At 56.7% G+C, this 57,671-nt stretch carries 53 protein-coding genes, 1 tRNA gene and 1 pseudogene (2 of these 55 cut by a window edge); 39 read left to right on the forward strand and 16 right to left on the reverse strand.

Going from position 1 to position 57,671, the window contains the following annotated elements:
• Positions 1-101, reverse strand: the 5' end (the start) of a protein-coding gene (locus AC5RE1_RS06050; RefSeq protein WP_006681671.1) for an RNA-binding S4 domain-containing protein. The gene continues 133 nt to the left of window position 1, outside the view; the window shows 101 of its 234 coding nt (coding positions 1-101); its start codon is at positions 99-101; its stop codon lies off the left edge, out of view.
• Positions 102-217: 116 nt separating this feature from the next.
• Here AC5RE1_RS06050 and hisD point away from each other — a divergent pair, with 116 nt between their 5' ends.
• From hisD to thiL, 12 genes are all read left to right on the forward strand, one after another.
• Positions 218-1,555, forward strand: coding sequence for a histidinol dehydrogenase (gene hisD, locus AC5RE1_RS06055; RefSeq protein WP_050998828.1), 1,338 nt, complete (start codon positions 218-220; stop codon positions 1,553-1,555).
• 4 nt (positions 1,556-1,559) lie between these two features.
• Entirely contained in the window at positions 1,560-2,675 is a 1,116-nt protein-coding gene (locus tag AC5RE1_RS06060) for a histidinol-phosphate transaminase (protein WP_179370488.1), read from the forward strand.
• Positions 2,672-3,289: an imidazoleglycerol-phosphate dehydratase HisB gene (gene hisB / locus AC5RE1_RS06065; RefSeq protein ID WP_006681668.1), complete on the forward strand. Its 618-nt coding sequence runs from the start codon at positions 2,672-2,674 to the stop codon at positions 3,287-3,289. Before AC5RE1_RS06060 ends, hisB begins: the two co-directional genes overlap by 4 nt.
• A 32-nt stretch (positions 3,290-3,321) precedes the next feature.
• A complete protein-coding gene (locus AC5RE1_RS06070; protein ID WP_179370487.1) occupies positions 3,322-4,077 on the forward strand; it encodes a hypothetical protein in 756 nt (251 codons plus the stop codon).
• Between the two features lie 3 nt (positions 4,078-4,080).
• Complete coding sequence (gene hisH, locus AC5RE1_RS06075) at positions 4,081-4,716, forward strand: imidazole glycerol phosphate synthase subunit HisH (protein ID WP_179370486.1); 636 nt, start codon at positions 4,081-4,083, stop codon at positions 4,714-4,716.
• 30 nt (positions 4,717-4,746) lie between these two features.
• Positions 4,747-5,475 (forward strand): bifunctional 1-(5-phosphoribosyl)-5-((5-phosphoribosylamino)methylideneamino)imidazole-4-carboxamide isomerase/phosphoribosylanthranilate isomerase PriA, encoded by a 729-nt coding sequence (gene priA / locus AC5RE1_RS06080; RefSeq protein WP_179370485.1) that lies wholly within the window; start codon positions 4,747-4,749, stop codon positions 5,473-5,475.
• A 3-nt stretch (positions 5,476-5,478) separates the two neighbouring features.
• Positions 5,479-6,270, forward strand: a complete 792-nt coding sequence (locus AC5RE1_RS06085; RefSeq protein WP_493938453.1) for an SseB family protein — start codon at positions 5,479-5,481, stop codon at positions 6,268-6,270.
• 365 nt (positions 6,271-6,635) lie between these two features.
• A complete protein-coding gene (gene infC / locus AC5RE1_RS06090) occupies positions 6,636-7,223 on the forward strand; it encodes a translation initiation factor IF-3 (protein WP_006681663.1) in 588 nt (195 codons plus the stop codon).
• A 42-nt stretch (positions 7,224-7,265) separates the two neighbouring features.
• Positions 7,266-7,460: a 50S ribosomal protein L35 gene (rpmI, locus tag AC5RE1_RS06095; RefSeq protein WP_006681662.1), complete on the forward strand. Its 195-nt coding sequence runs from the start codon at positions 7,266-7,268 to the stop codon at positions 7,458-7,460.
• Between the two features lie 24 nt (positions 7,461-7,484).
• Positions 7,485-7,865 (forward strand): 50S ribosomal protein L20, encoded by a 381-nt coding sequence (rplT, locus tag AC5RE1_RS06100; protein ID WP_006681661.1) that lies wholly within the window; start codon positions 7,485-7,487, stop codon positions 7,863-7,865.
• Between the two features lie 33 nt (positions 7,866-7,898).
• Positions 7,899-8,732, forward strand: coding sequence for a TrmH family RNA methyltransferase (locus tag AC5RE1_RS06105; RefSeq protein WP_179370572.1), 834 nt, complete (start codon positions 7,899-7,901; stop codon positions 8,730-8,732).
• A gap of 79 nt (positions 8,733-8,811) precedes the next feature.
• Complete coding sequence (gene thiL, locus AC5RE1_RS06110) at positions 8,812-9,801, forward strand: thiamine-phosphate kinase (protein ID WP_179370483.1); 990 nt, start codon at positions 8,812-8,814, stop codon at positions 9,799-9,801.
• Positions 9,802-9,904: 103 nt separating this feature from the next.
• On the opposite strand, the gene rpmB is transcribed toward thiL, so the two are convergent.
• Positions 9,905-10,096 (reverse strand): 50S ribosomal protein L28, encoded by a 192-nt coding sequence (gene rpmB / locus AC5RE1_RS06115; RefSeq protein ID WP_006681658.1) that lies wholly within the window; start codon positions 10,094-10,096, stop codon positions 9,905-9,907.
• Between the two features lie 572 nt (positions 10,097-10,668).
• Between rpmB and AC5RE1_RS06120 the strand changes: the two genes are divergently transcribed.
• The 8 genes from AC5RE1_RS06120 (at position 10,669) to AC5RE1_RS06155 (ending at position 18,566) form a co-directional block, all read left to right on the forward strand.
• A complete protein-coding gene (locus AC5RE1_RS06120; RefSeq protein ID WP_179370482.1) occupies positions 10,669-12,336 on the forward strand; it encodes a DAK2 domain-containing protein in 1,668 nt (555 codons plus the stop codon).
• Positions 12,333-14,489, forward strand: a complete 2,157-nt coding sequence (locus AC5RE1_RS06125) for an ATP-dependent DNA helicase RecG (RefSeq protein WP_179370481.1) — start codon at positions 12,333-12,335, stop codon at positions 14,487-14,489. The genes AC5RE1_RS06120 and AC5RE1_RS06125 overlap by 4 nt, the downstream gene beginning before the upstream one ends.
• Before the next feature lie 63 nt (positions 14,490-14,552).
• Entirely contained in the window at positions 14,553-15,134 is a 582-nt protein-coding gene (gene rsmD / locus AC5RE1_RS06130) for a 16S rRNA (guanine(966)-N(2))-methyltransferase RsmD (RefSeq protein ID WP_179370480.1), read from the forward strand.
• 102 nt (positions 15,135-15,236) lie between these two features.
• Complete coding sequence (gene coaD, locus AC5RE1_RS06135; RefSeq protein ID WP_179370479.1) at positions 15,237-15,719, forward strand: pantetheine-phosphate adenylyltransferase; 483 nt, start codon at positions 15,237-15,239, stop codon at positions 15,717-15,719.
• Positions 15,720-15,746: 27 nt separating this feature from the next.
• Positions 15,747-16,463 carry a hypothetical protein gene (locus AC5RE1_RS06140; RefSeq protein WP_006681653.1) on the forward strand — a complete coding sequence of 239 codons (717 nt, stop codon included), beginning with the start codon at positions 15,747-15,749 and terminating at the stop codon, positions 16,461-16,463.
• The gene (locus AC5RE1_RS06145; RefSeq protein WP_006681652.1) at positions 16,456-17,004 is read left to right on the forward strand and encodes a YceD family protein; all 549 of its coding nucleotides are present in this window, start codon (positions 16,456-16,458) and stop codon (positions 17,002-17,004) included. The genes AC5RE1_RS06140 and AC5RE1_RS06145 overlap by 8 nt, the downstream gene beginning before the upstream one ends.
• A gap of 77 nt (positions 17,005-17,081) precedes the next feature.
• Positions 17,082-17,810, forward strand: a complete 729-nt coding sequence (gene rnc, locus AC5RE1_RS06150; protein ID WP_040318679.1) for a ribonuclease III — start codon at positions 17,082-17,084, stop codon at positions 17,808-17,810.
• A 141-nt stretch (positions 17,811-17,951) separates the two neighbouring features.
• The gene (locus tag AC5RE1_RS06155; RefSeq protein ID WP_040318714.1) at positions 17,952-18,566 is read left to right on the forward strand and encodes a response regulator; all 615 of its coding nucleotides are present in this window, start codon (positions 17,952-17,954) and stop codon (positions 18,564-18,566) included.
• Positions 18,567-18,646: 80 nt separating this feature from the next.
• Here the strand turns inward: AC5RE1_RS06155 and AC5RE1_RS06160 are convergent, their stop codons facing one another.
• The 5 genes from AC5RE1_RS06160 to AC5RE1_RS06180 all read right to left on the reverse strand — a co-directional run bounded on the left by AC5RE1_RS06160 (position 18,647) and on the right by AC5RE1_RS06180 (position 26,809).
• On the reverse strand, positions 18,647-20,290 hold the full coding sequence (locus AC5RE1_RS06160) for a GAF domain-containing protein (RefSeq protein WP_179370478.1): 1,644 nt from the start codon (positions 20,288-20,290) through the stop codon (positions 18,647-18,649).
• Positions 20,290-22,047 (reverse strand): thiol reductant ABC exporter subunit CydC, encoded by a 1,758-nt coding sequence (cydC, locus tag AC5RE1_RS06165; protein ID WP_493938454.1) that lies wholly within the window; start codon positions 22,045-22,047, stop codon positions 20,290-20,292. Before cydC ends, AC5RE1_RS06160 begins: the two co-directional genes overlap by 1 nt.
• Positions 22,047-23,888: a thiol reductant ABC exporter subunit CydD gene (gene cydD, locus AC5RE1_RS06170; protein WP_493938455.1), complete on the reverse strand. Its 1,842-nt coding sequence runs from the start codon at positions 23,886-23,888 to the stop codon at positions 22,047-22,049. The genes cydC and cydD overlap by 1 nt, the downstream gene beginning before the upstream one ends.
• A gap of 237 nt (positions 23,889-24,125) precedes the next feature.
• Entirely contained in the window at positions 24,126-25,247 is a 1,122-nt protein-coding gene (cydB, locus tag AC5RE1_RS06175; RefSeq protein WP_006681646.1) for a cytochrome d ubiquinol oxidase subunit II, read from the reverse strand.
• Positions 25,248-25,264: 17 nt separating this feature from the next.
• Positions 25,265-26,809 carry a cytochrome ubiquinol oxidase subunit I gene (locus AC5RE1_RS06180; protein ID WP_006681645.1) on the reverse strand — a complete coding sequence of 515 codons (1,545 nt, stop codon included), beginning with the start codon at positions 26,807-26,809 and terminating at the stop codon, positions 25,265-25,267.
• Between the two features lie 531 nt (positions 26,810-27,340).
• Between AC5RE1_RS06180 and AC5RE1_RS06185 the strand changes: the two genes are divergently transcribed.
• The 11 genes and pseudogenes from AC5RE1_RS06185 to AC5RE1_RS06235 all read left to right on the forward strand — a co-directional run bounded on the left by AC5RE1_RS06185 (position 27,341) and on the right by AC5RE1_RS06235 (position 38,728).
• Positions 27,341-30,085 (forward strand): Rne/Rng family ribonuclease, encoded by a 2,745-nt coding sequence (locus tag AC5RE1_RS06185; RefSeq protein ID WP_006681644.1) that lies wholly within the window; start codon positions 27,341-27,343, stop codon positions 30,083-30,085.
• A 213-nt stretch (positions 30,086-30,298) separates the two neighbouring features.
• A complete protein-coding gene (gene rplU / locus AC5RE1_RS06190) occupies positions 30,299-30,607 on the forward strand; it encodes a 50S ribosomal protein L21 (protein WP_006681643.1) in 309 nt (102 codons plus the stop codon).
• 33 nt (positions 30,608-30,640) lie between these two features.
• Positions 30,641-30,901, forward strand: a complete 261-nt coding sequence (gene rpmA, locus AC5RE1_RS06195; RefSeq protein WP_006681642.1) for a 50S ribosomal protein L27 — start codon at positions 30,641-30,643, stop codon at positions 30,899-30,901.
• 108 nt (positions 30,902-31,009) lie between these two features.
• The gene (obgE, locus tag AC5RE1_RS06200) at positions 31,010-32,530 is read left to right on the forward strand and encodes a GTPase ObgE (RefSeq protein ID WP_006681641.1); all 1,521 of its coding nucleotides are present in this window, start codon (positions 31,010-31,012) and stop codon (positions 32,528-32,530) included.
• Between the two features lie 29 nt (positions 32,531-32,559).
• Complete coding sequence (gene proB / locus AC5RE1_RS06205) at positions 32,560-33,675, forward strand: glutamate 5-kinase (RefSeq protein ID WP_006681640.1); 1,116 nt, start codon at positions 32,560-32,562, stop codon at positions 33,673-33,675.
• A 37-nt stretch (positions 33,676-33,712) separates the two neighbouring features.
• On the forward strand, positions 33,713-34,996 hold the full coding sequence (locus tag AC5RE1_RS06210) for a glutamate-5-semialdehyde dehydrogenase (protein WP_493938456.1): 1,284 nt from the start codon (positions 33,713-33,715) through the stop codon (positions 34,994-34,996).
• Positions 34,993-35,685, forward strand: coding sequence for a nicotinate-nucleotide adenylyltransferase (gene nadD, locus AC5RE1_RS06215; protein ID WP_493938457.1), 693 nt, complete (start codon positions 34,993-34,995; stop codon positions 35,683-35,685). The genes AC5RE1_RS06210 and nadD overlap by 4 nt, the downstream gene beginning before the upstream one ends.
• Positions 35,686-35,756: 71 nt before the next feature.
• On the forward strand, positions 35,757-36,296 hold the full coding sequence (rsfS, locus tag AC5RE1_RS06220; protein WP_493938458.1) for a ribosome silencing factor: 540 nt from the start codon (positions 35,757-35,759) through the stop codon (positions 36,294-36,296).
• A gap of 2 nt (positions 36,297-36,298) precedes the next feature.
• Entirely contained in the window at positions 36,299-37,102 is an 804-nt protein-coding gene (locus AC5RE1_RS06225; protein ID WP_006681636.1) for a histidine phosphatase family protein, read from the forward strand.
• A 132-nt stretch (positions 37,103-37,234) separates the two neighbouring features.
• Positions 37,235-37,307, forward strand: a tRNA-Ala gene (locus AC5RE1_RS06230).
• Between the two features lie 299 nt (positions 37,308-37,606).
• Positions 37,607-38,728: pseudogene (locus tag AC5RE1_RS06235) on the forward strand (IS1249 family transposase).
• Positions 38,729-38,831: 103 nt separating this feature from the next.
• On the opposite strand, the gene AC5RE1_RS06240 reads toward AC5RE1_RS06235, so the two are convergent.
• The 4 genes from AC5RE1_RS06240 to AC5RE1_RS06255 all read right to left on the reverse strand — a co-directional run bounded on the left by AC5RE1_RS06240 (position 38,832) and on the right by AC5RE1_RS06255 (position 42,919).
• On the reverse strand, positions 38,832-39,893 hold the full coding sequence (locus AC5RE1_RS06240) for an NAD(P)H-dependent glycerol-3-phosphate dehydrogenase (RefSeq protein WP_006681634.1): 1,062 nt from the start codon (positions 39,891-39,893) through the stop codon (positions 38,832-38,834).
• Between the two features lie 27 nt (positions 39,894-39,920).
• Positions 39,921-40,619 carry an L-ribulose-5-phosphate 4-epimerase gene (locus AC5RE1_RS06245; RefSeq protein WP_006681633.1) on the reverse strand — a complete coding sequence of 233 codons (699 nt, stop codon included), beginning with the start codon at positions 40,617-40,619 and terminating at the stop codon, positions 39,921-39,923.
• Positions 40,620-40,622: 3 nt separating this feature from the next.
• Positions 40,623-42,290 (reverse strand): ribulokinase, encoded by a 1,668-nt coding sequence (locus AC5RE1_RS06250; protein WP_493938459.1) that lies wholly within the window; start codon positions 42,288-42,290, stop codon positions 40,623-40,625.
• A gap of 380 nt (positions 42,291-42,670) precedes the next feature.
• Positions 42,671-42,919, reverse strand: coding sequence for a DIP1984 family protein (locus AC5RE1_RS06255; protein ID WP_006681631.1), 249 nt, complete (start codon positions 42,917-42,919; stop codon positions 42,671-42,673).
• Here AC5RE1_RS06255 and AC5RE1_RS06260 point away from each other — a divergent pair.
• Positions 42,815-43,249 carry a substrate-binding domain-containing protein gene (locus AC5RE1_RS06260; protein WP_279378245.1) on the forward strand — a complete coding sequence of 145 codons (435 nt, stop codon included), beginning with the start codon at positions 42,815-42,817 and terminating at the stop codon, positions 43,247-43,249. The genes AC5RE1_RS06255 and AC5RE1_RS06260 overlap by 105 nt on opposite strands.
• Before the next feature lie 162 nt (positions 43,250-43,411).
• On the opposite strand, the gene AC5RE1_RS06265 is transcribed toward AC5RE1_RS06260, so the two are convergent.
• From AC5RE1_RS06265 to iolB, 3 genes are all read right to left on the reverse strand, one after another.
• Entirely contained in the window at positions 43,412-44,905 is a 1,494-nt protein-coding gene (locus tag AC5RE1_RS06265; RefSeq protein ID WP_006681629.1) for a CoA-acylating methylmalonate-semialdehyde dehydrogenase, read from the reverse strand.
• 192 nt (positions 44,906-45,097) lie between these two features.
• Positions 45,098-47,008, reverse strand: coding sequence for a 3D-(3,5/4)-trihydroxycyclohexane-1,2-dione acylhydrolase (decyclizing) (gene iolD / locus AC5RE1_RS06270; protein ID WP_493938460.1), 1,911 nt, complete (start codon positions 47,006-47,008; stop codon positions 45,098-45,100).
• An 18-nt stretch (positions 47,009-47,026) separates the two neighbouring features.
• Positions 47,027-47,920, reverse strand: coding sequence for a 5-deoxy-glucuronate isomerase (gene iolB, locus AC5RE1_RS06275; protein WP_006681627.1), 894 nt, complete (start codon positions 47,918-47,920; stop codon positions 47,027-47,029).
• Positions 47,921-48,297: 377 nt separating this feature from the next.
• Between iolB and AC5RE1_RS06280 the strand changes: the two genes are divergently transcribed.
• The 7 genes from AC5RE1_RS06280 to iolE all read left to right on the forward strand — a co-directional run bounded on the left by AC5RE1_RS06280 (position 48,298) and on the right by iolE (position 55,882).
• Positions 48,298-49,407, forward strand: coding sequence for a transaldolase family protein (locus tag AC5RE1_RS06280; protein ID WP_050998820.1), 1,110 nt, complete (start codon positions 48,298-48,300; stop codon positions 49,405-49,407).
• Positions 49,408-49,440: 33 nt separating this feature from the next.
• Entirely contained in the window at positions 49,441-50,436 is a 996-nt protein-coding gene (gene iolG / locus AC5RE1_RS06285) for an inositol 2-dehydrogenase (protein ID WP_006681625.1), read from the forward strand.
• A 295-nt stretch (positions 50,437-50,731) separates the two neighbouring features.
• Entirely contained in the window at positions 50,732-50,959 is a 228-nt protein-coding gene (locus AC5RE1_RS06290; protein ID WP_006681624.1) for a hypothetical protein, read from the forward strand.
• An 86-nt stretch (positions 50,960-51,045) separates the two neighbouring features.
• Positions 51,046-51,780, forward strand: a complete 735-nt coding sequence (locus AC5RE1_RS06295; protein WP_006681623.1) for a sulfite exporter TauE/SafE family protein — start codon at positions 51,046-51,048, stop codon at positions 51,778-51,780.
• A 152-nt stretch (positions 51,781-51,932) separates the two neighbouring features.
• The gene (locus AC5RE1_RS06300) at positions 51,933-53,129 is read left to right on the forward strand and encodes a Gfo/Idh/MocA family protein (protein WP_006681622.1); all 1,197 of its coding nucleotides are present in this window, start codon (positions 51,933-51,935) and stop codon (positions 53,127-53,129) included.
• 75 nt (positions 53,130-53,204) lie between these two features.
• Positions 53,205-54,863: an MFS transporter gene (locus AC5RE1_RS06305; RefSeq protein ID WP_006681621.1), complete on the forward strand. Its 1,659-nt coding sequence runs from the start codon at positions 53,205-53,207 to the stop codon at positions 54,861-54,863.
• Positions 54,864-54,955: 92 nt separating this feature from the next.
• Positions 54,956-55,882: a myo-inosose-2 dehydratase gene (gene iolE, locus AC5RE1_RS06310; protein ID WP_006681620.1), complete on the forward strand. Its 927-nt coding sequence runs from the start codon at positions 54,956-54,958 to the stop codon at positions 55,880-55,882.
• A 259-nt stretch (positions 55,883-56,141) separates the two neighbouring features.
• Here iolE and AC5RE1_RS06315 read toward each other — a convergent pair whose 3' ends face one another.
• The gene (locus AC5RE1_RS06315; protein ID WP_006681619.1) at positions 56,142-57,284 is read right to left on the reverse strand and encodes a zinc-binding dehydrogenase; all 1,143 of its coding nucleotides are present in this window, start codon (positions 57,282-57,284) and stop codon (positions 56,142-56,144) included.
• 31 nt (positions 57,285-57,315) lie between these two features.
• Positions 57,316-57,671, reverse strand: partial view of a Cgl0159 family (beta/alpha)8-fold protein gene (locus tag AC5RE1_RS06320; protein WP_006681618.1) — the 3' portion only. Its footprint extends 532 nt past the window's final position; 356 of the gene's 888 nt are visible here — the last part of the coding sequence; its start codon lies off the right edge, out of view; it ends in the stop codon at positions 57,316-57,318.

The following is a 57,671-nucleotide window of genomic DNA, read 5'->3' on the forward strand; positions in this document are numbered from 1 at the left end:
AGCTCGCGTGCGAGTCCCCCGTCTTCGGCAAGGTTGGCGAGTTTGAGGAACTGTCCGAGTCTGATGACTCCGCTGACTTCGATGGTGGGGAAGTCTGACATGGACGTTTCCTTTCTGGCGTTTACGGGCTGCGGGTGAGTTGTCCGCATTGTGTGCTTCTATGTTCGCGCGTTGGGCGCCGAAGAACCAAATGTGTGTGCCCGCCTATGCTTGGGGTATGGATACTCTGATGCAACGACTGGATCTTCGTGGAACTGTTCTTGAAACGACAGATCTTGCTCATGCGTTGCCTCGTGCTGCGCTGGATACGTCGAAGGCCGCAGATCAGGTTGCTCCGATCTTGAAGCGTGTTCGTGAAGAGGGCGCGCCCGCGCTGTACGACTTGGCTGAAAAGTTTGACCGTGTTCGCCCGGCTTCGCTTCGTGTTCCGGCTCAGGCAATTGCTGATGCTTTGGTGAATCTTGACCCGAAGATTCGCGAGGCGCTTGAGATGTCGATTGCGCACAACCGTATGGGGCATACTCAACAGTTGCCCGCGCCTGCTCAGGTGCAGATTATTCCGGGCGGAACCGTGTCCCAGCGTTGGATTCCAGTTGAACGTGTGGGCCTGTATGTTCCCGGTGGCTTGGCTGTCTACCCGTCGTCCGTCGTGATGAACGTGGCGTGTGCGCAGGTTGCGGGCGTGGAGTCTATTGCGTTGGCGTCTCCTCCTCAGTCAGAGTTCGGCGGTCTTCCTCACCCGACAATTTTGGCGGCGTGCGCGTTACTGGGCGTTGATGAGGTCTGGGCGATTGGTGGAGCTCAGGCGATTGGATCCTTTGCCTACGGTGTGACCGATGGTGATGACGTCTTGAAGCCCGTCGACGTGGTGACTGGACCGGGCAACATTTTCGTTGCCGCAGCCAAGCGCCTTGTTCAGGGAACCGTCGGCATTGACGCCGAAGCGGGAACAACCGAGATCGCAATCCTCGCCGATTCCAGTGCTCACCCGGCATTCGTTGCCGCCGACCTGATCAGTCAGGCGGAACATGACCCGGCTGCAGCATCGGTCCTCGTGACCTCCAGCGAGGAACTGGCTGACGAAGTGGAAGCTGAAATCAAGGTGCAGGCGCAGGCGACAACGCACACTGAGCGTATTCTTACCGCCCTGTCAGGCCCACAGTCCGGTATTGTCCTCGTCGATGATGTGGAAGACGGACTGACTGTCGTGAACGCGTACGGCGCAGAGCACCTGGAAGTCCAGACCCTGAACTCCCGCGATGATGCTCTGAAGGTGAAGAACGCGGGTGCCATCTTTGTTGGGTCGTACACGCCGGTTCCGCTCGGCGACTACATTGCCGGCTCGAATCATGTGCTGCCCACCGGTGGCACAGCGCGCTTCGCATCGGGATTGAATGTCATGCAGTACCTGCGTTCCCAGCAGGTCGTGGAATACACGGCCGAAGCACTGGATCAGTTGAGCGACAAGCTGAACACGCTTGCGATCGCGGAAAATCTGCCGGCACACGGTCAAGCCGCCCTGATCCGCCGCACAGCTGCCAAAGACGGAGAGTGACACCATGACGATTCTTCCGATTCGATCCGATCTTAAAGGACTCTCGCCCTACGGTGCTCCGCAGCTCAACGTTCCGGTGTGCCTGAACGTCAACGAGAACCCGTATTCGCCCTCCGAAAACGTGATTGCCGATATCGCTGAGTCCGTTGCCAAGGCGGCTGCGGGTCTCAACCGCTACCCGGATCGTGACTTCATGGAACTACGTGGCGCGCTCGCGGACTACCTAGAAAAAGAATCCGGTGTTCGTCGGCGTCCGGAACTGATGTGGGCAGCGAACGGCTCAAATGAAGTGATGTTGCAGATTCTGGAAGCATTCGGTGGCCCTGGCCGGACGGCCGTCAGCTTTGCTCCGACGTACTCGATGTACCACGAGTACGCGCGCGACACGAATACCGCGTGGGTGCAGGGGCGTCGCGATGATGACTTTACATTGAACCGCGCGTTCGTTGAAGAAACATTGAAAGCGCAGCGTCCTTCTGCTGTTCTGCTGGCCAGCCCGAATAATCCGACGGGCACAGCGTTGCCGTTCGAGGACATTGAGTGGATCCTGGACATCGCGCGCGAAAGCGGTCCAGAGATTGACGGCCAGGCGTCTGCGTCGATCGTCGTTATTGACGAGGCCTACGGTGAATTCCGCAGAACCGGCACACCGTCATCTCTTGAACTCTTGGACGCGAATGAGCACCTCATCGTCAGTCGCACAATGTCGAAGGCCTTCGGCATGGCGGGCCTGCGCCTCGGCTATATGAGCGCCTGCCAAGAAATCATCGACGCGATCATGTTGGTTCGCCTGCCGTACCACCTCTCAACTCTTACGCAGGCAACGGCGCTTGCTGCTCTGCGCCACACGGATGAACTGATGGCACAGGTGGCCTCGTTGCGCGCCGAACGCGACCAGCTGGTCACGTGGCTGAAAGACAAAGGCTTCGACGCTGTCGATTCGGATGCCAACTTTGTCCTCTTCGGACGCTTCGATGACCGCGAAGCCATCTTTCAGGCTCTGCTTGATCGCGGAATTCTGATCCGAGTTGTCGGGCCTGAGGGCTGGCTTCGTGTCAGTATTGGAACACCTGAAGAAACCGCCAGCTTCAAAGCAGCACTTGAGGAGATCACGAAATGACGAACACCTTTGCTACTCCGCGTACCGCCGTCATTGACCGCGTGACGTCTGAGTCCTCGATCCACCTCGAGCTGAACTTGGATGGAACAGGCAAGAATGACATTTCCACGTCCGTGCCTTTCTACGACCACATGTTGACTGCACTGTCGAAGCACTCGCTGATTGACCTGACGGTGAAGGCGACGGGTGATATTGATATCGACGTGCACCACACGGTTGAAGATACGGCGATCTGCCTGGGTCTTGCGCTGAAGGAAGCGCTAGGGGACAAGCGCGGTATTCGCCGTTTCGGTGAGGCGACTGTTCCGCTCGACGAGGCGCTGGCTCACGCGGTTGTTGACGTCGCGGGACGTCCCTACATTGTGCATGCGGGTGAACCTGCCGGTCAGGAATACCACCTGATTGGTGGTCACTACACTGGTTCAATGACGCGTCACGTCTTCGAATCCCTGACCTTCAATTCCGGAATTTGCCTGCACATGAACGTGCTTGCTGGTCGCGACCCGCACCACATCGTCGAGGCCCAGTTTAAGGCGTTGGCACGAGCGCTTCGTGCTGGCGTTGAGCCGGATCCTCGCGTCGACGGAATTCCATCGACCAAGGGTGCGCTCTAAGCCGAGTCGAGCGTAGGTAGCAGAGGAGAGTTATGTCGCGTCGTGATGACGACTTCGATGCCGAGTTCGCGGATCTTGTCGCGTCCCTTGACGGCGAAGATTTAGGCAAGGAAACGCTTGATGGTGAAGCGTATGCCGACGATGTACTGGCGGCACACAATCTGGGAGAAAAGCCCGCTGGCGCAGATACGACGAGCGAGACAGACAACAGGGACGCATCGACCAAGGCGTTGAAAGATCCTGACGATGTCCCGGTTGATGAATCCCTCCATCTTGACGGTGGCAAGCTGTCGGTTGGTTTGGTTCTGGCCCCGATTCCATCGCCTGGCGCGCTTCACTCTCTTTTGGCTCTGTCTGGTTTGAAGCTCAGCGTCGTCCGTTTGAAGCCGTGGACGGCGATCTGGCAGCGTGTAGAAACTCAGCCGACTGACGAAGAAGAGTTGGATGCGTTGCTTTCCGGCCAGCGTCCCATGCCCGCTCCCATCGACGAGGCCGCCCGCGTTGTTTCACGCCTGTCCAAATATGGGGCGGTTGCTGTCATGTCGTGGCTGGTTGAAGGCGATGGGGTTGAACCCGGTGTTTCTGGTCGGATTACAGCCCAGCGTTATGTGAACGGACAGCCGGAGGAAACGATTCCTGCGGGTGTTTTACTTGGTGCAATGCCACAGGCAACCGAGGATCTACTGCTTGGACGTTCGACCCCCGAAGACTACGAGGACTCCGTGTCTGCGGATGGGACGAGCCGTAAGCGTCCGGGCGGTTTCTTTGGCGGATTGTGGAAGAAGTAGACGATGACGCACGTAGTTGTTTTTGAGTATGGTTCGGGCAATGTACGCTCTGCGTGCCGAGCTTTGGAACATGTGGGCGCCGATGTTGAACTGACTGCAGACCGTGAAGCAGCATTGAATGCTGATGGCTTGCTGGTGCCTGGCGTAGGCGCGTTCCATGCGGTGATGCGCCAGTTGCGCGTAGCTGACGGCGAAAACATTATTGACATGCGTCTTGCTGGTGGGCGCCCGGTGATGGGTATCTGCGTTGGCCTGCAGATCATGTTCTCTTCGTCCGAAGAGAAGGGTGAAGGCGAGGGTCTTGGCCAGTGGCCGGGCGTGGTGAAGCGTTTGGACGCTGAAGTGGTTCCGCACATGGGCTGGTCACCGATTGAAGCGGCTACCGGTTCGGAGCTTTTCGCGGGAGTCGAAGACCAGCGCTTCTATTTCGTTCACTCCTACGGTGTCCATGACGATCCGACCGCGGCGTTAGCTGGGGGAGTGACCACCCCACCGTTGACGTCCTGGGCACGGCACGGAAATTCCCGCTTCGTTGCAGCCGTAGAAAACGGCCCATTGAGTGCAACCCAGTTCCACCCGGAAAAGTCAGGAGATGCCGGTATGACGCTACTGGCAAACTGGCTCGACACACTGAAGTAACTTCACGCAATAAACGATTAAAGGATTTCCATGAACGACCTGATTCTTCTTCCCGCCGTTGACGTTGTCGACGGACAAGCCGTTCGCCTGACCCAGGGTGAAGCTGGTACGGAAACACACTACGGCCACCCGATGGACGCTGCGCGCTCTTTCGCGGATGCTGGGGCAACGTGGCTGCACCTCGTCGATCTGGATGCCGCATTTGGACGTGGGTCGAACGCTGCGCTACTTGCTGAGATCACCGCGAACGTGGATATGAATGTCGAACTGTCCGGTGGCATTCGCGATGATGAGTCGCTCAAGCGCGCTTTGGGAGCCGGTGCCCGTCGCGTGAACCTTGGTACTGCAGCTTTGGAAAATCCAGAGTGGACTGAGCGAGTCATTAAAGAATATGGCGATCAGATTGGCATCGGCTTGGACGTGCGTGGAGATACCTTGTCTGCCCGCGGATGGACCCGCGATGGAGGCAATCTTTGGGAGACAATCGAACGCCTGAACAAGGCTGGTTGCGTGCGCTACGTGGTCACTGACGTGACGCGCGACGGCATGCTGTCGGGACCGAACGTTGATCTGCTTGCTCGCGTTTGCGGCGCGACCGACGCCGCCGTTGTGGCATCCGGTGGAGTGTCAACGCTGGACGATATTGCCACCCTGCGAGGTCTCGTTGGCGTTGGCGTCGAAGGTGCAATTGTTGGCAAAGCCCTCTACGCCGGCGCGTTCACGATTGAAGAAGCCCTGAAAGTTGCGCGGGGGCTTTAAACGATGAACGAAACCATGGATTCTCGCCCAATCCCAGCTCTCGATGATGCGCAGAAGAGCCGGCTTGCTGCTCGGTTGAAGATGATGAATCGCGATCGTGGTGACTCGGGTCAGATTCTCGAAGCGACGAGGCGTGCGCTGGCTCTTGAAGCGGATAGTGATAATGGCGCAGCCAGATTGGAAGCCCTCGCCGATGCTTTGGCTCACGATCGCGTGATTGTCCCGATTGCTGTTGAAGAGGATCCTCGTGTCACCGGACACCACGGAGGAATTGACGGCGACGGACAGGCGCCGACGGACTTTGTTCGCGTTGACTGCCTGGCAGGCAAGGCGATTGCCGTATTCTCTTCGGCCGATCAACTTCGGGCTTTCGATGCTTTCGCCAGACCTACCGCTCTCGCATTCCGGAGCGTTGCCCTTGCTGCGCTGGTGGAAACCGGAGGCCGAGTTGTCATGGATCCTGCCGGGTCCAACGTTGTGATACCACGTCCCCTTGTCGCGGCACTTGCGCAGGGAGACACGTGGTTGCCAGCCTGGAAAGACCAAGAACTCGCCGAAGAGTTGAAGATGCTCGCGCAGGTAAGCCATAACGGAACCTCGCCGATCGTTGACGTGCAGCTGACCTGCGGGGCAGTCGGAAACGTGACTGTCACCCTGTTCGTCAACGCCAATGCTGATCAGCGTGGGCTTAAAAAGTCGCTGATGGAAGCGGTGTCTGCTATCGGAGATTCAAAACGTCTTCAGGTATCAGCCGACAGGATTGAGATCGTTCCACGTTGGGTGAGCGTCGCATAGCCTGCACGTCGCATAGTCCACGTGTGTGAGCGATCCCATCTGCGCCGAAGTCACTGAAATTGGTGCGCTATCAGCGCAGATGTTAAAGTTGAAGCAACCGTCTGGGCGAATGCCTGGAATGCAAGCGGAGTTTCCTCCCACCTGGATGCCCGCCTTGGCTTGCCAAGGTCCACGCAATTGGCGTGACGTGAAAGGGGATCGGGTTCTTCGGTAGACGTTTCGGCGTCTGCCAAATGGGCTGGCCTCCGTGCGCATGAAGTGCAACGGAGGCCATTTTCGTTGCTCTTCACGAAGTACCGTGGAAGGAGCCACTCATCAGCGAGACTCGCATTAACGAGCGCATCCGAGTTCCTGAGGTTCGCCTCGTGGGACCCGGAGGGGAACAGGTCGGCGTCGTTTGTGTTGAAGACGCCCTGCGCCTGGCCGAAGAGGCCGGCCTTGACCTGGTAGAGGTTGCCCCCGACGCTAAGCCGCCGGTTGCCAAGCTCATGGATTACGGCAAGTTTAAGTACGAAGCCGCCCAGAAGGCTCGCGATGCTCGCCGTAATCAGGCGAACACCCAGCTGAAAGAGATTCGCTTCCGCTTGAAGATTGACGACCATGATTTTGGCGTTAAGAAGGGACACGTTGAGCGTTTCCTTTCCCAAGGCGACAAGGTCAAGGTCATGATCATGTTCCGCGGACGTGAGCAGTCCCGTCCTGAAGCTGGCGTTCGCCTGCTTCAGCGTTTGGCTGAAGAGGTTGGTGAGCTCGCAACAGTCGAGTCCATGCCTCGCCAGGATGGTCGCAATATGACCATGGTTCTTGCGCCTACAAAACGTAAGTCTGATGCTTTGAACGAACAGCGCAAGCGTCGTGAAGCAGAGCGTAAGGAACGACGCGGTAAGCGTCAGGAACGCGCAATCAAGGACCAGGCACGTTCCGCAAAAGCGGACACCACGGACAAGAACTGACATTGACGCGTAAGCGTTGATGGAACAAAGAAGGAATAGCAAATGCCGAAGAACAAGACGCACTCCGGTGCGAAGAAGCGCTTCCGCGTGACCGGCTCGGGCAAGATCATGCGCGAGCAGGCCGGTGCACGCCACCTGCTGGAGCACAAGTCCAGCCGTAAGACCCGCCGCCTCGCCACTGACCAGGTCCTTGAGAACGCAGACGTTAAGCGCGTCCGTCGTCTCCTTGGCAAGTGAGCTTCGCAAAAGGAGATTTGAAACATGGCACGTGTCAAGCGTTCTGTTAACGCCAAGAAGAAGCGTCGTACAGTCCTCGAGCAGGCGTCCGGCTATCGTGGTCAGCGTTCCCGCATGTACCGCAAGGCCAAGGAGCAGGTCACTCACTCCTTCGTCTACTCCTACCGCGACCGCAAGGCCCGCAAGGGTGACTTCCGTCGCCTCTGGATCCAGCGCATCAACGCTGCCTCGCGCGCGCAGGGCATGACCTACAACCGTTTCATCCAGGGCCTCGGCCTTGCTGGTGTTGAGGTCGACCGTCGCATGCTCGCCGAGCTCGCCGTCAACGACATCAACGCGTTCAACGCGCTGGTGCAGGTTGCCAAGGATGCTCTGCCGGCAGACGTCAACGCCCCCAAGGCCTGACATACGGTGACTTTTCAGTCCGAGCGCCCGTCCATGCTCGCCAATCCTCACGCTGAACGCGTGAAGAAAGTGGCAGCGTTGGCCGGGCGCTCGGCACGTCGTAAGACGAATCTTCTGCTTGTTGAAGGGCCACAAGCAGTCCGCGAACTTCTGGCTTTTAGTGGCCAGCATGTTCGCGATGTGTACTTCACTGACGGTGCAGCGAGTCTGCATCCTGACGTGCACGCCCTGGCTTCTTCCGTGACCCGCTGGTGCCATATGGTGACCGATGAGGTCGCTTCTGCGATGAGCTCTGATGCTCAGGGCATTATTGCCGTTGCAACACGTGACGCAGTGGTGTCCACGTTGCGCGATAGTGCGCCTCGGCAGACATATGTTGTGCTCGCCCAGGGGCGCGATCCGGGCAACGTTGGTACCATCATCCGCACCGCTGATGCGATGGGATGCGCCGGTGTCATCGTCGTTGCGGGCACCGTCAATGTGGCCAGCCCGAAGGTCATCCGTTCCTCCGCAGGCAGTGTCTTCCACCTTCCGCTCGTTGGTGTTGCCTCGTTCGACGAGGCCGCCCGGTTGCTCAAAACGCGCGGTGCGCGCCTGCTGGGCACCAGCGGCGGAGTGGGCACCGAAGACCTTGGGCAGCTGATGACTCAGGTAATCGCTGGGGGAGCGGGTCCTCTTGCCTCATCTCATGCGTGGGTCTTCGGCAATGAAGCGAAGGGCATGAGCCAGGCTGAACTCGATGCGTGTGACACTCTTGTCCGCATCGACATGACCGGTCAGGCCGAGTCCCTGAACGTGGCCTCTGCAGCCTCAATGTGTCTTTTTGCTTCTCAGTGCGCGCGCTTGTCCAATGAAGCGCTGAAATAGTGTGCGCGGCCTCGTGAATCAATGACTGGACCAGGCGCCAGCTGTCCTTTTGTCGCCACGAACCAACTAGGCTTGAACCATGACGTTGGTAAGTGAATGCTCGGAATCTGAACTCATTCGTCGCTATCAGGAAGTTCTTCCCGTTGGTGAACGCACCATGATCGGAATCGGCGACGACTGCGCGCAGATTGCAACCCCTGAAGGATCGTTCGTCGTATCGACGGATGTCATCGTCGAAGACCAGCACTTCCACAGGTATTGGTCCGACGCTTACCAGATTGGTGCTCGCATTACCGCGCAGAATCTTGCAGATATTGCCGGTATGGGTGGGTACACGTCATCGATCGTTATCTCTGTTGTGCTCACTCCTGACACCGAAGTCGAATGGCTGATCGACGTGGTTCGAGGTATCGGCGATCGTGCTCGCGAAGTCGGGGCCGGCGTCGTCGGCGGTGATATGTCGGCGGGAGAAAAGATGGTGCTGTCGATGACCGTTATGGGCTGGTGCGAAGGCGATCCCGTGGTGCGTTCGGGAGCGAAACCTGGTGATGTGATCGCGGTGAGTGGTCGAGTTGGCTTCTCGCACGCCGGCTTGGATCTGTTGCTGGGCGAGCACATTGACCCTGCAATTCGTGACGACGAGTCAATGGGGATTATGGCTGAAGCCCTCAACATGTATCGCGCTCCCGAGCCTCCGTTGGAGACCGGGCCAGCTGCTGCGCGCGCCGGTGCCCACGCAATGATGGACCTATCTGATGGCATTGCTATGGATGGCACGCGTATGGCGAAAGCGTCTGGTGTGATCATTGACCTCGACCCGACTGCGTTGGAACGCGAAGCAGATCCGTTGCGTCAGCTCGCCGAGATCTGCGGTGTGAACCCGGTGGAATGGGTCGTCTTCGGCGGTGAAGACCACGGCATGATCGCTGCCTTTGGGCCAGATGCGACCATTCCCGAAGGATTCCGCATTGTGGGACACGTCCGCGAGGTCGGTGAAGGGGAAAATGCGACTATGTTCCTGAACGGCCACCCCTTGCGTGGGAAGTGGGATCACTTCAAGAATGAATAAGAGGCGCTCGAGGTGAAAAAGTCTGGCTCGCAAGGGCATCCTTGCGAGCCAGACTCATAAAGTGTGGTGACCTTTTAAAGGCCATCCAACAGGTGCGCGGCTATCAGATAGCGCGCTGAACCTTGTCGGATTTCAGGCACTTGGTGCACACGTTCAGGCGCTTCGGGGTGCCCTCAACAAGGGCGCGAACGCGCTGAATGTTCGGATTCCAGCGGCGGTTGGTGCGAACGTGAGAGTGTGACACGCTCTTGCCGAAGCCGGGTCCCTTACCGCACACGTCACAAACGGCAGCCACGATGATCTCCTCGGTTGTCAAAATAGGTTATTCCCGTTTTCACAGGACAGTATTGAGCGGTGTAGTCCACCGCAGGCAACTATGAAAGATTAACGGATTAACGCCTTCAACTCCAAGTTTTGCGCCCTTTGTGGGCTGTCAGGTAGCCCACATTCGTTGATAGAGTGCGGATTGTGTGTGGCTTGCGGCAGGGAGCGTAGTGGCTTGAAGGCCAGAGCGGGGTGTGCAGCATCCTAGTGTTGCAGTGTGGTTTCTACGACGGTGATGACGAAGGTGATGCAAGCGACGGCTCAGTAGGTGGCGAGCTGTGCGGTCTGGGTATCCGTCCGTGCATTCCTCGTCCATGACAAGGCCCTGCCTGCAGTTCCGGTCGTGTGAGGCGACATTGTGGGCTCTGTGGGAAGGGGAGTGTCGCCTCGTATAACTGGGGGAGCTAGGCGTTCAAAAACTAGTGTGAGCCGTGGAGTACGAAGCGATAAAAATGCAACGATTGTCGGGCTTAGATGTGTCTGGCACGCCGAACGCTGATCCCTGAACGATAATGAACGTAAAGCTAAACGGATGGAGCAAGAGTGGAACTGAATGCTGGGACTGTCGCCTCCCTGTTGCGGGTGGCAGCACATGAATCTGCCACGCTTGCTCAGTTCCTGAACGACCTCGACGGGTGGGACGGCTCAGACTGCGATACCGGCACGAACGCTGCACATACGCTGGCCTCCATGGCAAGCGCCGTCGAACGTCTAGATCCGGTCTCGTCGTTTGCTTCCGGGCTTGAAGCCGCTGTTGACGCTGGCATCATCCTTGCCCAAGGGCATATTGGCGTCATCATTACTGCTGTTCTTTCCGCATGGTCACAAGCCCTCAATGGTCCAGGTCAGATCACGCCGATTCAGCTTCGTCGCATGCTGTGTACACCACATGCGATCCAATCCGATTCCCATGTCACTGACGTTTTGCGTCGAACCCACCTGTCGAATGCGATCGTGATGGTCTTGGATACAGCCAGAACCGCCGCCACTGATTTGGGCGACACGATTGAAACAAACGAATACCTGGTCTCGTGGTACTCACTCGCAGCTCAAGAAGGCCTGATTGGCGCCACGAATGAGAGAACAGGGCGTATCGACGCAGGCGCATCCGTCCTGACCATCCTCTTCGCCTGCTTTGACTCGGTTGTTTCAGGACAAACATCAGTACTCGAGTCGCTCGCTCATATGCTCAGCGAATTAGCGGAAAACAACGGTGATATCCCCAGTCAGAACATTCCCGCCCCGAACCGCGCATTCAGTGTCGATATCGTCTGGCAAGCGACTGCAACAGACGCAGACCACTTTTTCACTTCCATTGAACTCATGGGAGCACGCCTTTCCTGCGTTGGAACGCTTGATCCATTCGGCGTAGGAATGTGGCGCCTACACATCGATACGTCCGCCCCTCTTTCAGTACGCCCCAAGACTGGATGCCTTATCAGATTCCAAGTCGCTGACGCGCGTCCAGATGAGATGCTCGGCGTCGACGAGCTCGCCGAAGAAGGCATTACCCACCGCGGTGTTCGCCTTCTCGAACGGCGCCCCATGCGACGAGTCGAACGCGCCCGAGTCCTTGTATGCACCCGAGCTCCCGGATTGATTGAAGATGCCGCCAGAACAGGTGCAATCGTTCTATACAATCCCAGCGCCCAAGACGGGGCGGGAATCATGGAAATTGCCACGTCCTCATCGACGGGCGTCAGTCTGTTCGTGCCGTGTGACGATGAGTCTTCAACACTCGGCACTATGCTTGCCTCTCGTCTGAACGCGACCCAATCCCCGTTTGACCCCAAGCCTGCAGGCGCCACCTCGTCAAACGACGCCATCATTGTGGTGGCGCAGTCGAACGACGAACTGTCAGCGTTCAACGTCGCGCAAACATGCGCCGGCTACTTCGTCCCGCAACCCGGCGGGCACAAAGTGGGGCCAACAATGGAACGCCTACTCACCCAAGGGGCGACGCAAGCGCTTGAAAACCAGGTGACCTATTCGCTCGACTCAGACGATGACCTTGCTATTTCGCAGGTGGTCGCCGACATCGCACGCAGGAACCCCACGCAGTTCCGCCTGCTCCTGTCCGCACACGACGGTCCGGATTTGGTTGGACTTCTCCGGCAATTGGTGATGCACGCTGACTGTCTCCTCGATGACATTGATGTGATCGATGGGGGACAAGCGGGTCGAAGCCTCATAGCGGGCATGTGGGCATGAGCGAACTCGATACCCCCCTTTCTCTTCGCCTCCCTGCGTCAACCGCGCGCAAACTCGCAAAAGCAGGGTTTGAAACCGTTGAAGACCTGCTTCTTTGTGCGCCTCGTCGCTACTACCACTGGGGCGCACTGACCCCGATGTCGATGCTGCACGAAGGCGAAGATGTCACGATCCTCGCTCAAGTTGCACGAGCACACCTCGTTGCAAACCGAAGCCGTCAGGGCGTTCGCCTCGAAGTACAACTGACCGACGGCATCACCACGATGAACGCGACCTTCTTCGCGCACAATGAATACAAACTCGCCGTCCACCAGCGCCTCTTGAAACCCGGAGCCTCGTTTCTTTTCGCCGGAAAAGTCGGATCCTACCGCGGTACCCTTTCACTGGTACATCCCAGCTTCGAAGGAATGGATGACGCCAGCGACTCAGCAGAAGAACGCTCCCAACGGCCCATCCCGATCTACCCGACAAGCGGGGGGATCACCAGCTGGATCATGGCACGTAGTATCACCATGATTCTCGATTCTCTGGACGATGAATCGATCGACGACGTGATCCCGGCCGACATCCGAGAACAACGAAAACTGCCCAATCGTGCCACGGCTTTGAGGATGCTCCACCAGCCATCTACCGACGACGACTACAAACAGGCGAAAACCACATTCGCGTTCGAGGAAGCTTTCACCCTTCAGTGCATCCTGGCCGGACGACGCTACGGGGAACGCTCTTTAACTGCGCCTGCGTGTCCGCTCACCTCATCGCACGCAGTCAGTGAATTCATTGCATCGCTTCCCTTCACTCTGACCGACGCCCAATCACGCGCGCTCAAAGAAATCGACGCCGACATGGACCAGACCGTCCCCATGCAACGACTCCTTCAAGGAGATGTGGGTTCAGGGAAGACCGTTGTTGCGCTCGCAGCATTGATTGCGGCGGTTGACGCTGGACACCAGGGTGCCCTGGTGGCGCCGACTGAAGTGTTGGCCAGCCAGCATCTTGAGTCGATGCGCGCGTTAGTACAGGGTGTCATGGTCGATGGGAAACCAGTTGATATTCGTCTGCTGACCGGTTCGACACCGCCTGCCGCGCGTCGCGAAATAAGCGCGCTCATTGAATCGGGGGAGCCACTGATCGTGGTGGGGACTCACGCTTTGTTCTCTGACAGTGTTGCTTTCAAAGACCTCGGCGTTGTGATTGTGGATGAACAGCATCGTTTCGGCGTTGAACAGCGCGACACATTGCGCACCAGCGGTGATGGGCATAGCGCACACCAGCTGGTGATGACGGCGACTCCGATTCCTCGTACGGTCGCGATGACGGTGTTCGGTGATCTGGAAGAGACGCGCATGGCGGGGATGCCTGCTGGTCGTATGCCGGTGCAGACGTTCCTTGTTGATAGCGCGAATTCGGTGTGGATGGAGCGCTTGTGGACTCGAGCGCACGAAGAGATTGAGCGCGGTGGGCGTGTCTACGTTGTCTGTCCGCGTATCGACGAAACGGATGAGGTCACCGACGTTGAAGGAGAGGGAGCGAATCGCCCCCCGCTTGCGTCGGTCGAAAAGGTCAGTCAAACCCTGCGCCGTCTTCCTGCTCTTAGAGCGCACCGGATTGAAACGTTGACGGGCCGCACTCCGACGGCGGAAAAAACACAGATCATGGAGCGTTTCGCATCCGGAGAATCGCCGATTTTGGTTTCTACGACCGTCATCGAAGTGGGCGTGGACGTCAAGAGTGCGACGATGATGGTGATCGTTGACGCCCAGCAGTTCGGCTTGGCGCAGTTGCATCAGTTACGAGGCCGCGTCGGCCGTTCGTCGATGCCATCTGTGACGATGGCGGTTCATCGTAGCGATTTGAATCCGGACTCGATGGCGCGTCTTGAAGCATTTGCATCAACGACGGACGGTTTTGAGCTCGCAGAAAAAGATGTTCAGCTCCGTCGTGAGGGAGATGTGTTGGGAGCTGGGCAGTCCGGTCGCAGTTCGCACCTGCGTTTCCTTTCTGTTCGACGTGACGAACGGATTATTTCTCACGCTCGCAGCGATGCGTTGCGGATTATCGAAGAGGATCCGAAGCTGATGAATCATCCGGAGTTAGCATGTGCTTTGAGGCGCTTGTCGGCTGATTCTCTTGCTTGGATTTCGATGAGCTAAAGGGTACTACCGTGGTGATCCCTGCAATCTGGGCATTGTGCTTCGCCCGTTAGACTATGGGGCATGACTCGAATCGTTGCAGGCTCAGCCAAAGGTCGCGTGCTGAAAGTTCCCGCGAAGGGGACGCGTCCAACATCGGAACGCGTCCGCGAGGCGCTGTTTTCTCGCCTGGAACATATGAACGTGGTTGAAAACTGTCTGGTTCTTGACCTTTATGCCGGTTCGGGAGCATTGGGGTTAGAAGCCGCGTCACGAGGTGCCTCGCGCGTGGACTTGGTTGAAAAATCGGCACCGACAGCGCGAATCATTGCTCACAACATCCGCGCAACCGGTCTGAAAGCGCGGGTTCATACTGCCTCGGCGACCACTTTCTTGAGGGCGCGTGATTTTGAGACGCTCAGTGGAGAGTTTGATCTTGTGTTGCTTGATCCTCCCTATGACGTGAGCGAAGAAGATGTGGCGGAGGTGCTCTCACTTCTTGGACCGTGGATCACCCCGGATGCGCTTGTCGTTGTTGAGCGTTCCAGCAGGTCACCGGAGCCTTTGTGGCCGGATTTCCTTGTGAAGGAAGATCAGCGGACGTGGGGTGAGACCGTCGCATGGTTTGCCGGTCCGCCCGTGAAAGCCGAAGAAGAGAGCGACTGAGATCTCGGATCAATTCATTGAGCATCATCGGTAATCCCACCGAGCAACGCTTGGGGGATACTATCGACTTCAATATCCTCGAGCTACTAGAACAGGACGACAATGCGAGTTCTTTTTGCGGGATCATTTGATCCCATCACCATCGGCCACGCCGATATCATCACCCGCGCTGCCTCCTTCGCCGACGAACTGGTTGTTGCTGTGGGCATAAACCCTAAGAAGAAATACATGTTCGATCAGGACAAGCGTGTCGACATGGTGAACGCTGTCGTGGCTCAACTGGGGAACGTGCGCACCGTGAAAATGGAAGGGACGCTGATCGACTGCGCGAAGTCGAACGATGTTTCTTTCATTGTTAAGGGCGTTCGTAGCCAAAGCGATGTTGATACCGAGCTTGCCCAGGCCGCGGTGAATCGTGACCTTGGAGGGGTGGAAACTCTGTTTATTCCCTCCCTCCCAGAGCTTTCGCTGGTGTCCTCATCGATGGTTCGTGAGCTTGTCCACCTGGGATTAAGCGTTTCTCGGTATGTTCCGAACGAAATTGAGCCGTTCGTAGCGCAAAATAGAGCAAAGAAAGGTCACTGAGACCGCTTCAACGATCTGGAGGACACAATGTCGGATCCCGTAACGCCTGAACCCAGCGAAAACGAGACGTGGGATGAGAACACGGTTTACGGACCGTCGACCGTCATTGCTGCTCTCGATCAGATTGAGGCCCTCGTCGAAGATGCCCGCGCTGTTCCGCTTTCGGCAATGATCATGCTGAACCGCGCGGAGATCCTGGATCTTCTGGACCAAGCACGTGAAGCGTTGCCGGAAGATCTGGTTGCTGCCGACGCTGTTGTTGCTGATGCCGATGCCGTTTTAGGGCGCGCAGACACCGCTGCCGAAACGACTATTGCTGAAGCTAATTCTCGTGCTCAGTCAACTCTGGACGAAGCCGAAGAAAAGGCGAAGCACATCGTCGATTCTGCGAACGAACAGGCTGAACGCACGGTTGCTCGTGCGAACGAAGAAGCTGAGGCTTCCGTGAATCAGGCTCGCTCTGAAGCTGAAGCGATCCTGGTCGATGCTAACGAGCAAGCGAAGCGTCTGGTTTCCAGCGAGAACATTACTCGTATGGCCGAAGATCGTGGTCGTGAGATTGTTGGTCAGGCTCGTCAGCAGGAAGAAGAACTGCGTCTGGGCGCTGACGACTATGTTGCGAAGTCGCTGGCTGAGCTGTCGGGTATGTTGGCGGATCTGCAGCGTCGCACCGAGGCCGGTCGTCGTGCCATCGCAGAGCGCCAGGGCATCGACGTGACTGACATTGACCTCGACAATGAGTGACTCTCCTCTTGTCATCTCGTTGGTGACACTGTCGCGTCAGATTGGTTCTTTCCGCCACGAGGATCTGCATTGGGTTGCGCCCGATGATTTGGGGACTCCGTCAATGGGGGTTGAGCCGGGCACTCCTTTAGATTTTGGGGTTGATCTGACCAGCGTTGATGATGGCGTATTGGTTCGCTTGACCACCAGTGTTGACCTAGTGGGCGACTGCGTGCGCTGTCTGGATCCGGTCAGTGTTCACCATGATATTGATACGTCGGATGTCTTCTTTGAAACGGCTCCCGTGGCTACAGATGAGGACGACGAAGCCGATGACGTTCGCTTGATTGGTCAGCGTGACACGATCGATCTGGAGCCGATGATTCGCGATTCGATCGTGACGCTGGTGGATGATCGTCCACTGTGTCGGCCTGATTGTGGAGGCTTGTGTGACGTGTGTGGGCAGAAGTGGGATGAGCTCCCTGAAGATCATGAGCACTTCCAGGTGGATCCGCGTTTGGCTTCTCTTGCTTGTCTTTTGGATCAGGCCAAAGACAACTAGGACTACTATCGGTGCCCAAGCACGCTAGGGCGGCTCCTCACCGCACAATTGTACGAACAGAAGTTGAAGACGGACGTATGTCGCATAAGAAGAAACTCCCAGTTCCCGCCAATACGGACTACGACCAGCTCATGGAACGTTGGGGATCGAGTGTCGATCCTGACCTTCTGCTACTTGCCCTGACTCACCGTTCATATGCGAACGAAGCCGGGGGGTTGCCGAATAATGAACGCCTCGAGTTCTTAGGGGACGCGGTTCTGTCAGTAACGACCGCGGATCGTTTGTTCCACGACTACCCGGATGTCACGGAGTCGTCTTTGTCGCAGATGCGCGCTTCAACGGTTTCGCAAACTCCGCTGGCGCAGGCTGCTCGTCGTATTGGGCTTGGGGATTTTATTTTCCTCGGTAGAGGAGAGGCCGCTTCTGGTGGCAGTGACAAGGATTCGATCCTTTCCGACACATTCGAGGCGCTGATCGGGGCGACGTATCTGACGCACGGTATGGAGCACACGCGAGCCGTTGTGCTGGCCAATCTTGAGTTCCTTTTGAGCCAGGCCGAGGTGCGAGGCTCTCATCATGACTGGAAAACCTTGCTTGTCGAATATGCGAAGGCGCATAACCTTGGTGAAATTCGCTATGAGGTTGAAGGTTCGGGCCCGGATCATAACCGTTCTTTCACTGCGACCGTCTTCGCGTCGAATGTTGAAGAACCTTTGGCTGTTGCCAGCGCATCGTCGAAGAAGCACTCCGAGAGCGCGGTTGCGCAACAGGCTATGGAGCTTCTTTACTCTCGCCTTGGTGACTAAGAGGCGACCAAAGGACGAAGAATCATCGCAATTTAACCGGTTCTTTGCGACGTCTTGCCCGACCGTTTGATATAGGACCTAGGGCTTGTCTAGGATATGACTGTGACTGAAAACCCCAAGAATGCCAAGACTACTCGCGTCATGATCATCGATGATCATGAGATCGTTCGACGCGGTATTGCTGAGATTATTGATCGCGATGATGCCCTTGAGGTCGTTGCTGAAGCAGGTAGCGTCGCTGACGCCGTGCGTCGCGCAGATCTGGTTCGCCCAGACGTTGTTCTGGTTGATCTTCAGCTTCCCGATGGTACGGGTATCGATATTCTGAAGCAGCTTGCGGTTTCGCATCCGGAGATCCTGCCGATCGTGCTTACCTCGTTCGACGATGATGAGGCTTTGGCTGAATCTCTTGAAGCTGGTGCGCACGCTTACGTGTTGAAGACCGTGCGCGGTGCAGAAATCACGGACGTGATTAAGGCTGTTGCTGCTGGTCGTATTCTGCTGGACGAGCGCACGATCACGCGTCGTCGCGCTGACCATGATGATCCGACTGCTGACCTGACTCCGTCAGAGCGCAAGGTTTTGGAACTGATTGGTGATGGTCTGTCGAACCGCGAGATCGGTGAGAAGCTGGGCGTTGCAGAAAAGACCGTGAAGAACCACATCACGTCGCTTCTGTCGAAGATGGGCTTGCAACGTCGCACTCAGGTGGCAGCGTGGGTCGCTGGCCAGCGTGCGGCCGCGTGGAGGAACTAAAGCTTCGTTCTTTCTTACTGGTTACGAGGCCGGGGCGCAGTTCGTACGAACTGCGCCCCGGACCTGCACGAAGGTGGAACTTAGGCTAGCGGAGCGCGGAAGGTGATCCTGGCGCCGAGGCCTCCGATTCCGATTCCCTGTTCGAAGTTTCCACCACGGATTCGGGCGCGCTCGGACATGTTGGACAGGCCAGAGTTTCTGGTGTGGTTCGGGTCGATGCCTCGTCCGTCGTCGGCGATTGAAACGGTGACGTGCCCGTTTTCTCCCGTTCCCATGATGTCAACGGTCACCGAGCCTGCGGTGGCATGTGCATGGCGTGCGATATTGGATAGGCCTTCGCGCACGATGGCGACAATGTCATCTCCCAAGTCGGGGTCGATGCGATTGTCGATGGTTTCGATCATCAGCTGTTCGTCGTCTGCGACTTCGTTAATCGCGTGACCATCCAATGTGATCAACAGGGATGGGGCAAAACCAAGGAAGGAACGTGTCAGTGATGCTTCGCGTCGAATACGTTCCACCAGTGCCACTGATTTGTCGGGTTCACGTAGGTTGTGGACGATTGCTCGGATTTGGCGCACAGCCTCGTCGATGGAGGCCAGAGCACGGTCCAGTGTGGCAGTGATGGCCTCAGGATTCGGGTGTCCGCTTTCTACTTCCACCTTGGCGGCATCCAGTTGCATGCCGGTGGCGAACAGCTGTTGGATCGCGAAATCGTGCAGGTCGCGTCCGATACGATCTCGCTCGTCGAGCAGTGTGGCCACGTCTTCAGCGTGCTTGGCGGAGGCGAGCTCCAGTGCCAAGGCGGCTTGAGATGCGAGTGATTCAGCCAAAGACAATTCGGACAGATCAAATTCTGGCTGTCCGATGCGACGAAGCAGGATCAGAATGCCAGCGGAGTTACCTCGCGAACGGAGGGGCGCGTAGAGCGCCGGTCCGAAGGCCGCAAGCTGAGGAAGACGCATGGTTTGCGCCCGCGCCATGGAGTCGACGATCATGCCCGTTCCTTCGTGGAGCACGCTCATCGCGCGCCCCTCGGGCGGGAAGACAACGCCGAGAAGAGTATCAGCCAGGTAGCCGTCAATGATTTCGGCAGCCCAGGTGTCACCAACGGAAGGCAGAACGATGATTGCCGTATCTGCACGTGAAACCTCTCGCACGGTCTGTGCGATCAGTTCAAGGGCTTCTTCTTCGTCGGCGCCTTCAAGCATCGTGGTTGTCAGCTGCTGGGAAGCGGAAATCCAGCGTTCCGTTCGACGCGAGTCCGCGTACAGGTGAGCGTTTTCCACTGCGACGCCCGCGGCGGGAGCAAGCATTGACAAAACATCGGCGTCAGAGGCTGTGAATCCGCCGTTCTTATCGGTCAGGAAGAGACGTCCATACACCTGCTCGTTGATCAGCACGGATACGCCCAGGAAACTGGTGATTGATGCCGGAGGAATGTCCTCGCATTCGCTCATGTCGTTGATCAGTAGGTGACCGGTAGCGGGGATCTGGCTGATCAGTTCTTCTGGCATTGAAGGCGAATGTGGCAGTGCTTCGCTGGTGTGTTCGATCAGCTGGGATGCTTCTCCCCATGTGTCAAGGACGATCAGGGCGCCGTATGGTGCGCGGGTGAGCTTGCATGCTTGGTCGACGAAGCTGGTCAGGGCCTTGCGCAGGTCGAGTGTGCTGGTGAGGTCAAGGGCGGCCTTCACCAGGGCATGTTCTGAACCCCATGGCATTAGTTTTCCTCTTCCTGGCCGACGGCCCAACGGTAGGCCTGAGATGTTTCAAGAAGGTCGGCGTGTGTGCCTCGTGCAATCAATTCTGCTTGGGTTCCTTCGCCGCCTGATCGTCCGAAGAACAGGATCTCGTCGGCGTTTTCGAGGGCGCTCAGGCGATGCGAGATGAGCAGGATGCCACGCGTCGGATCCGAGAGTAGGTCGGAAATGAGCGCGTCAGCTGTCGATGCATCCAAGTGCTCGCCGGCCTCGTCAAGGAGTAGCAGGGGAGCGGGTGAAGCGAGGCCTCGTGCGATGAGCAGACGTCGACGTTCACCGCCGGACACTGTCGTGCCATCTGAACCGATCATGGTGTGGATCCCATCGGGCAGTGCCGCAAGCCAGCTGGCCAATCCAACGCGTTCAAGTAGAGCGATTGCACTGTCTTCGCTGAGCTCACCGTTGGCGACTCGCAGGTTTTCTAAGACGGATGCGGCGAAGATATGCGCGTCTTCGGTCGTGACATTGACGATCTTGGTGAGTTGTACGCGGTCGGCTTCCCACGCGTCCACGCCGTTCACCTGCGCAGATCCAGCCTTCGGCGGAATCATGCCAGACAAAGTCAGCGCGAGCGTCGTCTTACCGATACCCGACTCGCCCACGATCGCGATGGACTTGCCCGGGTGCAATTCCAGATCGATCGAATCGACGAGGCTGGGGCCGCTTGGCCATCCGATCGTCAGGTTCGTGGCGGTAAGTGACGGAACGTCAGTGTGCGGAACGGGGTGGGTAGCGACTTTGATGGATTCGCCGAGCATCTCGTCAATACGGACTGCCGCGGTCGCTGACTTGACCAGTTGAACGCCTGCAGGGGCTAGTTCAGCGGTTCCTTCAAACGAGGACAGGGGAGTGAGAACAAGGACTGCGAGAAGCAGGCCGGTAATCATGCCACCTGTTGTTTGAGGAATGCCGATCAGCAGTGCGGCAACAACGGCTGCTCCCATTGCTGCTCGGTCAATCCCGGAAGCTAGAGCAGCCATCTGCGCACTACGGTGTGAGGCTTCAACGAGCTTTTCTTCGGTCTCATCAATCGATGCTCTAAACGCCTCAAGTTCGCCGGACACCTGGAGTTCAGAGGTTCCCTCCATGACGGTCAGGATCTGCGTCGACAGGTCGGTGCGTGCGCGAAGCGTATCAATTTGAGCGATTCGTGCAGCGTGCATCGACAGTAAGGGGGCTCCGACACCCGATACTAAAAGACAGAGCGCAACCAGTAGCGCAGCGGGAATGGAAATGAGTCCAAGACCAATGACCGTACAGATTCCAACGATTACTGCCACGCAGGTGGGGAGCAGGGTCTTGACAACCAGATCGCCCAAATCATCCACGTCTGCGCCCGTACGAGCAAGCAGATCACCGCGTTTCATCGCGGTCAAGCGGTCGATGGGATTGTGTGCGAGGTGCTGATAGAGGTTCTGGCGCAGGGCGTCCATGCCACGCAAAGCAACGCGGTGGCTGGCCAAACGGCCCGCGTATCTCAGGAGTGCGCGCGATACGCCGAATGTACGTACGCCAACGGCAGCGACGGTCAGGAACAAAACCGGTGGGTGCTCTGATGCCCTAGCGATCAGCCAGGCAGCAGTCGCACCAAGGGCAATAGCAGCACCAAGAGCACCGGAGGCAAGCAGAACAGAGAAGACGAATGCTTTGATATCGACCTCGATGAGGGGGAAGACTCGTTTCAGAGCACGCTTTTCTTCGCGAGTAATGAACAGCATCAGTTCACCGCCTTTTCCGGGTCGGTATCGGTCGCACTGACCGTCAAGATTCCTGGCAGATCAACATCGACGTTGGTCTGTGCCCAGTCATTGACCCCAAGCTGCGGATACTCTTCGATGTCTTGGATGGTAGCGGGTGCGCTTTCAATCAAGATGACCAGATCGGCAATCGTCTTTAGCGCCTGGCGGTGTGCGATAACCAGAACTGTTTTCCCCTGTGCTTTAAGAGCTCGAATAGCCCGCGTGATCTCTTCTTCGCTGACAGCATCGAGATGCGCTGTCGGCTCGTCGAGGATCACCAGCGGTGAGTCATTCACCAGTGCGCGCGTCAGTGCAAGACGCTGACGCTGTCCAACTGACAAGCCAATGCCACCCACGCCAACCTTTGAATCCCACCCATCGGGCAGCGCTTCAACAACGGTGTGGAAACCTGTTGCCTGCGCGGCTTCGACGAGGCTGCTTGTCACGGTTTTCAGCGCCATATTTTCAAGGAGCGTGCCGGGAAGGATCGTCGGAGCCTGAGGAACCCACGTGATTTGCGTCCACCATGAGTTTGCATCGCAGTCGCTGACGTCGCAGGGTGGTGTAGCCCCGTCAAGAGGAGCAAGGACAACGCGCCCCTTTGTCGGAGTCAGCAGGTTCAGAATCGTCAGAACAGTTGTTGACTTACCGGCCCCTGACGCACCTTCAAGAACGGTCAACTGTCCTGGCTGAATCGAAGCTGAAAGATTGTGAGGAGCCCAAGTACCGCGAGCCGCCACGCTCAGATTTTCCAGCTCAATCGTGCATGATGAAATTGGGGGAGCTTGGCGCAAAGAAACAGGTGAAGTGCTGTCCCCATCCGTCCCTGAACTGGGGAAAGAAGTTGAAGTGGTGAGCGCAGCCTCGTTACTGGGGGAAGAAACGAGGGGTGAAACGATACGCGAAGCCTGCGGGCGCTCAGTCTCGATGATCTCGAAGGCACTTTGTGCGGCGGTCACACCGTTCGCGGAAGCGTGGAATTGCGCGCCAACCTGACGAAGCGGTTCGAAGACTTCGGGGGCCAACATGATGACGGCGAGGCCGGTAAAGAGGGTGACGTTGCCGGCGACAAGGCGCATACCGACCTCGACGGCAACAAGAGCAACCGACAGGGTGGAAAGGAATTCAAGGGCTGCACCCGACAGGAACGCGACGCGCAGGGTTGCCATTGTGGTGCGCGTGTTTTCTTTGCCCAGGGCTTCAAGGTGTCCGCGAGGTCCATTCTCGCGACCCAGACTGCGCAGGGTAGGCAAGCCCGCCATGAGGTCAAGAAGCTGCGAGCCCAGACGCTCCATCGCGACTAGCTTCGCCTTCGACGAATCCTGAGTAAAACGACCGATCAACGCCATGAAAATTGGAATCAACGGAATGACGAAGAGCGCGATGACGCCCGACCATGCGTCCAAATAGAGCATGACAGCCAAAGCCAAAGGAGTTGCCGTCATCGTCAGGACAAGCTGAGGAAGGAACTTCACGAAGTACGGGCCCAGATCATCTAAGCCACGCGTCAAAAGCGTTGTCGTGTCGGCGCCGTGAACTGCGCGCCAGCGGGGACCGAGTTCTTCGGTCGCACGCAAAACCTCGCAGCGAAGATCTCGGATGGCACTGTCTGCAGCGCGCTGACCGAGCGAATCGCGCACCCCAACAAGCAACCCGCGAATAATGATCACGATCACCAGCGCAACAATGAAACCTGCAACGTCACCAAGACGAGCGTTGCCGGTGATCACAGGGGAGAGCGCTGCCGAGATCAGTAGGGACTGAGTGATGACGACGATGGCAATCAGCGTGCCGATGAGCCCCGTAATAATGATGGGCATTCGTGCAGAACGCGCATATTTCAAAAGCCGTGGATCGAAAGGTCGCATTGAACTATTTTGCCGTAATTTCTAGGGGAAGCGGTAACTGAAAAAACAGTGCGGACACGGCTGGAACGCGGGGTGAATCGAGGTGCGAAAGACCGGTATCCAGATGGTGGTGAATGTGGCACTGCAATCGTGGTGAAACACAACGGTGGCCCGGCACTGACGCACCGGGCCACCGAAGTGTTTTAAAGATCAGCCAGCAAGGAAGTTCTCACCAAGACGGATCTTGGAGGGAATCAAGCCAGGGTTCTGATCGACGTCGCCAACCGACACGCGCTTGCGGAAAGCCCAGTAGGACCATGCCGTGTAGATCAGGACGATCGGCGTGAAGATCAGAGCAACGATAGACATGACAACCAGGGTTGCCGGTGAGGACGATGCTTGGTCGATCAAAAGCGAGTACGCCGGATCGATCGAGGACTTCATGACGGCCGGAGCCATCGCCGAGAAGACCCAGGTGACGGTCGAAGCGATTGCGACAGCCATCAGGATGAAGGACAGGCCTTCGCGACGCAGTGCCTTCTGGCTGAATGCGGTCGAAGCAATGATCGCGAGTGCTGCGACGAGCAAGGGGATCCATGCCAGGACGTTAGCCGAGTAAGCGAACTGACCCCAGATCAGGAAGATTGCGGCAACGACGGTTGCTGCGATCGACAGGGGAGCTGCTAGGCCGTTTGCGCGCTCACGCACATCGCCTTCGGTCTTGAGCGCCAGGAACTGTGCACCGACTGCCGTGCAGACGGCCAGGATTGCGACACCACCGAGGATGGTGAACGGGGTGAGCAGTGAGAAGAAGCCACCGGTCAGCTGGTGCGTTGCGGTTGCAAGCGACTGAGTGACCATATCGGGTGTGACAACAGCGCCGGTCATCTCATCGACGACCTCGATCTTCATGCCCTGAACGAGGTTTGCGAATGCAACACCGAACAGAACGGGAACCAGGACAGCGGTCACGGTGTGGATGGTGTCCCACGTGCTACGCCACTTTGCCGTTGCGATCTTTGCGCGCCACTCAAGAGCGGAGATGCGCAGGATCAGGCAGAAGAGGATGAGGAACAGAGCAAGGTACATGCCCGAGAACATCGTGGCGTACCACTCTGGGAATGCTGCAAAGGTGGCGCCACCGGCGGTGAGCAGCCAGACCTCGTTGCCGTCCCAGTGGGGGCCAATGGTGCGCAACATCTGCGTGCGTTCTTCGTCGTTCTTGCCGATAACTTTCAGCAGGATGCCAACGCCGAAGTCAAAGCCTTCGAGGAACAGGTAGCCGGTCCAAAGAACGGCGATGAGGATGAACCAGAGGATTGAAAGTGTCATTGCAGTTTCGCCGCCTCTCAGTATCCGAAGGACAGGTCGCCGGCGGGAGCGTCGGTTTCTGTCTTCTTAGCGGTGTGGATGCCCTCGCGCACGTAGCGACGCATGAGCAGGAACCAGATAACGCCCAGCAGAGCGTAGAGCAGCGTGAAGCCGATCATGGTTGCAAGAACCTGTCCGGCGGGAACTGCCGTTGAAATACCGGTGTCGGTCATCAGCATGACGGAACCGACCGGATCGCCGTTCGAAAGACCTGCGATGTTCGGGACGACAACCCACGGCTGACGACCGATTTCGGTGAAGATCCAACCGAAGGATGCTGCCAGGAACGGCAGAGTCAGGTTGATCAGTGCCATCGTCGACAGTGACTTCGAACCGGGGACGTTGCCCTTGCGGGTAGCCCAGAGGCCCCAGAGTGCGAAGAGCAGGGAGAGTATGCCAAGGCCGATCATGAGGCGGAACGACCAGAAGGTTGCCATCTGCGGGGGAACGAAGTTGTACTGAGCTGCATCGCCGTACTTGGCGGTGAAGTCAGCGTTCGAGTTCAGCAGTTCGACCATGCGCGCCTGCTCGTCAGCGACACCTGCGGAGGTTGCGCTGAAGTCATTGTGCGACATGAAGGAAGCAACGCCGGGGACCTCAATGAACTTGGTGGGTGCTTCGCCGGAGGAATCCAGTGGGCAGGAACCGAACTGGGCGACGGTGAAGGCAGCGCCATCGGTGTCGACGCAGATGCCTTCGGCGACTGCCATCTTCATCGGCTGAAGCTTGACCAGTTCCTGGCCCTGGAAGTGGCCGGTGCCCATGACGCCGAGAGCGCCGACAAGCATGGCGATCAGGCCGAAGCGTGCAACGGGATGCCAGACGTTCTTTGCCTGGCTGGTTGCTTCTTCGCTTCCTTCGCGCTGTGCGCGAACCATCCACCAGATGGAGATGCCGGCAACTAAAGAGCCTGCGGCAAGCCATGCGGTGGTGATGACGTGGGTGTATTCCCAGATGAGCGCCGGGTTTGTGAGGAGCTTGAAGAAGCTCATGGAACCGTCGAGGACTGCGCGTCCAGCTTCGGGGTCGTACTTTGCGCCGACCGGGTGCTGCATCCAGGAGTTTGCGCCGAGGATCCATGCGGCTGAAACGGCGGTGCCGATGGCGACCAGCCAGATTGTAGCCAGGTGCATGCCCTTCTTCAGACGACCGAAACCGAAGATCCAGAGGCCCAGGAAGGTGGATTCCATGAAGAATGCAAGGAGTGCTTCGACTGCGAGCGGTGCACCGAAGATGTCACCGACGTAGCGGGAGTATTCTGACCAGTTCATACCGAACTGGAATTCCTGGACGATACCGGTGGAAACGCCCAGTGCGAAAGAGATGATTAGGAGCTTGCCGAAGAAGCGGGTGGCGTGGAGCCATTCCTGCTTTCCGGTCTTGTGCCAGAACGTCTGCATAAGTGCGACAAGGAGTGCCAGTCCGATGTTCAGTGGAACCAGCACGAAGTGGTAGACGGTAGTGATACCGAACTGCCACCTGCCGAGCATGACAGAGTCGAGCGCTGCCTGCGCGAGGGTCATTGTGCTCGCCTTCCCTCAAATAGTTCGTTGATGGATGGTGCGCGTAGTGACTTTGGGCCCAACAAGCGGGACTATCGTCACGTGCTTACCTGTCAATTTAGCCCATGATTGTTCTCTTTTGAGTTGATTTTTGTGAAAAAGGCCGTTATCTGACAGACCCGATACTTTCGTCATTATTTGGGCTGTTTTTTGGCTCGAAAGTCCCGTCTTGCCAGTTTTCAGATGGTGCTTCGGCAATGTTCAAGTGGGTATTTAGCTCACAGTTGGTTTTATAAATTTACGAGGACGAGACGCGTCGTATATATGCGCCGTATATAACTGTGCCCCTTTAAACGGCTCGGGTAAAAATGTGGCAAACTTGAGTGTGTATCGGACATTGCGGACACACCTTCGCAATGAGATAAACGTCGAAGACGCCTCATGCGCCGACGTTTCGACCGCGATTAGCGGTAACCGTCAGGATTTCCGCCCCTAGAGGGCGAGGCCGAGGGCTGGCCCGGTGTGGGACCGTGCCCTCACAAATGGAGAATTGTGACCACTGAGAATGCCTCTTCGGCACCTTCAGCGCCTGCAGCGTCATTGCTGTTCCAGCAGCCTGCGTTCCAGGCTCCCGTTTTTCACGCACCTGTCGAGCAACCCGCCCCGGCTCGTTCGTCGCGCTCGCAGTCTCGTTCAAACGACGAGGCCCCTGCGGAAACCCCCACGCGTGAAAAGCGTTCTCGTAAGACTCGTAAGACCGCAAAGGCTGATGCCGATACCGGTGAAGCCCAGGTTGAAGAGGCAACTGATTCTGCAGAAGCCTCTCAAGCTCCTGATACGAAACGCGCGCGTCGTCGTACCAAGTCGAATGACACGGTTCAGACAGATGCGGACAAAGGTGAAGAGGCCCAGGCGGAAGACGCTGCATCGTCGGATGCTACGCAGTTAGAAGACGATGGGGAAGAGACCTCAACGCGCCGTCGTCGCCGTCGTCGCACACGTTCCACCGCATCCGACGATGGTGACGTTAACGACCAGGTGAAGGCTCTCAAGGGGTCGACTCGTCTGGAAGCGAAGAAGCAGCGTCGCAAGGAAGGCCGTCGTGAAGGTCGCCGTCGCCACGGTATTACTGAGTCGGAGTTCCTGGCTCGTCGCGAGTCCGTGAATCGTCAGATGGTGATCCGAGATCATGATGGTCTGGATCAGATCGCGATCCTCGAAGATGATCTGCTGGTGGAGCACTACGTTGCTCGTCGCACCCAGAAGTCGATGGTCGGCAACATCTACCTCGGTCGCGTGCAGAATGTGTTGCCCTCGATGGAAGCCGCATTCGTTGATATTGGCCGTGGTCGTAACGCCGTCCTCTATGCCGGTGAAGTGAACTGGGATGCCGTTGGTCTTGAAGGCAAGCCGCGTCGCATCGAGTCTGCTCTGAAGTCGGGTGACCCGGTTTTGGTCCAAGTGACCAAGGATCCGATCGGCCATAAGGGCGCGCGTCTGACCAGTCAGATCACGCTGGCGGGACGTTACCTGGTGCTGATCCCGAACGGCTCCATGATGGGTATCTCGCGCAAGTTGCCCGATCGTGAGCGCACCCGTCTGAAGAAGATCTTGAAGCAGGTTGTTCCCACCGGTTCGGGCGTCATCGTACGTACCGCAGCTGAAGGTGCAACCGAAGAACAGATTCGTGACGATGTCGCACGCTTGAGCGCGCAGTGGGCGTCAATCGAAGAACAGCAGAAGAATACGAAGACCGCTCCGACGCTGTTGCGTGGCGAACCCGAGCTTGCTGTCCGCGTTGTCCGCGATATCTTCAACGAAGACTTCTCTAAGCTTGTGATTGAAGGAAATGAAACCTTCGAAACCGTCAAGTCTTACGTGGATGAACTTTCACCGGAACTGTCTGACCGCGTCGAAAAGTGGGTGGGCACCGATAACGTGTTTGCTGCTCACCGCATTGACGAGCAACTGTCGAAGGGTATGGACCGCAAGGTCTGGTTGCCGTCGGGTGGCACGCTCATCATTGACCGTACGGAAGCGATGACGGTCATTGATGTCAACACCGGTAAGTTCATTGGCGCCGGTGGCACGCTGGAAGAAACCGTGACGCACAACAACCTTGAGGCTGCCGAAGAGATCGTACGTCAGCTGCGTCTACGTGATATCGGTGGCATCATCATCGTCGACTTCGTTGACATGGTGCTCGAATCCAACCGCGATCTGGTTCTTCGCCGTCTGGTCGAGTGCTTGGGTCGTGATCGTACGCGTCACCAGGTCACAGAGATTACTTCTCTCGGTTTGGTGCAGATGACGCGTAAGCGCGTGGGTGAGGGCCTCGTCGAAGCTTTCTCAACCCCGTGCGAAGCGTGTGAAGGCCGTGGCTTCATCGTTCACGAGCATCCGGTTGAGCTCTCGGGCTCGCAGTACCACACGGGGTCTGCTCCGAAGTCGAATAAGCGCAAGAAGGCTGAGCGCATCGAAGACTCCGCCGAGCACGAAAAGGCCAAGCAGGCCCTGTCCGCTATCGCCGCCGCATCGCGCAAGTCTGATGAATCCGACGCGTCTGCCTCCGCTGATTCTCCGGTCAACGAGGCCGCCTCCGCGGGTGAGAAATCTGCTCCCGAATCAAAGGGTGCTAAGGGGCGCAAGCGTGTGCACGAAAAGGCCGGTTCGACCGTCGCTGACTCTGCTTCACCTGCTGTTGAAACGGGCGAAAGTGAACAGGAACAGCCTGTGAAGAAGCGTCGTCCGCGTCGCGCAGTCCGCGTGTCGTCAGAAGAAACACTCTCCTCTTCGACTGAGGCTGAAAAGAGCGAATCGAAAGCTGATGCCACCGCTCAGGTCACACCGGTTGAGTCCGGTTCCGCGGGCCAGACAGACAATAAGTCTGAAAAGACTGCGCGGCCTCGTCACCGTCGTAGGGCAGTCTTGATGGATTCTGCCCAGCCGGATGTGAGCGAGCCCATAGCACATGCTACGCCGGCGAACGAGCCTGAAGCTCAGAAGGCAAGCGGGTCCAAGACTCGCGCGCGATCGGCGTCGGCTCACTTAGCACCGTCCGCATCTACGCCTCGAAAGACGCGCAGGCGTGTTGTCACCACACCAAGCGTTGAACCGGAAAAGACGGCTCCCGCTCTGGTGTTGGACTTGCCCGCTAGGGTAGAGGCTCGCGCAACAGTGATTGCCCCCACGATGACAACGGATGCGTTGGCTTTACCTGAAGCCTCCACGTCTAGCGCTTCCAAGCCGAAGCGTCGTCGTCGCGTCGCCACCCAAAGCGGCGACGAGACTGCCTGATTTATCTAAACTAGGGTGACTCGGCGTGTCGCCAAAAGTTGCAGGGTGTGGAATCGCACAGCGTAAAACCCCTGTTTTTGGCTCATCCAAGTTGCCCTCAGATAGGCAAATCAGCTAAATTTGATCGTCGGCGCGACCAGCGCCAGCGGGATAAATATTGAAACGCTGTTCAAGCGAATCCCGTTCCGTATATCTAGAAGAGATGAGCTACACGTGGTCTACGCGATCGTCAAGGCCGGCGGCCGTCAGGAGAAGGTCTCCGTCGGTGACGTCGTCGTCGTCGACAAGGTTTCCGAAGAAATCGGTTCCAGCATCGAGCTTCAGCCGCTGATGCTGGTTGATGGCGATGCCATCACCGTCGATGCTGCCAAGCTTGGCAAGGTCACCGTCAAAGCAGAAATTGTGGACGCAACTAAGGGTCCGAAGATTTCCATCATCAAGTACAAGAATAAGTCGGGCTACCGTAAGCGCCAGGGACACCGTCAGAAGCTGTCGGTTGTCAAGATCACTGAGATCGCCTGACCTGAGACCGATTCGAGCAGAAAGTAGTTTCTGATGGCACATAAGAAGGGCCTTGGTTCCTCCCGTAACGGCCGCGACTCGAACGCTCAGCGACTGGGCGTTAAGCGCTACGGCGGTCAGCTTGTGAACGCAGGCGAGATTATCGTTCGCCAGCGTGGCACTCACTTCCATCCGGGCGACGGCGTTGGTCGTGGCAAGGATGACACCCTCTTCGCCCTGCGTGCAGGCGCCGTTGAATTCGGTGTGAAGCGCGACCGTAAGGTTGTCAACGTCGTTGAGCCGGTCTCTGCCTGAGACCGATCGCTTGAAGGGGGCGTCCGGCACATGCCGGGCGCCCTTTTCACATAGCTTTGATGTGCAGAGGTTTGTGCACAGATCCTCGGATCGCTTTAAGGAGACGAAATGGCAGACTTCATTGATCGCGTGACAATCCATGCTGCTGGTGGCAATGGCGGTAACGGTGTTGCCTCGATTAAGCGTGAGAAGTTCAAGCCTCTCGCTGGCCCAGATGGCGGCGACGGCGGCAATGGCGGTTCCGTCATCCTCGAAGTTGATCCGCAGGTGACGACGCTCCTGACGTATCACCGTGGTCCACACCAGAAGGCGAGTAACGGTACGCCCGGCATGGGTGACTTCCGTCAGGGTAAGAACGGCGAAGACATTATTCTTCCCGTTCCCGACGGCACGGTTGTGAAGTCCCCGTCCGGTGAGTTGCTTGCTGACCTCACTGGTGCAGGCGAGCGTTTCATTGTTGCTGAAGGTGGCCGAGGTGGCCTAGGTAATGCTGCGCTTGCTTCGAAGGCACGTAAGGCTCCTGGCTTCGCTCTGCTGGGGGAGCCCGGCGAAGAACGCGATGTTGTGCTTGAACTGAAGTCGGTCGCAGACGTTGCTTTGGTCGGTTTCCCGTCGGCTGGTAAGTCGTCGATTATCGCTGCGATGTCGTCTGCCCGCCCGAAGATTGCGGACTACCCGTTCACTACGCTGATCCCGAACCTTGGTGTTGTGCAGGCTGGCGATGAACGCTACACGATTGCTGACGTTCCCGGTCTGATTCCTGGCGCTTCTTCCGGTAAGGGCCTCGGCCTTGACTTCCTGCGTCACATTGAACGCTGTGGTGTGATTGTGCACGTGCTGGACACCGCCGCCTACGAATCCGAGCGTGAACCCCTGTCTGACCTGAAGACAATTGAAGCTGAACTGGCCGCCTATCAGGGCGATCTTGGCCAGATTGAAGGCTACGTTCCACTGATGGAACGCCCGCGTGTCATCGTCCTCAATAAGGTCGATGTGCCGGACGGTCGCGACTTGGCAGAGATTACGCGCCCCGAACTCGAGCAGTTCGGCTGGCCGATCCACGAGGTTTCTGCCGTCACGCACGAGGGCTTGAAGGAACTGTCCTTCACGCTGGCCGCCCTGGTGAAGAAGCACCGCGAATCCCTGCCTGAACGCGAAGCGCGGCCGGTTATTCGTCCGAAGGCTGTCGGGTCGCGTGACACCGTCACTGTTGGACGCGTCCAGATGGATGGTGAAGAGGTCTTCCAAGTTCGTGGTGATAAGCCTGAACGCTGGGTTCGCCAGACTGACTTTGCGAATGACGAGGCGATCGGCTACTTGGCTGACCGTCTTGCTGCCGCAGGCGTTGAAGACCAGTTGATGAAGGCCGGTGCCTTCGCCGGAGATACCGTCGTCATTGGTCCGCTGGATACCGGCATTGTCTTCGATTGGGAACCGACGCTTACCACCGGTCCGGAACTGCTGGGACAGCGTGGCACTGACGTGCGTATTAACCAGTCGGCTCGCCCGACGCGTAAGCAGAAGCGCGAGATCCACCATCAGGTGATGGACGCGAAGACTGCGGCGCGTGAAGAACTATGGACCGAACGCCAGAAGGGCGTGTGGACCGACCCACATAGCGAAAACTGAACCACTTATCCCTAAGGCAAGGACTCGAAGTGACTCCTTCGTGTGACGGCCGTATCAACGATGCGAACCGTATTGTCGTCAAAATTGGATCCTCGTCGCTGAGCCGCGATGATGGTGGCCTGGATCTGAACCGTATTGATTCCGTAGCGCGCTTGGTCGCGAAGTGGAAGACGCCGGGTAAAGAGATCATCATTGTCTCTTCCGGTGCGGTTGCAGCGGGTCTGGATCCGCTGGGCTTCAATTCGCGTCCGCGCGATCTGGCAAGCGTTCAGGCTGCTGCCGCGATGGGGCAGGGGCTCCTGGTTGCTCGCTGGACGGCAGCATTTCAGGCGCACCACCTTGATGTCGCTCAGTTGCTGCTCACCACTGAAGACGTCATGCGTCGCGAACACTACACGAACGTGCGTTCTGCGCTTGATCGCCTGCTCAGCTGTGGAGTTGTTCCGATTATTAACGAGAATGATGCGGTCACTACTCGCGAGCTTCGCTTTGGCGACAATGACCGTCTGGCCTCGTATGTGGCGCAGATGGTTGCAGCCGACGCGCTGATCCTGCTGACCGATGTTGATGGGCTGTATACCGCGCCTCCCAGCCATCCGGGTTCGCAGCTCATTCGCGAGGTTCATTCGACCGACGACCTACATGCTGTCTTGGTGACGGGCTCGGGATCAAAGGTGGGCACCGGAGGCATGGTGACGAAGGTTCAGGCTGCGACGATGGCTGCGACCTCCGGCATTGGGGTGGTCTTGACTAGCGCGGATGAACTGGGGACTGCACTGTCGGGGAGCGCGACGGGTACATGGTTCGCTCCTTCATCGGTTCGTCCGGCATCACGTCGCCTCTGGATTGCTCATGTTGCTCATTCTCGTGGCGAAATCATCGTCGACGAGGGGGCGGGTCGTGCAATCACCGCAGGCAAGAAGTCTTTGCTGGCTGCCGGCGTTGTTCGCATCATCGGACACTTTGATTTAGGCGATGTTGTAGATATTGCTGGCCCAGCTGGCCTGTTGGCGCGAGGCATCGTCTCCTACGACTCCGATGAGGTCGCACACATGGCGGGCTTGTCTGCTGAAGATCTGCGTCTTTCGGGTTGGGAGCATCCGCGCCCGATCGTGCATCGCGACGACTTGGCACCGCTGGTCTAGTACTGCTCAGCGCTCCAACCTGTGGGAAAATGGGGACATGACTGACCAGATTCCTGATATTTCAGATCTGACTACGGTTGCGCGCACGGCCTCCTTGTCGCTCGCCGTGGCGACAGCTGGTGTGAAGAATCGCGCGCTGGAAGCAATTGCGATTGCCCTTGAAGAACGGTCCCGCGAAATCTTGTCTGCGAACCAGCTGGATTTACTGCGAGGTCGCGAAAACGACATGTCCGCTGGGCTCTTGGATCGTTTGGCGTTGGACCAGTCGCGTATCGCGTCAATTGCTGATTCTGTTCGCGAGGTCGCCAGCTTGCCGGATCCGGTCGGCCAGATCCTCCGTGGAACCGTGAATGAGCTGGGTCTTCGTATCCGTCAGGTGCGCGTGCCTATGGGCGTTGTCGCAGTGATTTACGAAGCTCGTCCGAATGTGACGATTGATGCGACAGTGCTTGGCCTGAAGTCCGGTAACGCGGTTATTCTGCGCGGTGGTAGCGCGGCGTTTAACTCGAATCAGGCGATCATCACCGTGATGCGTGATGCTCTTGAAAGCGTTGATCTGCCCGCTGATTTAGTTCAGACGGTTGACCATCTGGGACGTCCCGGTGTGACGGCTTTGATGCGTGCTCGTGGTGGCATCGATGTGCTGATTCCTCGCGGTGGTGCGGGCTTGATCCAAGCTGTCGTCGAAAACTCGATTGTCCCTGTTATCGAAACAGGCACGGGTAACTGTCACGTTTACGTTGATGAGGGCGCAGACCTGGAAGCTGCTGAACGCATCATTATGAATGCGAAGACTCAGCGTGTGGGTGTCTGCAATGCAGCTGAGACTCTCCTTGTGCACGAAGCCGAAGCCGAGCGTTTCCTGCTGTCAGCGCTGACTCGTTTGGCAACAGCTGGCGTTACTCTGCACTTGGATCCTGCTTCTGCCCAGATTGCTCGTCAGACCCCGTCGATTGACTCCGATATGTGGGTTGAGGCAACCGAAGAAGACTGGGCAACCGAATACCTGTCGATGGATTTGGCTGTGCGGGTTGTCCCCTCGATTGATAAGGCCATCGCCCATATTCGTCGCTACTCGACCGGTCACACTGAAGCGATCTGCACCCGTTCGCTTCAATCCGCGAACCGTTTTCAGACTGAGATTGATTCGGCTGCCATTGCGGTTAACGCGTCGACCCGTTTCACCGACGGTGGCCAGGTTGGATTGGGCGCAGAGATCGGTATCTCGACTCAGAAGCTTCATGCTCGGGGTCCGATGGGCTTGGCTGAACTGACGACAACGCGGTGGATTATTGAAGGCGATGGGACGGTTCGTCCATGAGTGACCAGACTTGCACCCAGGCCAGTAGCGTCGATGGTGTCGAGGCGCCCGATGATGCTCTGACCACCAGTGCAGCTAAAGAGTTTTCAGCCGGTCGGCCTCGTCGATCCATCGGGATCATGGGTGGAACTTTCGACCCCATTCACCACGGCCACCTTGTCGCGGCGTCGGAAGTGATGGAAGTCTTCCAACTTGACCAGGTTGTGTTCGTCCCCGCGGCGATGCAACCGTTCAAGGCCGGGCGCAAGGTGACCAGCGCCGAACACCGCTATCTGATGACGGTTGTTGCCACGGCATCGAACCCGCGTTTTACCGTGTCTCGTGTCGATATTGACCGTGGTGGGACAACGTACACGATCGATACGCTGACCGATCTTGCGGCGCAATACCCGGAGGATACGGACTTCTACTTCATTACGGGCGCAGATGCTCTGGCACAGATCGCCCAGTGGAAGGACGCGGATAAACTGTTCGAAATGGCGCATTTCGTCGGCGTTACTCGTCCAGGACATCAATTGGATGCGTCGGGTTTGCCTAGTAATTCGGTGTCGTTGGTGGAGGTCCCCGCAATGGCGATCTCGTCAACGGACTGCCGTAAGCGCGTTGAAGGTGGGCATCCGGTCTGGTATTTAGTGCCCGACGGTGTTGTCCAGTACATCAAGAAATACGACCTGTACACGGATCAGTGACGGGCATAGAATCCGCCGATTGTTGGCGTGAAGCATCCGCCGATTGTCGGCGTGAAGAGAGGGAAAACCACGTGAGTGAAGCGCAAAAGGATCTGCGAGACGTCATCGTAGAGGCAGCGATCGACAAGTTGGCGACGGATCCTGTGGCGGTGGACGTGGGGAATCGTCTGGCGTTGGCTGAGTCATTTCTGATTTTTTCTGCTCCTACGGATCGTCAGGTGCGCGCGATCGCTGAAGAAATCATGGATCAGACGGCGAAGCAGCTGGGTGTGAAGCCCGATCGCATCGAGGGTCGTACAGCTGGCACGTGGGTGCTGATCGACTACGGTGAGTTGATCTGCCACGTTCTGACCGATGAACAGCGCGAGTTCTACGCTCTGGAAAAGCTCTGGGCAGACGGTAAGGTGACGCACCTTGCTCCCGAGGGAGAGGCCGCACGCATTGCCGGTTTTGTTGTGGCACCGGGCACGGTGGGTGCTGGGGTCGGTACTCCGATGTCGGCGGCTGAGGTTGTTGCGTCGATGGGTGATGCACGAGGCATGGACTTGGCATCAGCGATTGCATCAGGCGCGATGGATTTAGCCGCCGATTCTGACGCTGAGGAAGACTGATCATGACCGAGCCTGCTACTTCTTCACCCGCTACTGTCACCGCACCTGCCAGCGACACTAACTTTGCTGTTGAGACACACGATGACGGCGCGAACCGTATTGTGTTCGTGCGTCACGGACAGACGGACTATAACGTTGAGCGGCGTTTCCAGGGTGTGATTGATCGTCCGTTGAATACTTGTGGTCGTAAGCAGGCTGAGCGCGCTGGCGAGGTTCTAGCGAAGCGTGTCCTGTCACGGAGTGCTCAGGTTGGTGTGAGTGTTGCTTCCCAGACCTCGAATAAGGTTGTGATTGTTTGTTCGCCTCTGTCGCGGGCCTCGGAAACTGCTGAGCTGATGGCTGGAGTGTTTCGTGCCCAGGGTGGCGATGTTGAAGGGCCGATCGTGGATGAGCGCCTGATTGAGCGCAACTACGGCCTGTTTGAGGGACTAACCCTGCCGGAGGCTCGCGAAAAGTATCCGGATTTGGTGGATGCGTGGCGTCAGACGGGCGAGAGTGGCGAGGCGTCAATTGAGCCATCGGATGTTGTGGGGGCGCGCGTGCGGGATGCTACTTTTGAGGCGGCTCGCCAGGCTCCTTCGGATGCGACTGTCATTGTGGTTGCTCACGGTGCAGCAATTTTGCGCGGTCTAATTACCTGCATGGGCTTGAACCCGCTTGAATTTGATGCGATGCGTGGCTTGGATAATTGTCACTGGTCAGAGCTTGTTCGCGTGGGTGGGGGAGGTTCCGGTGCGTCGGGTGCTCCGTCTTTCCGTTTGGCTGCGCACAATATTGGATACCGCGAGGATGTGTTGGGCGCGTAAGCATCGCGCATCTGCTTGTCGCGTGGATCCTGTGATCGCGGCTGGTGTGATGGCCTGCACGGGGTTTCGATTTTACGAACCGGCTGGCGTTCCGTTATGCTTAACGGGTCGCAAGTGCGATGAACTGAATACGGGGCTATGGCGCAGTTGGTAGCGCGCTTCCATGGCATGGAAGAGGTCAGGGGTTCGAATCCCCTTAGCTCCACTACGAGCACGCTGAGTTGATACAATTTCGCAGAACTAGAGTTTTGCGCAAAGGTGCGCGCAAAATGTGAAAACGCGCGAAAAATCTAAAGCTCCTGCTCACAGGCATAAAACTAGGGCTGACTACCTGAACGGTGGTCAGCCCTTTTGTTTTTCGTGCTTCTAATAGCTATCTGCAGGAAGTTCTATTTTGGGCTTATAGGTCATTTCGGGCTTATAGGTCATTTCGTGTTGGTTTTTCGTGGACTTTTCGTTGTGTTGGTAGGGGAAAGTCGGGTTTGAAGTCGGTTGAATTCGAGGATGGGAAATCCTCGTTGTTTAGTTTGTGTTGGATCAACACATAAGTGGGGCAAGACTGCTGCTGGTCGAGTCAGGTTTAGGTGTAGTAAGTGTGGAGCGAGTCAGTCGCGTCGTAATGATATTCAAGCGCGGTATTTCGCCGCGTTTTTAGAGTTTGCCACTGGCCGGTTACGCTACCAGGATCTACTTGGTGGGGGTCGTAGTGCTCGGCGCCATTTTGAAAGGTTTTGGCATTTATGGCCTACTAGCCCACTGGTGGATGAGGTTCATCATGTGGTGTTTGTAGATGGGATTTATCTAGCCTGTAACGTGGTGGTTTTGATTGCCTGCACTAAAAAACACGTGTTGGGCTGGTATGTGGCCAAAGGCGAGTATTCCGGAGCGTGGCAAGCCTTGTTTGATCGCATCGCCCCACCAGATGTCGTGATCTGCGATGGGGGCAGCGGGATCGCTAGCGCCTTACAAGCTCAGTGGCCTACCACCAGGGTGCAAAGGTGTACTTTTCATGCTTTCAGCGCGGTGAAACGTAAAACTACCACGCGTCCTCGCACCCAGGCCGGAGTGGAACTCTACGGGCTAGCAAAGCGTTTACTACACATAAAAACCTCAGCTCAAGCCACCCAATGGTGAGTAGACCTAGCTGCTTGGAACACTACTTACAAAGCCTTCCTGGCCCAAAAAACAAGACTCGAAAACGGGGCCATAGTTCCCACCCACCGGCGGTTAATAGAAGCGCGTAACTCCCTTAACAGCCTAGTACGCAAAGGCACTCTATTTACCTACCTAGACCCCCACCTACACATCCCCACACAACCCATCCCAGCCACCACCAACCACATTGAAGGCGCCATTAACACCCAACTAAGAGCACTACTGCGCACCCACCGGGGAATGCCTCTAAACCACCGCGTAAAAGCCGTCCTGTGGTGGTGCTACCTACACACCGAAAACCCCGCCGTCCCCGCACAAATACTCACCAACACCCACACAGATCAAGAAATCACCCAACTATTCGCAACCGCCCAACACCGCGCCCAAAAACAAAAACAACTACAAGGCTGGGGCACAGCCATCAACTGGACCGACCTCCACCACTGCCAACCATGGAAAGAAACCTACTAAACAAAAACCAACACGTTTTGTCCTATAAGCCACGAATGGCGCTAGACAGACAAAGGCTGCCCTCCAGTTTGGCAGGGCAGCCTTTTATTGACTAGAGCTTAACTCACTTGAGGTTCGCAAAGAACTTATCCCATGGCATTTCCAGTGGATGATCCTCTTCAACAACCGAGTAGAGGAAGCGGCAGAGCGGGAAGTCCTCTTCCTTGATCACACCACGCTTTGTCAGCGCACGCAGTGCCTTACCAACCACCGAAATGGCGGCAACGCCCTCCAGCGTCACGCCCTTCATGTGGACGCTACGCACCTCAGAGAACGGCACGCCCTGGCCGACGAAAGTGCCGGCCTTCACGTTGCGTCCGCCCATGGAGGTGACGAACATGTCGCCAACGCCACCCAGACCGATGCCTGTATTCGGATCGCCGCCCATCAGCTTGATGAAGTGGATCAGCTCCTTAGCGCCCTGGGCAAACACCGCCGAGGAGTAGTTGTACATGACGTACTTGTCGTTCTCCTTGCCTGCCGCCTCAAGCATGCCCTTGGCGAAGCCGGCAGCGAACGCGTAGATGTTCTTGGTTGCAGCGCCGGTCTCGTGGCCGACGAAATCCAGAGACGTCCACACGTGGTAGTAATCCGTACGGAACATGTCAGCCAGATAATCCAGATCGTCCTGATCGTGGCCACAGAACACGACGCAAGTGTCGTGATGAACGGCAACCTCGCCAGCAATCGACGGGCCAACAATCGCGTTCCAAGAAACCTGATCTACAAGTTCCTTGGGTAGCGCGTTCTGGATAATGGTTGGCAGCAGATGCAAGGTGCCGTCCTCGTCTGCGCGCATGCCCTTAGTCACGCAAAGCAGCTTCTGACCCGGCTTCAGCAGGGTCTTGAACTGCTCGGCGATCCACTCGATACCGAACGAGTTAACGCCACACATGACGACGTCGGCACCCTCGAATGCCTCGGCGACGTCCTCAAGCTGGTAAGCCTTGATGTTCTCGTTGACCTTCAGGCCAAGATTCGGGTGCACCCCGGTCTTCTGGATTGAATCGATGATCTCGCGGTCAAGATGCGTGCCGACAAGGCGAACCTCGTGGCCGTTCTCAGTGACCGGGAATGATAGAGCGGTGGCCATAATTCCACTACCCAAAACAACCATCGTTGCCATAACAAATCCTTGCTATTGATTGAAGCTTTAGTTCTGGCCGTAGACGTTTTGGTAGCGCTCCCAGAGCTTGTCGATGGCATCGGACTCAACCGGCACCGCCCCGCCCAAGGAATTAGCGATCGCCACGGTCTTGGCGACCTCCTCCACCATCACCGCCGCCTTCACGGCTGCGGTTGCGTCCTGGCCCACAGTGAAGGGGCCGTGGTTTGCCATCAGCACGGCTGGGGAACGCGAAGACTTGAGCGTCTCGACGATTCCCCTGCCAATCGAGTCGTCACCGATGATCGCGAACGGCCCAACAGGGATCTCACCGCCGAACTCGTCGGCGATCATGGTCAGCACGCACGAGATGGGCTTGCGCACGGCAGAAAAAGCGGTGGCGTACGGCGAGTGCGTGTGCACAACCCCGCCCACCTCGCTCATGTGGCGGTAGACATATGCGTGAGCGGCAGTGTCCGACGACGGGTTCAGACCCTTCGAGGTGTCGTCGTCGATCTTGTTGCCGTCAAGGTCGCAGACCACCATCTTGCCGGGCTCTAGCTCGTCGTAGCGGACACCCGAAGGCTTGATGACGAACAGGTCCTCACCCTCAACGCGCTCGGAGACATTGCCCGCCGTCCATACAACCAACTGGTTTGCCGGCAGTTCGGCGTGCAACTTTGCCACCTTCTCGCGAGTCCACTGAATGCGGTCGCGGATATCAGACGAAAAATCAGAAATGTGCATTTACTACTTCTTTTCCTTCTGCTCGCTCTGGAATGCCTTCATCCTTGCCATGATGTCGGTCTCGTCACGCCCGAAGTGATCGTGCAGTTCCTTGTAGAAGCTGAAGACCACGTCGTACTCCTTGGAGCTGGGCTCGTTCGGCTTGTACTTGTACTGCTCGGTCTGGGACATTGCCTCAGCAGCTTCGAATACCGATGGGTAGATACCGGCGGCAGTGGCAGCGAAGACGCAAGCACCCAAGGAGCCAGTCTGCGGAGCCGTCGAAATCGTGATCGGCTTGCGGGTGATGTCCGCGAGCATCTGCATGTAGAACTCGTTCTTCAGCAGACCACCTGCGGCAACAATCTCGTCGATCTTGACGCCGTACTGCTCAAAGTTTTCGATAATCACGCGCGCACCGAAGCAGGTCGACTCGAGTAGTGCTCGGTAGATCTCTTCTGGTTTTGTAACTAGGGTCAAGCCCATGATCGTGCCTGAAAGGCGCGAGTCAGAAAGAATTGAACGGTTGCCGTTATGCCAATCCAGTGCGATTAGACCGTGTTCGCCAATCTTCTGCTGCATGGCTAGTTCGCCGAGCAGCTCGTGGACGGAAACGCCCTTCTCCTTGGCGAGATCCTCGTACCTTACAGGGATGCAGTTCTCGGTGTACCACGCGAAAATGTCGCCAACTGCCGTCTGGCCTGCCTCGTAACCCCAAGCACCATCGACAGCACCGCCGTCGACAATTCCGAAGACGCCAGGAACCTCGTGTAGCTCCTTATCGTTAACTACGTAGCAGCTGGAGGTGCCCATGATGGCGGTCAACTGACCAGGCTTGACGGCGTTAGCACCAGCAACAACAACGTGCGCGTCAATATTGCCAGAAGCGACTGCAATTCCTTCAGGCAGTCCCAGAATTGCTGCAGGTTCGCTATGCAAACCACCAACTTTGGCTCCCAGCGGCAGGATCGGGCCAGACATCTTGTCCTCGAAAACAGTACCGAAGCCCTTAGAAACCGATTCCAGGTATTCCTGCGAAGGGTAATGGCCATCCTGGTACATGCGCTTGTAGCCTGAGTCGCCAGCCGCGTAAGTCAATTTTCCTGTCAGCTTCCAGGTCAGCCAGTCCATCAAGTTGACGAAGTAAGAAGCTCCGTCGTAAACGTCGCGGGCCTTCTCGTAGGTCTCCAGGACCTTCGGCAGCAGTAGCTCGGAAGAAAGGACTCCACCGTAACGGGCCAGCCAAGGCTCGTTACGCTCCTTAGCGGCGGCAACCAGACGGTCTGCCTGCTCCTGCGCACCGTGATGCTTCCACAGCTTGATCCAAGAATGCGGATTATTCGCATACTTGGGCTTCTTGCAAAGCGGCACGCCGTATTTATCCGTTACCAAGATGGTTGCCGACGTGCAGTCCACGCCAATTCCGACCACACGAGTGGGATCGATTCCGGCGTCCTTGACGGCTCCAATAACTACACGGCGAAGAACGTACTCATAATCGCCCGGATCCTGCAACGCGTAGCCAGGCGGCAGCGCCTGGCCATCAGCACTATCCAGCGTCTCGTCCATGACACCGTGCGGATACTCGGCAACAGCAGTGCCAAGCATTTCACCATTGTCTGCGCGAACCACAACAGCACGCCCAGATAGTGTTCCAAAGTCAATACCGACTAGATACTTAGTTTCTGGCATCTTCGCTTTTCCGTACTCGGTTCCTCAATACGAGGAGTTTTTGCTAGTTAACAAAGCGATGACCCAGCCCCTCCTTGAACTGAATCACTGATACTTTGCAACTTTACACGAAACTGCTTTCACCATAGCTTGGTCTTCAATCTAAAAGTTAAAAGACAGATCCCCGACCCCACCCTCGCCTCGCGATTTTTCAGCGTCCGGTAGTAAATCAGTGAGCCATGCCAGGCTCTCGCGTAGTGCTCTTGTGCGCCGCGCATAAGCCCTGAGTGATTTGGGGCGGCATGAACGCCCTAGTCCTGGCTTATGTCGGACTGCCATGTGGCCGAAACCGTCGGCCGCGGTGACGCTCGCCAAAATCGCGAGACTACCAACGAGTCTTTTTAGTTAAGTTCGGTCAGCCAGTTCAGCTGCTGGATTTTCGTATCCAGAAGGCGGTATTTCTTGGCCGCCTCATCGGCCTGGGTGCGCAGCTTAGGCGCGTCCACGGAAGAGACGTAACGCACCTCGGAGCGCGAATAGACGTCTTGACGAGTGCTTGCCGCATCGGCCGTCTCGGCGAGCAGACGCCTGCGTATCAGAGCGATATCCCGGGCAGCTATCGCGTCGGTGAAGATCGCAGCGAACGCCATCTCTGCTGTGAAGATTCAGGCAGACGCAATCCTGTGATTATTACTGACAACATGCCGGTAGCGGAGGGGGTGATCGGTTTTGCCGCGGATCAAGGGCTTGAGGTTGCGCGCGATTTTTCGATTGTGACGATGGGTAACCAGATCGGTTACACGGCTGATACGGCGTTTGATTTGTCGGAGGTCTCAACGGACCGCGAGCAGATGGGACGCCAATGCGTGGATCTGTTGGTTGATGCCTCACGCGCGAAGTCCGTTGAAGACCTCTCCAATAGTGTGGTGTTCGAGCCGAAGTTTATTGATCGAGGCTCATGTGCGAATCTGAAGGAATAGAGCCCCTATTCGTTTAAGTTTGGTAGTTCGAATTCGTCGAGACTCCGATCGAGCGGCTCAGGAATCGTGCTACAACATGAACTGCCCTCGCCACGGTACAGGTGGCGAGGGCAGTGCCAGTATTCGGCTATCTCAGCTTTCTACTATTCGCGAGGAAGCGTTTTAGCTTTCGCGCTGGAAAGACATGGTTGCTTCGTAGGTCTGTTCAGACGGCCAGCGTGAGGTGATTGCTTTTGCCCTGGTGTAGAACTTCACGCCCTCGGGGCCGTGGATGTGCATGTCGCCAAGCAAGGACTGCTTCCAGCCGCCAAACGAGTAGTAGGCAACCGGGGTTGGGATCGGCACGTTGATGCCAACCATGCCGGCCTCCACATCTAGGCTGAAGCGGCGGGCAACACCACCATCATTGGTAAAGATTGCTGAACCGTTGCCGAACTCCACAGCGTTTACGATCTTGATTGCCTCGTCGTAGGTGTCCGCATGGACGATCACAAGAACGGGGCCAAAGATCTCTTCGTAGTATGCCGGTGAGTCCAACGGCACGTCGTCGAGGATGGTTGGGCCGAGGAAGTGGCCGTTCTCGTAGCCCTCAACAACTAGCTTGCGGCCATCGAGTACAACCTTCGCGCCACGCTTTTCTGCATCGTCAATGAGGCCGGTGATGCGTTCCTTAGCCTTTGCGGAGATGACCGGACCCATCTCGACGCCTTCGCCCATGCCTTCGCCAACGTGGATCTTCTCAGCATGCTTCTTCACGAGGCCGGCGAGCTTTTCGCCGATCCCGCCAACTGCTACAACTACGGGCAGTGCCATGCAACGTTCGCCTGCCGCTCCGAAAGCAGCCGCAGAGATGTGCTGTGCGGCAAAATCAAGGTCTGCGTCCGGCATGACAATGGCGTGGTTGTTTGCCCCGCCCAGTGCCTGAACGCGCTTGCCGTGCTTGGTTGCCGTGTCCTGCACAATGTGTGCAACTGGCGTTGAGCCAACAAAGGACACAGCGTCAATGCCGGGGTGTTCCAAAATGTTCGTCACCAGTGAGCGGTCGCCAGATAGTACCTGGAATACGCCGTCGGGAAGGCCAGCTTCCTTGTACAGCTCTGCAGTAAGCAATGCGGCGGAGGGGGTGGCTGAGGACGGTTTCAAAATGAACGCGTTGCCGGTGGCAATCGCCAGCGGGTGCATCCACATGGGAACCATGGCCGGGAAGTTGAACGGGCAAATACCGGCAACAACGCCAACCGGTTGTCTGATGCTGTGGATGTCCACGCCGGTGGAGACGTCAAATGAGTACTCGCCTTTGAGCGCAACGTTAATCGAGGTCGCAAAATCGAGGGTTTCGCGTCCGCGCTGAATCTCGCCGATTGCATCCGAGTAGTTCTTGCCGTGCTCCGCAACAATCAGGCGAGCCATCTCGTCTTGGTGGTCGAGAACCAGTTGGCGCATACGGAACATGATTGCAGTGCGCTTGGCTAGTGGCACTTTAGCCCACTCTTTTTGTGCCTTCTTAGCGATTTCTACGGCGTGGTCAAGGTCCTCACCGGATGCTTCCAGTAGGGTGCCTTCGACTTCACCCGTGGCGGGGTTTTCAACGTCAAGCGTGGCAATAGGGTTGCCTTCGTAGTACTTTCCGTCGACCCAATGCTTAATAGTTTTCATCTGCGAACCTCTTTGTGCACTATTGGAAAAGCGGGAAGATGATCCCGTCGACGGCTACAGTATACAACCGTAAGCGGCATTTGTCATGACAAAGATGTTGCTTGGTTGTTTGTGCGTGAAAAACATGAATCGGGTGGGACACGCCGAGAAGGAAAATGGCGTGATCCCACCCGATCCGGGTTCTATTGGGGCCTATTTAGCTGGCTTGGTGTATTGACGTTGAGGCTCCTGGTCGCGCAGGTATTCCTCATATGCCTTTTGGGTGGATTCGATGCGAGATACCTGCGATACGGGAACATCCCACCAAGAGCTGGAAGGCGGGTTTGGTCCGTAAAGGTCAGTCTCGATGTGAATCATGGTGGTCCGCTCAGCCTTCTCGGCTACGTGGTACGCTTCCTTGAACTCTTCGATGGTGTGCACCTCGATCACATCAATGCCCCACGAGCGAGCGTTCGCGGCTAGATCCACGTCCAGTTTGCAGCCGTCCTCGGTGTGGCTGGTGCCGCCGCCCGCACGATAGCGGGTGCCAAATCGTTGCGAACCACGTGATTCAGACAGTGCGCCAATGGATGCGAAACCGTAGTTTTGCAACAGGACGAAGATAACTTTCACGCCTTCTTGGGCGATCGTGGCTAGTTCCATGGGCAGCATCTGGTAGGTGCCGTCTCCAACGATCGAAACTACCTGCGAGTCCGGTAGTGCCATTTTCACGCCGAGAGCCGCGGGAATCTCATAGCCCATGGTAGAGAATGCGTATTCCACGTGGTATTGCACGGGGGTGCGTGCGCGCCACATGGCCTGTAGATCACCGGGCATTGATCCGGCTGCGTTGATCACTACGTCGTTGTCGCCCATCATTTCGTTTAGGGCGCCAAATACCTCTACCTGGGATGGCAGTGGGGCGTGGCCAAGGTTGGTCAAATGGTCAACTACCTTGTCCCATGCGGCCTTTTCTGTTGCAATTTCCTCAGCGTATTCGGCCTCCACATGGTGGTTGGCGAGTTTTTCTGTGAGGGCGGACAGTGCCTCGCGCGCGTCAGCAATAACCATTTCGCCGCTGTTCTTAACGGCGTCGAATGCCTTGACGTTGATGTTCAGGAAGCTCACATCGGGGTTCTTAAACTGGGTGCGGGAGGCGGTGGTGAAGTCCGAGTAGCGCGTTCCTACGCCGATCACCAAGTCGGCTTTGTCGGCCAAGTGGTTTGCGGCGTCGCAACCGGTGGAGCCAACTCCGCCTACGGACTGCGGGTGGTCAAAGTTGATTGCACCCTTGCCAGCCTGCGTGTCGGATACGGGAATGCCCGTGACTTTAGCGAACTCTCGTAGTTCTTCGCTAGCGTGGGAGTAGATAACGCCGCCACCTGCAATCAGAAGGGGACGCTTGGCACCCCGAATCATCTGCGCCGCGCGCTCTAGGGAAGCGTGGTCGGCGGGCGAGCGACGAATATGCCAGACGCGCTTTTCAAACATTTCAACGGGGAAGTCGTATGCCTCTGCCTGCACCTCCTGCGGCATTGCGAGTGCTACAGCGCCAGTGTCGGCAGGGTCGGTGAGCGTGCGCATGGCTTGCATGAGGGAGGGGAACAACTGCTCAGGCCTGTTAATGCGGTCAAAGAAGGTGCAAACTGGGCGGAATGCGTCGTTGACCGACGTATCCAACGTCTGCGGGTTTTCGACCTGCTGTAGTACTGGGTCGGGCGTTCTGGTTGCAAACTGGTCCGAGGGGAATAGAAGGACGGGCAGGCGGTTAGTGGTGGCCAGTGCGGCGCCGGTAACCATGTTCAAAGAGCCGGGGCCAATGGAAGCGGTACACATCATCGCCTGCATGCGCTCAGATGCCTTCGCGTAGGCAGCGGCGGCATTGACCTGCCCCTGCTCGTTGCGGGGCATGTAGTACGGCATCTCGCCGCCGTCAGGTTCGGGGTCGATTTCGTTTTGGAGCAGTGCTTGGCCGATGCCGGCCACATTGCCGTGTCCGAAAATGCCGAAGGCTCCGGTTATGAATCGTTGTTCAATCCCGTCGCGTTCGCTGTATTGGTTGACCAGAAAACGGATGGTGGCTTGCGCGACCGTGAGTCGAATCGTTTGGACTTGGTGGGTCATGATGCGTTCTTTCTATAGCTACTCAGAGTCGGAGGGGTTCATGGGGGTCATCGGCAGGCGGGGGTCAACCTCTTGGGTTTCCCACGTTTGACGCACCCATGTGTGGTGGGGGTCGTCGGTCATGAGCCACACAGAGTCTTCTGCCGGCCCTGCCATTACGTTGAGGTAGTAGAGGTCGTAACCGGGTGCTGCGATTGAGGGACCGTGGTATCCGTAGGGCATTACCACGATGTCGCGGTCACGAACTTCGGTGCAGACGTCAATGTCGTGTCCGGGGGAGGGGTAGATCCTCTGGATTGCAAAGCCTTCGCGGCCTGCGTCTCCGCGGCGAATTTCGTAGTAGTAGATTTCTTCAAGTTCGCGCTCAACTTCGTTGTGCTCGTCGTGCTTGTGAGGGGGGTAGGAAGACCAGTTTCCGCCCGGTGTTAGCACTTCGCAGGCCAGTAGGTGCGAGGTTTCAACCGTGTTGCCCAGCGCGTAATTGTTGACCTGCCTAGAGGAGGGGCCGGCGCCACGAAGACCGGTGCCCACTTCTTCGCGGGGGCAGTAGCGAGGCGAGAGGTCTTTGGTAGCTTTGGCGCCAGGTAGGGCGATGCGGGCGTGTCCGGATGCGGTGATCGTGATGTCCGTGTTTCGCGGAATGTAGGCGTAGTCCGTGATGTCAGTAAACACGGATTCGCGTCCCTTGATCTCGTATTCTTCGTTCTCTACCTTAACTGTGCATCCGCCCGATAGTGGAAGCACGAGGTATTCTGTCTCGTCACCTTCGACGGTGATTGTTTCGCCGTCAGGAAGATTGAGCACGCGTAGCGAGGACCATTCCCAGCCAGCCCGCTTAGGATCCAGGTCGGTTTCGTACGAGCCGTGCGATGTTGAGCCGGCGCGAACAATGTATTTGCTGTTGTCCGTCATTGGTACTCCTTGGGATTCACGATTGGTTCCGCTCTTTAAAGCTTATGGTGCGTGTGCGCAAAAGCTAACGTCTTCGTCGCTCGCGCTAAGAAAGCACTTGTTTGCAATTGTCGGTCTTTGTGTTTTGTACGTCAAGTATTGTCAAGACAATTTAAGAAAAAGGATGTCGGCGCACGGCAGGGGTGGCGGGATGTGGAGATTCTAGCCCCGCACGGCGGACTTTATGCTTATAAGTGCTCGTTTGGGCACTGGTGGTGCAGAATTATAGGGGATGTCGTCTACGAGCTGGCCGGGAACGAAACTAGTTTGTCGTTACAAATGCTTGACATGCGTTCTGATTTGGAGTTCACTTAGGGCTACGGATAGTTGGATGTCCAATGGTGGCCATCCTCAGGATTTTCGCAGGAGGAACTGTGACTGATTTTACCCCCGGACCTTTGCTTACCGCGACTAAGCAATTCCCTACGGTTCTTTGGAATGACTCGTCGGATTTAGAAGAGTTGCGCCAGTCAATTTCGTTTGGCGGTGTTGGCGCTACCTGTAACCCGGTGATTGCTTACACCACTATTTCAAAGCATCCGGAGATTTGGAACGATCGTATTAAGGCGATCGCAGATGCGAATCCGACGTGGGGTGAGTCTGAGATCGGCTGGCGCGCCGTTAAGGACATGTCTGTCGAGGCTGCGAAGCTGCTGGAGCCGGCATTCGAGGAGCATAAGGGTCGCAACGGACGCCTGTCGGTTCAGACCGATCCGCGTTTCCACCGCGACGCTAAGGCGCTGGCTGACCAGGCTGAAGAGTTCCACAATCTGGCACCGAATATTGTGGTGAAGATTCCTGCAACCAAGGTTGGTCTTGAGGCGATTGAAGAGGCCACATACCGCGGCGTATCGATGAACGTCACTGTTTCGTTCACTGTTGCTCAGTGTGTTAAAGCAGGGGAGGCTATCGAGCGCGGCCTGAAGCGTCGCGAGGCTGAGGGCCATGACGTTTCGCAGATGGGCCCGGTGGTTACCCTTATGGTTGGCCGTCTGGATGACTGGTTGAAGCACGTTGTTGCTCGCGATCGCATCTTTATCGATCCGTCCGCTCTTGAGTGGGCTGGCGTTGCGGCTATGAAGAAGGTTTACAAGATCTTCCAGGAGCGCGGTTTCCGTGCCCGTCCGCTAGTTGCCGCATTCAGGAATGTGTTGCAGTGGAGCGAATTCCAGGGCGCTGACATGGTTGTTTCGCCGCCGTTTAAGTGGCAGGAGATCATTAACGCTTCCGACTACGAGCCGGTTTCTCGCATCGACGTTCCGGTTGATGAGTACTACCTCGAACAGCTTCGCCGGATCCCTGAATTCCACCGTGCTTATGACGAGGACGGCATGACGGTAGAGGAGTTCGAGGACTTCGGGGCCACTCGTAAGACTCTCCGTCAGTTCCTGCAGGCAGACGCCAACCTTGATGCTCTGGTTCGAGACATCATTGTTCCTGCCCCGTAAAACCGTTGTGCTTGTCTCGTTGAAAGGTTAATTATGCTTCGAATTGGAATTATTGGCGCGGGCCGCATTGGCCGCGTGCATGCTCGCTCCGTTGCGGCTCACCCGCAGGCTAAGCTCACTTTGATTGCTGATCCCATGTTGGATTCTGCTCAAGAGGTTGCCCAGGCTTACGGGGCGGAAGCAACGAGTGAAGCTAATGATGTTTTCGTATCTGACAATGTTGATGCAATCATCATTTGTTCGCCAACTCCGCTGCATGGAGATCATATTGTTGCCGCTGCCGCTGCCGGTAAGCCGGCTTTGTGTGAGAAACCGCTGGCTATGGATAGCGAATCCGTTGCTCAGATTCGTGAGCGTCTCGAAGCCCAGGGCACGCCTAATCCGCTGGTGATGCTGGGATTCAACCGTCGTTTCGACCCGTCGTTCAGCTCGATTCATGAGGCAGTAGAGGCTGGCGAGATTGGTCAGCTTGAACAGCTGACGATTATTTCTCGTGACCCGGCTGCTCCACCAAAGGAGTACATTGCGGTTTCTGGCGGCATCTTTAAGGATATGACGATCCATGATTTCGACATGGTTCGCCACTTCCTGGGCGACATCAAGACGGTTACTGCGGTGGGGCAAAACCTTGACCCCGAGCTTGCGGACACCGGTGATTTCGATGGTGTTGTAGTAACTCTTCAGAACGAGGCGGGCCGTAGCGCCACGATTACGAACTCGCGCCACTGTGCTTCTGGCTATGACCAGAGGCTGGAGGCGTTCGGCTCTGAGGGCGCGCTCTTTGCTGAGAATATTCGTCCTACCACGGTTCGTCGTTCTAACAAGCACGTGACGGATGCTCAGGAGCCGTATTTAGACTTCTTCTTGGAGCGTTACGAGGCCGCGTATGCGCGCGAACTCAGTGCGTTCATCGATGCCGTCACCGATGGTCGCGTTCCTTCCCCAGGAATTGAGGATGGTGCACAGGCGCTACGTTTGGCTGAAGCTGCTGAGAAGGCGGCAAAGGAAGGCGTAGTAGTCAAGCTTTAGCTGTTAGTTTCAACACTTTGCGTGCCGGGTATAGCAGTATTCTCCGGCGCGCAAAGTCGTTTGTGAGATGTAGGTTTGCGCGCTTTTGCGCGCAAACCTACATGACATTGCTGCGTGAGCAGACGCGGAAACTGACGTCCCATCGAAAATATTTGTCTTTACAAAGTATGGGGGCTTGAGTAGTCTGTAAATGTCGATCACAAGGGTGGTTGATGTCGGCGCAAGCCGAGCACATAGCCGTGCGGGACGTTATCCCAAACGGTTCCGCACAAGGAACCGTAAAGGAAGATCTACATTGGGTACGTACGCACTTACTGTTGCTGCTCCGCACACGATTAAGGTAGAGGCTCGTCCTCTGTTCAAGCTGGTTATCGCTGTTTTTGCAGTGATTGTGGCTTCCATGGTGGTTGTCGGTATCGCGACTGATCTAACCGCAATGGTCGTTTTCGCAGGGCTCCTGACCGTATGTGGAGCTATTGCTGGTGTTTTCGTTGATCTACATCTACAGATGAATCGCAGGTGAGCTTCCGGTTAGGTTGTAAAACGACCGCCAACTAGCAAGCGCCGATCCCAATGGGGGGAACGGTGCTTTTTCTTTGTGAGGGCAAAATGGCAGGGTTCACAACAGGTGCACTGATCGTATTGGGACTGTGTGCATTTATAGTGGGCATATCTAAAACGGCGTTGCCGGGTGCTGCCACGCTCGCTGTTGCTTTGCTAGCGGCAGTGATGCCTGCTCTGCAGTCCACGGGCGTTATGTTGCTGATGTTGCTCGCGGGTGACGTGATCGCGATAGTTATGTATCGCAAGAAGGCTCATTGGCCAACTTTGGCGCGTCTCGTGCCAGGAGTTCTGGTAGGACTCGCTTTGGGCGCGTTGTTCTTGTATGTGGCTTCTGACCGCGTGATACGCGTGAGTATTGGTTTGGTTCTCCTCGCCCTCATTGCCGTGACAACTTTTCTTTTAAAGAAAAATGCACATCTGAACCTAGAGGGGCCTTGGGCGAGAGCGGTTTTCGGTTCTCTTGCGGGTGTAACAACAATGGCCGCGAACGCGGGCGGGCCGGTAACAACGATGTATTTTTTGGCGGCGAAGTTCCCGGTAAAGACTTTTTTGGGAACCACGGCCTGGTTCTACTTTTTAGTTAACGTAGCAAAGCTCCCGTTCGCCTTGGCTTTGGGGAGTGTCGGGGGTGAATCATTGCACATCGCCGTCCCGTTTTTACCCCTCGTGTTGCTGGGGGCGTTGCTTGGTAAAGTGTTAGCTTCGCGTATGTCGCAAGAGGTTTTTGATCCCGTAGTTACTATTTTGACAGTGGTTTCGGCCGGGTACTTGTTGATTTAGCACGCCTGATCAGGAAAACTCTATATCCTCTTTTCCAATCAAGAGTCTTGACCAGGCCGAATCTCGCTGATAGATTTGTCAATACAAAGTTTTGGGCAATGTTGCCAAATCGGGCGATGCAATGAGCGGACAAAGATGTTCGGAGGAAACCAATGACTACCAAGAAGACGATTGGCGTTGGCGTTATCTCCCTGGGATGGATGGGGCGCTTACATGCGCGCAGTTACAAGGCTGTGAGTGAGCACTTTCCTGAACTCGGGGTACAGGTAAAGCTTGTTGCCGCTGCAGATCCAGTTGAAGAAGCTCAACGTGCAGCGGTTGAAGATCTAGGGTTTGAACGCGCTTACGGTGACTACCGTGAGCTACTCGCAGATCCGGATGTGGATGTTGTTTCGATCTGTTCACCAAACTTCTTACACGAAGAGATCGCCCTGGCAGCAGTAGAGGCCGGCAAGCCGTTCTGGATTGAAAAGCCTATGGGGGTGAGTGCGCAGCAGGCCAAGGCCGTCGCACAGGCGGCCGCTAAGGCGAACTTGCCAACTGCAGTCGGTTTCAACTACCGCCACACTCCGGCTATTGAGTACATGCGTCACCTGGTGCGTAGCGGTGAGCTCGGCAAGATAACGAACGCACGTGTTTGGTTTATTGCTGATTACAACTCCTCGCCAATGGGACCGCTCACGTGGCGTGCTTCGCGTGAAAAGGCGGGTGCGGGCGTGGTGCCAGATCTGATGAGCCACGGCGCTGACCTAGCTCAATACATCATTGGCCGTATCAGTTCCGTTTCGGCTCTTACGGACACATTCATTAAGGAACGTCCGATTCCTACGAAGATGGGCTTTGGTCATTCCGGTTTTGAGATCGGAGACCAGACGAGCCCGGTAGAGAATGAAGACTATGTTGCTTTGCTTGCTCGTTTCGATAACGGCGTGATTGCAACGATGGAGTCGTCGCGAGTCAGTGTTGGCCCTCGCGCGGAATATGTCGTTGAGGTCTACGGCACTAAGGGGTCGGCACGTTGGAATTTTGAGCGTTTGAACGAACTAGAGGTGTGCCTGGGTGTAGACAATGGTGCTACGCATGGATACACGCGCGCTATGGCGGGCCCTCAGTGGGATAACTGGAGCCGTTTCCAGCCGGCAATCGGCACCTCGATGGGGTTTGACGACATGAAGTGTGTTGAAGCCGCGCAGTTCTTGAAGTCGATCCTTACTGGAGAGCAACACGCTCCATCTGCGGCAGATGCCTGGTGTGCAGCAGAAGTCGATGAAGCTATTGTCGCTTCCGCTGCGGATGGCCAATGGCACGACGTTTCGGTAGTTGAAGGCAAAACTACTTTTGATTCGTAAACGGCAATTTGTTGCCAAATTGTCACTTCAATACAGTTACACCTCTCATTGTTGAGGATCAAGAAAGGAAGTCGCATGAGCAAAGATGCTCGTGAAATCCCAATGCAAGGGATAACCCGCGACCAGTTGGCGAAGGCTGTTAAAGACACTCCATCTTCGGGTAAGCACCGCGGTGTTTTCGCGATTGCTGCCGTCGCTACACTCGGTTCGTTGCTGTTTGGTTATGATACCGGCGTAATTTCTGGCGCATTGCCTTACATGCACATGCCGTATGGGGCGGAGGGCCTGCAGCTCACTGCGTTCCAAGAGGGTGCAATCGGTGGCACTCTTTTGGTTGGTGCAGCTCTAGGTGCTCTGATTGGTTCTAGGCTTTCAGACCGTTACGGTCGCCGTCACAACATTACGCTGTTGGCCATACTCTTCCTGGTTGGTGCGCTTGGTACCGCCTTTGCTCCAAATGTATGGGTGATGTATCCGTTCCGTCTGATTCTGGGCTTCGCAGTTGGTGGTGCCTCGGCAACGGTTCCTGTCTACTTGGCTGAAACGGCGCCGAAGAGGATTCGCGGTTCCATCGTTGCTGTTGACCAGTTGATGATTGTTACCGGTCAGTTGCTGGCATTCACCATGAACGCGGTCATCAATGCTATGTACGGTGGTCCGCAGGTAACTATTGAAAGTGACCCCTCGGGCAACCTAGCTCCGGGTGTTTACTCTTTCGACACGCTTAGTGCTTTCCAGGTTGCCAAGGGTGGTTCGATGAGCGCAGATCAGTACCATGCGTTCCTCGATCAACTCGTGGTTGCAGCCGGTAACGGTGCCGCGTGGCGGTACATGCTTGTCCTGTGTTCAATTCCGGCTATCGCCCTGTGGATTGGTATTCGTCTGATGCCTGAATCTTCACGCTGGTACATGTCGAAGATGCGTATGTACGATGCGATTGCCTCGCTCAAGCGTATCCGTGACCCGCAGCGTGACGGTTCCCTCGAAGATGAACTCATGGAAATGATTGAGGCTCGTCAGCATGAAGCTGAGGCTGAGGAGTCGAACAAGGGCTTGCGGTATGTGTTCTCGGTGCCCTGGCTTCGAAAGCTTATGCTGGTTGGTATTTTCCTTGCCATTGTTAACCAAACTACGGGTGTTAATACCGTTATGTACTACGCGCCGAAGGTTCTTGAATACGCGGGCATGTCCACTTCCGCTTCGATTACGGCTCAGGTTGCAAATGGTGTTATGAGCGTGATTGGTTCTGTTTTGGGTATCTGGCTGATCTTGAAGTTTAGGCGTCGCCAAATCCTGATTGCAGACGTAACTGGTGTAGGTGTTTGTCTGCTTGGTATTGCTGCTACGTTCCAATTCGCGATTGCGCCGCACATTGCTAATGGCACTGTGCCGCCAAGCTGGGCCTCGTTCCTCATTCTTGGCCTGATGGGAGTGTTCATGCTGATTGTGCAGTCTTCAAACGGCACGGTGGTGTGGACGATGATGGGCGAGCTGTTCCCTGCGGACGTGCGTGGCGTTATGAACGGTACTGCAATCTTCTGCATGTGGATTACGAATGCATTCATCACCTGGACATTCCCACCGATGATGGAGAGCCTGGGTGGTGGGCTTACCTACACGCTGTACGGTGTGCTTAACCTTGTGATTGCGGTGATCTTGTTCAAGGTTATGCCAGAGACATCTGGCCGCTCCCTTGAGCAGATTGAGCGCGACATGGAAGAGCGCTATTCCTAAACCAGATGGGGGAGGGGGTCCACCTCCCTCCCCCCCCATTAAATTCTTATTTTAGACTTTCAAAACTTTTTTACTCTATCGAAGGAGACAATATGTCTTTCAAACTTGATCTCGAAACTGCCATTTCTGATCCGAATGGCATCACGTGGGGTATGCACCCGATTACGTGGCGTAATGACGACATTCCTGAGGTTGGCGCATACAACACGCTCGAGGACATGCTGCTTGACCTCGCTGATGTTGGGTTCCGGGGCACCGAGTGCGCCGGCTTCTTCCCGGCTAAGGAGATCGTGAAAGAACGCGCTGAGGCGCGCGGCATCAAGATTGTTGCGCAGTGGTTCTCTTCGTTCATTGTTCGTGATGGGGTAGAGGCAGTGATCCCCGAGTTCCGTGAGAAGTGTGAGTATCTGCAGTACTTGGGTGCTACCCGAATCGTAGTGTCTGAGCAGACCGGTTCGGTGCAGGGAGTGCGCGACGTTTGCATCTTCACCAATAAGCCAGTGCTGAACGATGAGGAGTGGGTGAAACTGGCTGAGGGCCTGAACGTGCTTGGCGATATTGCGCACGAGTACGGTTTGGAACTTGTCTATCACCACCACCTGGGCACGGTTGTGCAGACGAAGGAAGAGACGATTCGCCTGATGGATATGACGGATCCGGCCAAGGTCAGCCTGCTCTTTGACACCGGCCACGCATTCGTGGGTGATGGCGATGTAATGGGGCTACTGGAAGCTGTGATTGACCGCGTACGTCACGTGCATTTCAAGGACGTTCGTGAGGAGAAGCTGCAGGAGTCGCGCGAGCAGAATCGCTCGTTCCTGGATTCGTTCCTCAACGGCATGTTCACTGTTCCTGGTGACGGCATGATTGATTTCACGAGGCCGTACCGTTTCCTTGTAGATCACGGGTACAACGAGTGGATCTTGGTTGAAGCGGAGCAGGATCCAGCAGTAGCAAACCCGCACGAGTATGCGCTTAAAGCTCGTGACTACGTTGAGAAGACCCTCTTCAATGCGTAGATGCTAATGCTTTCGAAAGTGCTCGCACACTGTCGAAAGTATCCGGCTCTGTAGTGGGCTTTAGAGGGCTTGTGGAGGTTCGACCATCCTCCACAAGCCCTCTTTTTATATGGTTGAAACGAGTTCGTTGATCTCCTGGGTGCGGCTACGACCTGACGTTTTGCTGCCGGCCATGATTGTCGAGATACAGAAAAGCTCCCCGTGGCTGGGGTGTTGTGACCCAACCACGGGGAGTGATCTGCGATTAAGCGCGGAAACGCTAGAGGCTCATGTCCACAACTGCGCGCCCCTGAATCTTCTGGTCACGTAGCGCCTTGTAGCCTTCGTCAGCTTGTTCAAGTGAGAAGTGCTGAGAGACGATCTCCTTGTAGTTAATGACGCCTTCGGAGGCCAGGTCAACTACCGCAGGGAGGTCTTGGCGGGTGCGTGCACCGTAGGAGCCGAGGATGGATTGCGAGCGGCGTACCGTGCGGTTAATCTCCACTCCTGCTGTCTGCACGCCGGCACCTAGGCCAATCGGTACCATGCGGCCGCCGTCCGCGAGGACGTCGAGCGCAGTGGTCCAGGTTGCGGGAATTCCAAGAGCTTCGAATGATACGTCAACGCCTTTACCGCCGGTGAGGCGAAGTACTTCTTCGCGCGCATCCGTCTTGGCGGAGTTGATTGTTGCGGTAGCTCCGTATCCCTTCATGGGTGCGAGCTTTTCATCGGACACGTCGATGGCAATCACTTGCTTCGCGCCGAATGCGCTGGCGATTTGCACGATGTTAGTGCCAACGCCACCAACCGCTACAACCGCTACGGTTTCTCCGTAGTGCAGGTCTGCGCCGCGTCGGACGGCACCGTAGCCGGTCAGTGCTGCGCAGCCCAGGATGGAGGCGGGGACAAGGTCGATGTTGTCCGGCGTGGGAGCCACCGCTGTTGCGGGAACAACTGCGTATTCTGCCAGGCCGCCCATGGAGTACATGTATACGGGCTCTCCCTCGATGGTGGACAGACGGGTTTCACCGTCGTAGAGCACGCCTTTGAGACGGTTCAGTTCAAAGAACGGTGCACACAGCTCGTCGCGTCCAGAGGAGCATGCCTCGCATTGGCCACACGGCATGAGGAAGCCGCCGGCAACGTTTTGTCCGACTTTGAGGCCGGTGTGCTCAACGCCGGGGCCAAGTTCAACGATGGTGCCGGCAATTTCGTGGCCGAGTACTGCGGGTAGGGGGAAGGCGATTGCGCCTCCGATGACGTGCAGGTCAGAGTGGCACATGCCGCACGCTGCAACTTTTACCAGAACTTCGCCGGCGCGCGGGCGCGGGGTGCGGATGGTTTCTACCTGCAGGCCAACTTCGGTGTCACGTAGTACCGCGGCACGCATGGTTTCCGGAATTTGTGGGGTTTGGGTTGTCATTTTGATACCTTTCGTGGACAAGCGGGTGCTTCTAGATGGTGTTGTTCAAGATCTGTACGGCGGCGTCGACGGCTGCCGCGACGTCGTTGTCGGGTGGGAATAGTAGGGAGCGGCCAATGACTAGTCCCTTAACGTTTGGAAGTTCTAGGGCTTTGCCCCATTCTTTCATTGCGGCCTCGGCGTCTTTTTGCACTTCGCCGCCCAGGATGAGGGCAGGTAGGGTGGATGCTTCCATGACTCGTTCCATGTCGTCAACCACGGGTAGTTTGAGCCACGTGTAGGCGCTGGTGGAGGCCAGTCCGGAGGCGATCGCCATAGATTTGATAACGGCTTCGGGGCTGAGGTCGTTGACGATACGCCCGTTTTTGCGTTCGGAAATGAAGGGCT

The sequence above is a fragment of the Actinotignum sp. usb-actsch-rep-73 genome (assembly GCF_059082735.1).

Excerpts from the sequence above, each read along its gene's own strand:
- AC5RE1_RS06160 (WP_179370478.1), bottom strand. The coding sequence starts at position 20,290 with ATGCCATGGGGTTCAGAACATGCCCTGGTGAAGGCCGCCCTTGACCTC.
- priA (WP_179370485.1), top strand. The coding sequence starts at position 4,747 with ATGAACGACCTGATTCTTCTTCCCGCCGTTGACGTTGTCGACGGACAA.
- AC5RE1_RS06255 (WP_006681631.1), bottom strand. The coding sequence starts at position 42,919 with ATGGCGTTCGCTGCGATCTTCACCGACGCGATAGCTGCCCGGGATATC.
- AC5RE1_RS06180 (WP_006681645.1), bottom strand. The coding sequence starts at position 26,809 with ATGACCCTCGCGCAGGCAGCGCTCGACTCTGTCATGCTCGGCAGGTGG.
- AC5RE1_RS06295 (WP_006681623.1), top strand. The coding sequence starts at position 51,046 with ATGGCAGGGTTCACAACAGGTGCACTGATCGTATTGGGACTGTGTGCA.
- AC5RE1_RS06060 (WP_179370488.1), top strand. The coding sequence starts at position 1,560 with ATGACGATTCTTCCGATTCGATCCGATCTTAAAGGACTCTCGCCCTAC.
- rpmI (WP_006681662.1), top strand. The coding sequence starts at position 7,266 with ATGCCGAAGAACAAGACGCACTCCGGTGCGAAGAAGCGCTTCCGCGTG.
- rplT (WP_006681661.1), top strand. The coding sequence starts at position 7,485 with ATGGCACGTGTCAAGCGTTCTGTTAACGCCAAGAAGAAGCGTCGTACA.
- AC5RE1_RS06300 (WP_006681622.1), top strand. The coding sequence starts at position 51,933 with ATGACTACCAAGAAGACGATTGGCGTTGGCGTTATCTCCCTGGGATGG.
- AC5RE1_RS06140 (WP_006681653.1), top strand. The coding sequence starts at position 15,747 with ATGTCGGATCCCGTAACGCCTGAACCCAGCGAAAACGAGACGTGGGAT.
- iolB (WP_006681627.1), bottom strand. The coding sequence starts at position 47,920 with ATGACGGACAACAGCAAATACATTGTTCGCGCCGGCTCAACATCGCAC.
- obgE (WP_006681641.1), top strand. The coding sequence starts at position 31,010 with ATGGCAGACTTCATTGATCGCGTGACAATCCATGCTGCTGGTGGCAAT.
- AC5RE1_RS06145 (WP_006681652.1), top strand. The coding sequence starts at position 16,456 with ATGAGTGACTCTCCTCTTGTCATCTCGTTGGTGACACTGTCGCGTCAG.
- hisD (WP_050998828.1), top strand. The coding sequence starts at position 218 with ATGGATACTCTGATGCAACGACTGGATCTTCGTGGAACTGTTCTTGAA.
- AC5RE1_RS06265 (WP_006681629.1), bottom strand. The coding sequence starts at position 44,905 with ATGAAAACTATTAAGCATTGGGTCGACGGAAAGTACTACGAAGGCAAC.
- rnc (WP_040318679.1), top strand. The coding sequence starts at position 17,082 with ATGTCGCATAAGAAGAAACTCCCAGTTCCCGCCAATACGGACTACGAC.
- AC5RE1_RS06245 (WP_006681633.1), bottom strand. The coding sequence starts at position 40,619 with ATGCACATTTCTGATTTTTCGTCTGATATCCGCGACCGCATTCAGTGG.
- AC5RE1_RS06250 (WP_493938459.1), bottom strand. The coding sequence starts at position 42,290 with ATGCCAGAAACTAAGTATCTAGTCGGTATTGACTTTGGAACACTATCT.
- coaD (WP_179370479.1), top strand. The coding sequence starts at position 15,237 with ATGCGAGTTCTTTTTGCGGGATCATTTGATCCCATCACCATCGGCCAC.
- AC5RE1_RS06280 (WP_050998820.1), top strand. The coding sequence starts at position 48,298 with ATGGTGGCCATCCTCAGGATTTTCGCAGGAGGAACTGTGACTGATTTT.
- iolE (WP_006681620.1), top strand. The coding sequence starts at position 54,956 with ATGTCTTTCAAACTTGATCTCGAAACTGCCATTTCTGATCCGAATGGC.
- AC5RE1_RS06070 (WP_179370487.1), top strand. The coding sequence starts at position 3,322 with ATGTCGCGTCGTGATGACGACTTCGATGCCGAGTTCGCGGATCTTGTC.
- AC5RE1_RS06210 (WP_493938456.1), top strand. The coding sequence starts at position 33,713 with ATGACTGACCAGATTCCTGATATTTCAGATCTGACTACGGTTGCGCGC.
- AC5RE1_RS06240 (WP_006681634.1), bottom strand. The coding sequence starts at position 39,893 with ATGGCAACGATGGTTGTTTTGGGTAGTGGAATTATGGCCACCGCTCTA.
- nadD (WP_493938457.1), top strand. The coding sequence starts at position 34,993 with ATGAGTGACCAGACTTGCACCCAGGCCAGTAGCGTCGATGGTGTCGAG.
- rpmA (WP_006681642.1), top strand. The coding sequence starts at position 30,641 with ATGGCACATAAGAAGGGCCTTGGTTCCTCCCGTAACGGCCGCGACTCG.
- cydD (WP_493938455.1), bottom strand. The coding sequence starts at position 23,888 with ATGCCCATCATTATTACGGGGCTCATCGGCACGCTGATTGCCATCGTC.
- AC5RE1_RS06085 (WP_493938453.1), top strand. The coding sequence starts at position 5,479 with ATGAACGAAACCATGGATTCTCGCCCAATCCCAGCTCTCGATGATGCG.
- hisB (WP_006681668.1), top strand. The coding sequence starts at position 2,672 with ATGACGAACACCTTTGCTACTCCGCGTACCGCCGTCATTGACCGCGTG.
- rsmD (WP_179370480.1), top strand. The coding sequence starts at position 14,553 with ATGACTCGAATCGTTGCAGGCTCAGCCAAAGGTCGCGTGCTGAAAGTT.
- hisH (WP_179370486.1), top strand. The coding sequence starts at position 4,081 with ATGACGCACGTAGTTGTTTTTGAGTATGGTTCGGGCAATGTACGCTCT.
- AC5RE1_RS06105 (WP_179370572.1), top strand. The coding sequence starts at position 7,899 with ATGCTCGCCAATCCTCACGCTGAACGCGTGAAGAAAGTGGCAGCGTTG.
- AC5RE1_RS06305 (WP_006681621.1), top strand. The coding sequence starts at position 53,205 with ATGAGCAAAGATGCTCGTGAAATCCCAATGCAAGGGATAACCCGCGAC.
- thiL (WP_179370483.1), top strand. The coding sequence starts at position 8,812 with ATGACGTTGGTAAGTGAATGCTCGGAATCTGAACTCATTCGTCGCTAT.
- AC5RE1_RS06225 (WP_006681636.1), top strand. The coding sequence starts at position 36,299 with ATGACCGAGCCTGCTACTTCTTCACCCGCTACTGTCACCGCACCTGCC.
- cydC (WP_493938454.1), bottom strand. The coding sequence starts at position 22,047 with ATGCTGTTCATTACTCGCGAAGAAAAGCGTGCTCTGAAACGAGTCTTC.
- cydB (WP_006681646.1), bottom strand. The coding sequence starts at position 25,247 with ATGACACTTTCAATCCTCTGGTTCATCCTCATCGCCGTTCTTTGGACC.
- iolG (WP_006681625.1), top strand. The coding sequence starts at position 49,441 with ATGCTTCGAATTGGAATTATTGGCGCGGGCCGCATTGGCCGCGTGCAT.
- AC5RE1_RS06315 (WP_006681619.1), bottom strand. The coding sequence starts at position 57,284 with ATGACAACCCAAACCCCACAAATTCCGGAAACCATGCGTGCCGCGGTA.
- AC5RE1_RS06155 (WP_040318714.1), top strand. The coding sequence starts at position 17,952 with ATGATCATCGATGATCATGAGATCGTTCGACGCGGTATTGCTGAGATT.
- iolD (WP_493938460.1), bottom strand. The coding sequence starts at position 47,008 with ATGACCCACCAAGTCCAAACGATTCGACTCACGGTCGCGCAAGCCACC.
- AC5RE1_RS06125 (WP_179370481.1), top strand. The coding sequence starts at position 12,333 with ATGAGCGAACTCGATACCCCCCTTTCTCTTCGCCTCCCTGCGTCAACC.